General features: G+C 63.4%; 48 protein-coding genes and 1 pseudogene (1 of these 49 running past the window's edge). 28 read left to right on the top strand and 21 right to left on the bottom strand.

Going from position 1 to position 57,446, the window contains the following annotated elements:
• Both B0G62_RS27405 and B0G62_RS27400 read right to left on the bottom strand, forming a co-directional pair.
• Window positions 1-1,332, bottom strand: the 5' portion of a protein-coding gene (locus B0G62_RS27405) for a nicotinate phosphoribosyltransferase (RefSeq protein ID WP_103707314.1). It extends 102 nt beyond the left edge of the window; the window shows 1,332 of its 1,434 coding nt (coding positions 1-1,332); its start codon is at window positions 1,330-1,332; the stop codon falls past the left edge of the window.
• An 85-nt stretch (window positions 1,333-1,417) separates the two neighbouring features.
• Window positions 1,418-2,455, bottom strand: coding sequence for a bifunctional nicotinamide-nucleotide adenylyltransferase/Nudix hydroxylase (locus B0G62_RS27400; RefSeq protein WP_103707313.1), 1,038 nt, complete (start codon window positions 2,453-2,455; stop codon window positions 1,418-1,420).
• Window positions 2,456-2,705: 250 nt separating this feature from the next.
• Between B0G62_RS27400 and B0G62_RS27395 the strand changes: the two genes are divergently transcribed.
• Complete coding sequence (locus tag B0G62_RS27395; RefSeq protein ID WP_103707312.1) at window positions 2,706-3,170, top strand: SET domain-containing protein; 465 nt, start codon at window positions 2,706-2,708, stop codon at window positions 3,168-3,170.
• Window positions 3,171-3,470: 300 nt separating this feature from the next.
• Here B0G62_RS27395 and B0G62_RS27390 read toward each other — a convergent pair whose 3' ends face one another.
• On the bottom strand, window positions 3,471-4,850 hold the full coding sequence (locus B0G62_RS27390; protein WP_103707311.1) for a replication initiation protein: 1,380 nt from the start codon (window positions 4,848-4,850) through the stop codon (window positions 3,471-3,473).
• 553 nt (window positions 4,851-5,403) lie between these two features.
• Here B0G62_RS27390 and B0G62_RS31485 point away from each other — a divergent pair.
• From B0G62_RS31485 to B0G62_RS31480, 4 genes are all read left to right on the top strand, one after another.
• Window positions 5,404-5,733: a hypothetical protein gene (locus B0G62_RS31485; protein ID WP_146055368.1), complete on the top strand. Its 330-nt coding sequence runs from the start codon at window positions 5,404-5,406 to the stop codon at window positions 5,731-5,733.
• A gap of 442 nt (window positions 5,734-6,175) precedes the next feature.
• On the top strand, window positions 6,176-7,384 hold the full coding sequence (locus B0G62_RS27385) for an AAA family ATPase (RefSeq protein WP_027816482.1): 1,209 nt from the start codon (window positions 6,176-6,178) through the stop codon (window positions 7,382-7,384).
• Entirely contained in the window at window positions 7,381-8,373 is a 993-nt protein-coding gene (locus tag B0G62_RS27380; RefSeq protein WP_103707310.1) for a ParB/RepB/Spo0J family partition protein, read from the top strand. Before B0G62_RS27385 ends, B0G62_RS27380 begins: the two co-directional genes overlap by 4 nt.
• Before the next feature lie 23 nt (window positions 8,374-8,396).
• A complete protein-coding gene (locus tag B0G62_RS31480; protein ID WP_146055367.1) occupies window positions 8,397-8,765 on the top strand; it encodes a hypothetical protein in 369 nt (122 codons plus the stop codon).
• 2,182 nt (window positions 8,766-10,947) lie between these two features.
• Here B0G62_RS31480 and B0G62_RS27375 read toward each other — a convergent pair.
• From B0G62_RS27375 to B0G62_RS27365, 3 genes are all read right to left on the bottom strand, one after another.
• Window positions 10,948-11,538, bottom strand: a complete 591-nt coding sequence (locus B0G62_RS27375) for a flavin reductase family protein (RefSeq protein WP_103707309.1) — start codon at window positions 11,536-11,538, stop codon at window positions 10,948-10,950.
• A 106-nt stretch (window positions 11,539-11,644) separates the two neighbouring features.
• Window positions 11,645-12,721 (bottom strand): cell division protein ZapE, encoded by a 1,077-nt coding sequence (gene zapE, locus B0G62_RS27370; RefSeq protein WP_103707308.1) that lies wholly within the window; start codon window positions 12,719-12,721, stop codon window positions 11,645-11,647.
• Between the two features lie 113 nt (window positions 12,722-12,834).
• Entirely contained in the window at window positions 12,835-13,767 is a 933-nt protein-coding gene (locus B0G62_RS27365) for a LysR family transcriptional regulator (protein ID WP_103707307.1), read from the bottom strand.
• A 225-nt stretch (window positions 13,768-13,992) separates the two neighbouring features.
• Here B0G62_RS27365 and B0G62_RS27360 point away from each other — a divergent pair, with 225 nt between their 5' ends.
• From B0G62_RS27360 to B0G62_RS27350, 3 genes are all read left to right on the top strand, one after another.
• Entirely contained in the window at window positions 13,993-14,766 is a 774-nt protein-coding gene (locus B0G62_RS27360) for a putative hydro-lyase (RefSeq protein ID WP_103707306.1), read from the top strand.
• 49 nt (window positions 14,767-14,815) lie between these two features.
• Window positions 14,816-16,114 carry an MFS transporter gene (locus tag B0G62_RS27355; protein ID WP_103707305.1) on the top strand — a complete coding sequence of 433 codons (1,299 nt, stop codon included), beginning with the start codon at window positions 14,816-14,818 and terminating at the stop codon, window positions 16,112-16,114.
• A 101-nt stretch (window positions 16,115-16,215) separates the two neighbouring features.
• Complete coding sequence (locus B0G62_RS27350; protein WP_407671189.1) at window positions 16,216-19,824, top strand: hydantoinase B/oxoprolinase family protein; 3,609 nt, start codon at window positions 16,216-16,218, stop codon at window positions 19,822-19,824.
• A 10-nt stretch (window positions 19,825-19,834) separates the two neighbouring features.
• On the opposite strand, the gene B0G62_RS27345 is transcribed toward B0G62_RS27350, so the two are convergent.
• Window positions 19,835-21,181, bottom strand: coding sequence for a DUF2252 domain-containing protein (locus B0G62_RS27345; RefSeq protein ID WP_279629773.1), 1,347 nt, complete (start codon window positions 21,179-21,181; stop codon window positions 19,835-19,837).
• 275 nt (window positions 21,182-21,456) lie between these two features.
• Here B0G62_RS27345 and B0G62_RS27340 point away from each other — a divergent pair, with 275 nt between their 5' ends.
• From B0G62_RS27340 to B0G62_RS27330, 3 genes are all read left to right on the top strand, one after another.
• Window positions 21,457-21,861 (top strand): hypothetical protein, encoded by a 405-nt coding sequence (locus B0G62_RS27340; protein ID WP_103707303.1) that lies wholly within the window; start codon window positions 21,457-21,459, stop codon window positions 21,859-21,861.
• Between the two features lie 100 nt (window positions 21,862-21,961).
• Complete coding sequence (locus B0G62_RS27335) at window positions 21,962-24,076, top strand: phosphocholine-specific phospholipase C (RefSeq protein WP_103707302.1); 2,115 nt, start codon at window positions 21,962-21,964, stop codon at window positions 24,074-24,076.
• Between the two features lie 223 nt (window positions 24,077-24,299).
• Window positions 24,300-24,725 carry a VOC family protein gene (locus B0G62_RS27330; protein WP_103707301.1) on the top strand — a complete coding sequence of 142 codons (426 nt, stop codon included), beginning with the start codon at window positions 24,300-24,302 and terminating at the stop codon, window positions 24,723-24,725.
• Between the two features lie 67 nt (window positions 24,726-24,792).
• Here B0G62_RS27330 and B0G62_RS27325 read toward each other — a convergent pair whose 3' ends face one another.
• The 3 genes from B0G62_RS27325 to B0G62_RS27315 all read right to left on the bottom strand — a co-directional run bounded on the left by B0G62_RS27325 (window position 24,793) and on the right by B0G62_RS27315 (window position 26,983).
• On the bottom strand, window positions 24,793-25,647 hold the full coding sequence (locus B0G62_RS27325; protein WP_103707300.1) for an alpha/beta fold hydrolase: 855 nt from the start codon (window positions 25,645-25,647) through the stop codon (window positions 24,793-24,795).
• A 150-nt stretch (window positions 25,648-25,797) separates the two neighbouring features.
• Entirely contained in the window at window positions 25,798-26,280 is a 483-nt protein-coding gene (locus B0G62_RS27320; protein WP_167401350.1) for a GNAT family N-acetyltransferase, read from the bottom strand.
• Window positions 26,273-26,983, bottom strand: coding sequence for a GNAT family N-acetyltransferase (locus B0G62_RS27315; RefSeq protein ID WP_103707298.1), 711 nt, complete (start codon window positions 26,981-26,983; stop codon window positions 26,273-26,275). The genes B0G62_RS27320 and B0G62_RS27315 overlap by 8 nt, the downstream gene beginning before the upstream one ends.
• Before the next feature lie 424 nt (window positions 26,984-27,407).
• Here B0G62_RS27315 and B0G62_RS27310 point away from each other — a divergent pair, with 424 nt between their 5' ends.
• The 3 genes from B0G62_RS27310 to B0G62_RS27300 all read left to right on the top strand — a co-directional run bounded on the left by B0G62_RS27310 (window position 27,408) and on the right by B0G62_RS27300 (window position 29,690).
• The gene (locus tag B0G62_RS27310) at window positions 27,408-27,953 is read left to right on the top strand and encodes a sigma-70 family RNA polymerase sigma factor (protein WP_103707332.1); all 546 of its coding nucleotides are present in this window, start codon (window positions 27,408-27,410) and stop codon (window positions 27,951-27,953) included.
• Complete coding sequence (locus tag B0G62_RS27305; RefSeq protein ID WP_103707297.1) at window positions 27,950-28,591, top strand: DUF1109 domain-containing protein; 642 nt, start codon at window positions 27,950-27,952, stop codon at window positions 28,589-28,591. Before B0G62_RS27310 ends, B0G62_RS27305 begins: the two co-directional genes overlap by 4 nt.
• Window positions 28,592-29,003: 412 nt before the next feature.
• Window positions 29,004-29,690, top strand: a complete 687-nt coding sequence (locus tag B0G62_RS27300) for a response regulator transcription factor (protein ID WP_103707296.1) — start codon at window positions 29,004-29,006, stop codon at window positions 29,688-29,690.
• On the opposite strand, the gene B0G62_RS27295 is transcribed toward B0G62_RS27300, so the two are convergent.
• The 5 genes from B0G62_RS27295 to B0G62_RS27275 all read right to left on the bottom strand — a co-directional run bounded on the left by B0G62_RS27295 (window position 29,685) and on the right by B0G62_RS27275 (window position 35,520).
• Window positions 29,685-30,392 carry a response regulator transcription factor gene (locus B0G62_RS27295; protein ID WP_103707295.1) on the bottom strand — a complete coding sequence of 236 codons (708 nt, stop codon included), beginning with the start codon at window positions 30,390-30,392 and terminating at the stop codon, window positions 29,685-29,687. The two genes, B0G62_RS27300 and B0G62_RS27295, sit on opposite strands and share 6 nt — an antisense overlap.
• 282 nt (window positions 30,393-30,674) lie before the next feature.
• Complete coding sequence (locus B0G62_RS27290) at window positions 30,675-32,072, bottom strand: MFS transporter (RefSeq protein ID WP_103707294.1); 1,398 nt, start codon at window positions 32,070-32,072, stop codon at window positions 30,675-30,677.
• Window positions 32,073-32,231: 159 nt separating this feature from the next.
• Entirely contained in the window at window positions 32,232-33,410 is a 1,179-nt protein-coding gene (locus B0G62_RS27285; RefSeq protein WP_103707293.1) for a CaiB/BaiF CoA transferase family protein, read from the bottom strand.
• A gap of 19 nt (window positions 33,411-33,429) precedes the next feature.
• Window positions 33,430-34,590, bottom strand: coding sequence for an acyl-CoA dehydrogenase family protein (locus tag B0G62_RS27280; protein WP_103707292.1), 1,161 nt, complete (start codon window positions 34,588-34,590; stop codon window positions 33,430-33,432).
• Between the two features lie 87 nt (window positions 34,591-34,677).
• Window positions 34,678-35,520 carry an HTD2 family dehydratase gene (locus B0G62_RS27275; protein WP_103707291.1) on the bottom strand — a complete coding sequence of 281 codons (843 nt, stop codon included), beginning with the start codon at window positions 35,518-35,520 and terminating at the stop codon, window positions 34,678-34,680.
• A 160-nt stretch (window positions 35,521-35,680) separates the two neighbouring features.
• On the opposite strand from B0G62_RS27275, the gene B0G62_RS27270 reads away from it, so the two are divergent.
• Window positions 35,681-36,625, top strand: a complete 945-nt coding sequence (locus B0G62_RS27270) for a LysR substrate-binding domain-containing protein (RefSeq protein WP_103707290.1) — start codon at window positions 35,681-35,683, stop codon at window positions 36,623-36,625.
• 56 nt (window positions 36,626-36,681) lie between these two features.
• Here the strand turns inward: B0G62_RS27270 and B0G62_RS27265 are convergent, their stop codons facing one another.
• Window positions 36,682-37,131 (bottom strand): PRC-barrel domain-containing protein, encoded by a 450-nt coding sequence (locus B0G62_RS27265; protein WP_103707289.1) that lies wholly within the window; start codon window positions 37,129-37,131, stop codon window positions 36,682-36,684.
• 167 nt (window positions 37,132-37,298) lie between these two features.
• A complete protein-coding gene (locus B0G62_RS27260; protein ID WP_103707288.1) occupies window positions 37,299-38,321 on the bottom strand; it encodes a glycosyltransferase family 2 protein in 1,023 nt (340 codons plus the stop codon).
• Between the two features lie 318 nt (window positions 38,322-38,639).
• Between B0G62_RS27260 and B0G62_RS27255 the strand changes: the two genes are divergently transcribed.
• The 4 genes and pseudogenes from B0G62_RS27255 (at window position 38,640) to B0G62_RS27240 (ending at window position 42,877) form a co-directional block, all read left to right on the top strand.
• Complete coding sequence (locus tag B0G62_RS27255; protein ID WP_103707287.1) at window positions 38,640-39,746, top strand: aromatic acid exporter family protein; 1,107 nt, start codon at window positions 38,640-38,642, stop codon at window positions 39,744-39,746.
• A gap of 152 nt (window positions 39,747-39,898) precedes the next feature.
• Window positions 39,899-41,047 (top strand): annotated as a pseudogene (locus tag B0G62_RS27250) (cysteine desulfurase family protein); the annotation flags it as partial.
• Between the two features lie 123 nt (window positions 41,048-41,170).
• Window positions 41,171-42,127 (top strand): ROK family protein, encoded by a 957-nt coding sequence (locus B0G62_RS27245; protein WP_103707285.1) that lies wholly within the window; start codon window positions 41,171-41,173, stop codon window positions 42,125-42,127.
• Between the two features lie 24 nt (window positions 42,128-42,151).
• A complete protein-coding gene (locus tag B0G62_RS27240) occupies window positions 42,152-42,877 on the top strand; it encodes a copper homeostasis protein CutC (protein ID WP_103707284.1) in 726 nt (241 codons plus the stop codon).
• Between the two features lie 33 nt (window positions 42,878-42,910).
• On the opposite strand, the gene B0G62_RS27235 is transcribed toward B0G62_RS27240, so the two are convergent.
• On the bottom strand, window positions 42,911-43,576 hold the full coding sequence (locus B0G62_RS27235; RefSeq protein WP_103707283.1) for a DUF2278 family protein: 666 nt from the start codon (window positions 43,574-43,576) through the stop codon (window positions 42,911-42,913).
• A gap of 61 nt (window positions 43,577-43,637) precedes the next feature.
• Window positions 43,638-44,147: a DUF1697 domain-containing protein gene (locus tag B0G62_RS27230; RefSeq protein ID WP_103707282.1), complete on the bottom strand. Its 510-nt coding sequence runs from the start codon at window positions 44,145-44,147 to the stop codon at window positions 43,638-43,640.
• Between the two features lie 142 nt (window positions 44,148-44,289).
• Here B0G62_RS27230 and B0G62_RS27225 point away from each other — a divergent pair, with 142 nt between their 5' ends.
• From B0G62_RS27225 to B0G62_RS27215, 3 genes are all read left to right on the top strand, one after another.
• On the top strand, window positions 44,290-44,790 hold the full coding sequence (locus B0G62_RS27225; protein ID WP_103707281.1) for a flavodoxin family protein: 501 nt from the start codon (window positions 44,290-44,292) through the stop codon (window positions 44,788-44,790).
• A gap of 134 nt (window positions 44,791-44,924) precedes the next feature.
• Entirely contained in the window at window positions 44,925-45,131 is a 207-nt protein-coding gene (locus tag B0G62_RS27220) for a hypothetical protein (RefSeq protein ID WP_103707280.1), read from the top strand.
• A gap of 103 nt (window positions 45,132-45,234) precedes the next feature.
• Window positions 45,235-45,978, top strand: coding sequence for a peptidoglycan DD-metalloendopeptidase family protein (locus B0G62_RS27215; protein ID WP_103707279.1), 744 nt, complete (start codon window positions 45,235-45,237; stop codon window positions 45,976-45,978).
• Window positions 45,979-45,991: 13 nt separating this feature from the next.
• Here B0G62_RS27215 and B0G62_RS27210 read toward each other — a convergent pair whose 3' ends face one another.
• Window positions 45,992-46,438, bottom strand: a complete 447-nt coding sequence (locus B0G62_RS27210; RefSeq protein ID WP_103707278.1) for a diguanylate cyclase domain-containing protein — start codon at window positions 46,436-46,438, stop codon at window positions 45,992-45,994.
• 207 nt (window positions 46,439-46,645) lie between these two features.
• Between B0G62_RS27210 and B0G62_RS27205 the strand changes: the two genes are divergently transcribed.
• From B0G62_RS27205 to B0G62_RS27185, 5 genes are all read left to right on the top strand, one after another.
• On the top strand, window positions 46,646-48,658 hold the full coding sequence (locus B0G62_RS27205) for an SPFH domain-containing protein (protein ID WP_244193394.1): 2,013 nt from the start codon (window positions 46,646-46,648) through the stop codon (window positions 48,656-48,658).
• An 81-nt stretch (window positions 48,659-48,739) separates the two neighbouring features.
• Complete coding sequence (gene hflC / locus B0G62_RS27200; RefSeq protein WP_244193393.1) at window positions 48,740-49,780, top strand: protease modulator HflC; 1,041 nt, start codon at window positions 48,740-48,742, stop codon at window positions 49,778-49,780.
• Window positions 49,777-50,811 carry a protease modulator HflK gene (hflK, locus tag B0G62_RS27195; protein WP_103707276.1) on the top strand — a complete coding sequence of 345 codons (1,035 nt, stop codon included), beginning with the start codon at window positions 49,777-49,779 and terminating at the stop codon, window positions 50,809-50,811. Before hflC ends, hflK begins: the two co-directional genes overlap by 4 nt.
• Window positions 50,808-52,772: a heavy metal translocating P-type ATPase gene (locus B0G62_RS27190; protein WP_244193392.1), complete on the top strand. Its 1,965-nt coding sequence runs from the start codon at window positions 50,808-50,810 to the stop codon at window positions 52,770-52,772. The genes hflK and B0G62_RS27190 overlap by 4 nt, the downstream gene beginning before the upstream one ends.
• 10 nt (window positions 52,773-52,782) lie before the next feature.
• The gene (locus B0G62_RS27185; RefSeq protein WP_103707329.1) at window positions 52,783-53,385 is read left to right on the top strand and encodes a GNAT family N-acetyltransferase; all 603 of its coding nucleotides are present in this window, start codon (window positions 52,783-52,785) and stop codon (window positions 53,383-53,385) included.
• Here B0G62_RS27185 and B0G62_RS27180 read toward each other — a convergent pair.
• Entirely contained in the window at window positions 53,382-55,772 is a 2,391-nt protein-coding gene (locus tag B0G62_RS27180) for a DNA polymerase II (RefSeq protein WP_244193391.1), read from the bottom strand. The genes B0G62_RS27185 and B0G62_RS27180 overlap by 4 nt on opposite strands.
• Window positions 55,773-56,521: 749 nt before the next feature.
• Here B0G62_RS27180 and phaP point away from each other — a divergent pair.
• A complete protein-coding gene (gene phaP / locus B0G62_RS27170; RefSeq protein WP_103707275.1) occupies window positions 56,522-57,097 on the top strand; it encodes a TIGR01841 family phasin in 576 nt (191 codons plus the stop codon).
• Window positions 57,098-57,446 lie beyond the last annotated feature (349 nt).

Here is a 57,446-nt window from a genome sequence, read left to right as displayed (position 1 = left end):
GCGTTCGAGCATGCGGTCTTCCCACGCGAGCGGCAGCGCGGCCGTACGGTACTCGCCCGTGCGACGGTTGCGCAGCAGTGTGAGGCGCCCCATCTTCGAGCGCTTGCCGCTGTCGGTGACGGGGGCCTTGCGCACGCCCGTCCAGGTGTCGCCCAGACGGATAGCCGAGCACTTCATCGCAAAACGCTGCGTATCGCGGTCCACGCGCTGCAACAGCGCACCGCCCATGCCGAAGGTGACGTTGTCGGCGGCATAGCCCGCATCGTCGAGCGTGGCGAGGATCGCTTCGATCGAGGCTTCGTCGACGCCATCGCCCTGGATCACGCGCACGGTCTTCAACACACGGCGGCCACGGCTATTGAGCGTCGAGCCGAACGCCGCATCGAGCGCCCGCACGGTCTTCATCACGATCTCAACAGGCTCGCCGGAGTCGGGCCGGATGACCAGCATCGCGCCGGATTCGAGCACCGCCTGCTTCAACTCGCCGCCCCACATGTCGAGCGCCGCGAACAGATCGTACGAATCGGACACCACCGACACGATCGCCCCAGGCTTGCCGAACTGCGCGAGCATGTTGCGATAGGCATCGGCTTCGCGTTCGCGGCCCCACGACGTAATCGTGCTGTGCTCCGCCGCGGGCACGGAATACGCGGCCATCGACGCGTGGTAGAAGCGGTTCGCGGCCATCACGCCCAGCACGGTATCGGAGCCCATGAAGCTCACCAGATGGGCCGCGCCGCCGATCGCGGCGCTTTCCGCGCTTGAGACGCCGCGCGCGCCGAAGTCGTGCAGCTTGAACGGCAGTTGCGAAAGATCGTCGCTCGTCTTGCGCAGATAGCGGCCGATCGTTTTGCGCAGATGCCAGCTTTGTGTCGCCACGGTGATCGGATACCAGAGACGCAACAACATCGATTCGATATACGAAGCAATCCAGAATACCCGGGGATCGTCACACTCGACCGTCATGAGCACGTTGTGGGTGGGTACGACCGAGCCTTCCGGCACCGCGCGGATGCGCACTGGCAGATAGCCGTCATATTGCTCGACGATGTAGCGCCAGTCCGCTTCGTTGAACGGCTCGCCATGGGCGCTGAAAAAGCACTTTGATTCATCGATCATCTGCGCCGTGACGGGCCTGCAAAGATATTCCTTCGCGAGCATCTGCAGGCCGAAAAACACCGTGCGGTCATAACGTCCGCCGCGCGACTCGACATACGAGAACATGCCCGTCGCTTCGGGCGGATATTGCACGAAGTGAGACGCCTTATAGGAGTCCGTATTAATCACCGGATTGGCGAGAACGGAAGCGAACGTGTCGAAATGGGCTTGCATGGCTAGAGCTCCTCTATGCCGTTGAGAATCCGCCGGGTCTATCCCAGCGGGTAAAACTTCTATTAGTGCGCGGCTCGCCGCGCGCTCAGAGCTTCCCCAGGAAGTGATACGCAATGTCGAAATGATCCTCGAACATCACGTCGCGCATACGCGCGAACGTGTTAAGCGGCACCCAGCGTGCCTTGTCGGCGTCGTCGCCGCCCTTCACGCGCGGCAGTTCGCCCACCGGAAAATGGAACAGGAAGGCATGCGTGATGGTGCGTCCGCGCAGCGAGCGCTGGGGATGGTCGAAGACCTGGCGATCCTTGATCGAGCCGCGCAGGACGGGCTCGGGCAGCTTCAGACCGGTCTCTTCGCGCAGCTCGCGAATGCAGGCCGTCTCAAGCCGCTCGTCCTGATTGACGAAGCCACCCGGCAGCGCCCACAGGCCACGGCCCGGCTCGCTGCGGCGGCGCACGAGCAGGATATGGCCGGAGTGCACCACGAGGGCATCGACGGTCACGAAGGTCACGGGGTACGGCGCTGCCGCCCAGGCCTTTTGATAGCCTGCGATGAATTCCGCTTCCGACTTCAGTTGCGCGAATTCAGGCCGCGTGCGAAAGCGTTCGAGCCAGTCGTGCACGGGCGCCGGCACGGCCCACGAGACGAAGCTGTTGTTGCGCTCCGCAAACAGCTGCTCGCGAATCTCGGTGGCCGAGATGTCCTCGGTGGCGTCCGTTTCAACGAATTCCCACTGCGGAAACATGCGCAGATAGTAGGAACTGCCGTCCTTCTCGTGGCCAATCAGACCGATACGGCGGCCCGATGTGTCGCCCAGTTCGGACGCCACGGCGTCCTGGATCCAGCGCAGCCAGTCGCCGTCGTTGTACATCGAGTCCTGCACCGGCGCGATGACGACCCGCTCGCGCTCGTCTTCATCGAAGAGAGCGAGGATCATCTGGCGGCGTTCGTCGTACGAGAACGGGTCCTTGATGGTGCGCGGCCGGTCGGTCGAGCCGATCAGGATGCACACGCGGGTGGCCTGGCTGAGCGCACGGCGCAGCACATCGAGGTGACCGCGATGCGGAGGCTGGAAACGGCCAATGAAAATCAGTGCGTCGAAACGCTGGGTCAGCTTGCTCATGAGGCTCCCTCAAGAGATTGGCGGTCGTGGGTCTTTCCCTTGACCGAGGCTGCATCGTAACGCTGCTCTGGCGATCGCGTCAAACCGTTTTGCCGCGCAGGGATATCGCGACGCTAGCAACGAAGGTGCATCGACATATTCGAAACGTCATATTCGCGACTATTTTCTCGACTTATACTCGGCGCGGATACTTGGCCAGCATTGCGTCATTTCCCCTTCCCTTGCCGTTTTTGTTCCTGTTATCGCAATCATGAAACGTGTGTCCGTCCGGCAATCTCCAGTGCATGGCAAAGGCGTGTTCGCGCTCCGTCCGTTACGGGCGGGAGAGCGCATCTTCGAATACAAGGGCATGGTGACCACGTGGCGCGAGGCGGCGCGCTGGAACGCACGCCGCGAAGTCTCCGGACACACCTTCCTGTTCGGTCTTTCGGATGGACGTGTGATCGACGGCGGGCGCGGGGGTAATGGCGCACGCTGGCTCAATCACGCGTGTGCGGCGAACTGCGAAGCCGTCGAAGGCGATGGGCGCGTGTATATCGAAGCCATCCGCGATATCGCCGCCGGCGAAGAATTGTTCATCGATTACGCGCTGGAAATCGACGAACAGGTGGATAGCGAAGCGCAGCGCGAATACGCGTGCCGCTGCGGCACGCAATGCTGCCGCGGCACCATGCTGGGCGCTGGAGCGCCCCAAACGGTCGCAATCGTCGCGTGATCTTATAAGGATTCCCAGGTAATTTCCGTGCGTGTTCAAGCGGGGACGCATACGTGGGGAACATCGAAGTCGCCGCTATCGCAGTGCGCGAGTTATCCACAGTTTTTGTTGGCAACCTTGTGGATACTCCCTGGAACGAATCACCCAAGTCATTGATCCAGCGACGATATTCTTCCCGATCCTTCGGCTTCGCACTGCTGCCTGCAGGCTATGCGGCCCCTCGTGCCCGGGCTGCCGCGCGAGCGACGCTTTCGTCGCTCAACGCGTCCGTTTAATCACCCAAAAGATCGAAAACGCCCATCACAGGCCGGTTTGCTTGAGCTTGCCGTACACGAACTGCCCGAAGTACCAGGACAGATCGGAGTGGTTGAGAATGTTTGCGTCGGAGAGCGCGGTCGCCTCCAGCTTCAGGCGGCGCAGCATGAGCTTGCCAGCCTGCGAGGCGGTGTAGAGGCGCACGAGTTCCTTGCGGGTTTTCTCGTCGGCCGATTCGAAGTGCTCGCGGCCACGCTGCACTTCGTCGTTGCGGCGCGCGCGCGCCTCTTCGTCGCGCGCGGCGATGCTCTGCTTCACGGCGGTGGTGACGGCGGCCTTGGCCGTTTCCTCGGCGTCCACGGCAGCGGCACGCTCGCTCTGGATCGCGACCATCTTGCGCTCGGCCTCCGAGACCTGCCAGTTATGGCTCAGCGCCTTCATAAGGTAACCGGCAGGACTCTTGGTGACCTTGCCCTGGTTCAGACGGAAACGCGTGTACTCGATCGCCTGCTGAATGCGCTCGTCGGTCCAGTTCGCACGATGCTCGGCGATCACGTCGAACTGCTTGTTGCTCAGGCCGAACTCCTCCTTGAGCGTGAGCAGCAGATCGTGGGCATCGGGCTGACGGCTCAGCATGGCCGCGACCGTGTCCTTGCGCTTGAGGCGAAAGCGGATCTTGTTGATCTTGCGCGAGGTCCCCGAATCGGCGCGCGTCTCGTAGCTCACGTCGATGTCGGACAGTTCGTTGATCTGCTTGACCGCGGGATCGAGGTACTTCGGCCGGAAGTGCTTGAACTCCGAAGCGCTCGAACCGAGCTTGCCCGGCCAGCGCCGCATGACGTCCAGCTCGATCCAGTCTGTCAGACCAGCGGCTACATAGGGCTGCACGTAGTCGTAGATCGCGCGCGCAAAGGTCTGCGAAAACGCTGCCGTGATGCACAGGTTGAGCCAGTGGTGCTTTTCGGGGCCCGTGATATGACGCAGCATCAGCGGCGGGATACGGAACTGGATGCGCCCCTTGCCGATCTTGACGCTGCCCATCAACTGCTCGGAAATCCACTGGTCGTCCTCGCTGGGCGCGCGCTCGGGCGGCGTGTCGGTCACTTCGATCAGCACACGCTGCGCTTCCTTGATGACGCTCTGGAGATGGCGCACATTGCGGCTCTCATAGCGCATCAGCCACTTGAAGTAGTTGAGGTCGACGTCGTAAGTCTCATGCGGAACCGGCTCCTGAGCCGCGATGAAATACGCAGCGTCAATGAAACGCCGCGACGACAGGCCAAGCCCGTTGATGGCAACGAAAACGTTGTTGCGCTGAAAGCCGATCTCTCTCGTGCTTTCGCTGATTGGCTGTCCGGACATCTCTTCGAACAACCCGAGCGACATCTGCTGGGTGGTCGTCCTGCGTCCGCTGTCCTCCGACATTCGTGTGCTCTCCGTCGATATTGGCGGGGACTCTATCACTCCGTTTACACAAGTCAACACAATAACCGTTACCTCAAACGCTGCCCGCGAGACCGTCGGCACAAAAACCGTGCCGTATTGCACAAAGACCTCTGCATCTGCTGCACAAAAAACGGCACTCGGGTGCACATAAAACGGTGCTTCTTGCACATAGACCGGTGCTTTTCAGGCTTAACTAATTGAAACTAAAGGCTTCGAGTGCCTACGTTAGTGGGTTTGTAGGTTTTTTGTTTTTAAGTAAACAAACCAACCGCGCACAAAAAGAGATGCTTCGCGTGGAATTTTGCGCTTAGCAGCTTTCAAGGTAGGGGGATTTTGATCATCCTGGGATGGAAACCGAGGCTGGAGATGGCAAGTTTGCCTATTTGACGGGCATCCCAGGGTTTACACGATGATAGGGGCGAAAGAACGAGGCGTGAAAGGGTAACGTTTTCTGTGCGGCAGTTCGATTCGAAGGTAACGATTAATGTGCTGCGGCGGGAGACCAGGAAAAATGGAAGGATCCGCCCGGCGAATGCAACGATCAGGTAACGGTTTGTGTGCGAAGTCCCGCGCGGGATCCTTTGGTAGTGGTTTTTGTGCAGCGGCAGCGGATGGCGGCAGAGGTAACGTTTCTTGTGCGCACCTGAATCTGAGCTGGAACACGGTGTTTTTAGCAGAGGGGCCGCGCCGAGGTAACGATTTTTGTGCGGACATGCTGAACTCAGGGGTTATTCTGGCTGAGGGGACGTCTCTGTTGGGGCAGATTTCTGTTGCTTTTGCGGAAGCGGAATTTTGTGGTCACGGTTTTTGTGCATTTCGCTGGAATCGCATTAGTGCGGCAGCCGCGATGGAAGTCTGGTAACGGTTTTTGTGCCGTTTGCACTCTCGGGCTGTGTACACGAAACGCCGGACGACACAAAATCCGTTACCGTGTTTCCCTCACAATAAAGACGCTTTCACTAATTCGCGAAATTGCACAAAAAACGTGACCTCGGCGCTGAACCGGGTCGGGTCATCCCGGTTTTAGATTTGGATGGGAAGAGGAGGAGCGGCGTTGACAGTTTGCTCGCGTGCTGCGGATTGGGTTTTTGCCTAAAAAATAGGCAGACCGTCAGAGAGGCACTTAATCGCCTGCTAGGGGGCTCGGCCGTTCGGGATAGCCCAACGGCTGGACGAACCTTCGGGAGGCCGTCAAAACGCGAATAAAAAGGCCGCTTTTTTCAAAAAGCGGTCTCAATCGGTGTGTTTCGATACGCTTTTCCTGTATTCTACGCTTTATCTAAATTCCGATGAAAAGCGTATTAATGGCAAAGACTATCGAATTTCCATCAATTGACCGGCGCGTCGATCTTTCGGCAGTAACGCAGTTTGCGGAAGAGGCGGGTCTTCTGTCAGAAGAGCTTCGGGAAATGATGCTGGCGCCGAAGCCGCGCAAGATGGCACCTACGTTTACCTCGGCCCAGGTCGCGGAGATGTGCGGCATCGACCGGATCAAGCTCAATAATCTTTTGGCGACGCGCGAGGGCCTGCCCCAGGGTGAAGCGCAAGGTTCAGGACGTAGTCGGGTGTTTACCTTGCCCGAAGCGCGCGTCTGGGTGCAGCAGGTATCGGATATTTATCAGACTCCGCTGCACACTGGCGTGCGCGATGCCGATGGCAAGGTGATTCTGGTCGCGAACTTCAAGGGCGGCTCGACCAAAACCACGACGACGATGTGCCTCGCACAGGGTCTGACGCTGCGTGGCCGCCGTGTGCTGCTCATCGACCTCGACCCGCAGGCGTCACTCACCGAGCTTTGCGGCCTCTATGCGGAAAAGGAAGTGACCGAGGACAGCACGGTCCTGCCGTACATTTATGACCCGCAAATGGAAGGCGGTTTGCTGAATTTTGTTCAACCGACCTATTGGGATGGTCTTGACGTCATTCCGGCGCACCCGACGTTGTTCTCGGCGGAATTCCACATTCCTGGAACCGTCATCAAGAATCCGGGCTTCAAGTTCTGGGATTTGCTGCGCGAAGGCGTGCAGACGCTGCGTCAGCACTACGACTACATCATTCTCGATACCGCGCCGTCACTGTCGTATCTCACCATTAATGCGCTGATGGCGGCCGACGCGATGGTGATGCCGCTCGTGCCGGAAAGCCTCGACTTCATCAGTTCGGTCTCGTTCTGGAGTCTCTTCTCCGACCTCGCGCACACGATCATGGAGCGCGGCGACGAAAAGACTTACGACTTCGTCTCGGTACTCCTGTCGAAGGTGGATTACGGCAAGACATCGTCGGCGCCCGTGGTGCGCTCGTGGGTGCAGCGCACCTATAAGGATTGGGTGAGCTCGGTGGAGGTGCCAGCGAGTTCGGCCATGAGCAATGGCGCGCTGGCGATGGCGACGGTATTCGACATCAGTAAGGGCGATCTCGCCGACAAGACGGTCGCACGTGTGCGACAGCCGCTCACGGACTACGTGCGCTGGATCGACGATCTTTACGTTGAACAATGGAGGGCCGGGAAATGAGTTCGTTCCGCGACAAGATGGCGGCCAAGACCGCCGAACTCGGCTCAGCGTCCGAGCGTCAAGCCACCGAGCGCGCGGCACCGGCGGCACCGGAGCCGCGTCGCAGCAGCGCGTTCAAGACCGGTCCGGGCATGCTGGGCGCGCTGGCCGTGGCCCAACAACGCATCCAGGAACTCGAAACGAATAGCGACAAGCTGCTATTGCCGGTCAGTTCGATCCAGCCGAATCCGTGGCAGCCGCGCAAGATTTTCAGCGACGAGGGACTGGCCTCGCTCGCGGAATCGATCCGCGAAGTGGGCCTCGTCGAGCCGGTCGTTGTGCGTCGGGCGGATCACGGTTATCAGTTGATTGCCGGTGAGCGTCGTCTGCGCGCTCACGTGATTTTGCATGCAGAGGAAATTCGAGCCTCGGTGATCGAATGCTCTGACCAGGATATGGCTGTGCTTGCACTGGTCGAGAATGTCGGGCGCGAAGATCTGACGGACTATGAAATCGGTCAGTCGCTTCGTCGCGCGGAGCAGGAATTCCCGACGCGCACGCGCATGGCCGAGGCACTTGGGATGTCGCGCAAGGGCCTGTATCGCTTTCTCTCGTTCGACAAGTTGCCCGATTTCATTCGACGAGATCTGGATCTGAACCCGCGTTTGCTGGGCGGGTCGGCGGCGGACGAAATCGTATCGGCGATCAAGAAGCACGGCGCGGGTGGACTGCTGGCTGCGCGTGAGCTGTGGCCAGCTGTCGTAGCGGGTACGCTTGATCAGGGGAAACTGGCAGCGGCGATCGGTGCACAGTCGAACCGGGGCGAAAGCGAACAGAGCGTTTCGGAGCGCAGTATCGAGAAGATTTTTTCGGGCAAGAGCCACGCGGGGAGCATCACGAAGGACACGAATAGCTTTACCGTGAAGCTTAAGACCGGGGTGCTTTCGGATGCCCAGGAGACGCAGATTCGCGAACTTATCAGCCAGTTGTTTAATGTGAAACCTGGCTGAAGCGAGTTAGTGAAAGTCTGCAGATGGAAGAAGCCCGCGAAAGCGGGCTTTTTTATGGCTGGCTGCGGGGCGTGTGTCGAGTCGACACAGGGATTGGGACGGGAAGGGAAGGTGCATTGCTAGATATGTCTTGTGTCGACTCGACACAAGCGGGCGGGATTTTGGCCATGCGGGTGACGGGCTTTGATAGCGACGGCGCGGAACGTTGGGATGCTTTTCGGCAAGAAGTTGTTTATGTGTCGAGTCGACACGCGATCAACTCCGGCGGGGCCGTGGACATGAATGAAGAGGCACGGGAAGAATACTTGCCTCGTCTGACTCCACCTGTGTCGAGTCGACACAGGTGCGGAGGGGTACAGCGCTTCATTTTCAATTGCCTGTTCAACGCTTGAATTACCTGACCTGGATGTGCCGACTGAGCGCAAGTCACCAGCCGTGGATCAGTTTCATGATGTTCCGTAGCGTAATCCATTCGAAAACTTGTACCCACGTCGGTGCTGTGAATGAATGGGTTGCACGCCGCGGCGGCGCTCGCTCGGATTGCGGGGGGTGTACAGAATTGCTTGACCAGCTTTGCTACCAATCCTTGAACTATGCTGACGCCATCTCCTTGACCGTTCCCGCAGCGCCGCCAGGCGGTGACGACTCGATCCAATTGGGGAGACTAAAGAGTGGAATCCTCGTCCAGTTGCATACACGAGAGGCCATGGACCGTGCGCAGGTTCACCACCGACAGGTGCTCAAACATGCCCTATCCGGACAATATGGTGTGTCGAGTCGACACGCTTCGGTACTCGCGTCCAGCGTTGCGGTCCCGGCAGTACGGAATGATGGAGCGGTAGCTATCCCACAGAGACAATGCAACTGCGCGTTGAAGCGAGCATGATTCCGGTTTCCCACCGACTATTTGGTATCGATCATAGTCGTACGTTTGCGCCGCGCAGCTGTGTACGAGTACCTGGAATCCGAAGAACTTGCGACTGCGTCAAGGTTTGCGTCGTCCTACCCTCACCTCGTGGAGGACGATAAGCAGCTGAGCGGGGAAAGGATCGGATGTGCCTGATATGACGGTTCTCTTCGCTCTGACTGCAAAGGGCTGAAGTTGTCACAAGGCCTCCACAGCAAATGCAAGCGCGATTGTCGGCGCGACATGTGTCGAACCGACACATGTCGCGCTATATGGCTTAATTATTAAAGCTGCGATCCAGCTAACTGGGGCGAGAGCGTACCGCTGTTGAAGCGTGTTACGAATCCAGCTATCCCTTTGAGGCTCCCGGTGAGCCGAGTGTCGAGGAACTTGTGTCAACTCGACACAGAGGTAGGCAGACGTACCATGCCGAACAAATTTGACTCGCCGGTTCGGCTATGCCTGGCGGAAGACGAAAGAGGGCAACGCTTAGACGTATAGGGAGCGGCGGCCCGTGCATTCCGACGTCCATGACACAGCAAGAACGCGGCAGTGTGTCGCTTCGACACAAGCTGAAAATCGCCATCCGGTAGGACTGCGAAAGCGCCACCGGCGGCTTTGGCGCGTACTCTATCTAACGTGACGACTTGGCAGAGCCACAGCCGAAGGTGGGTCGGCGATCCGGTATCCCCGATGGAGTCTTGCGGATTCGTCGATGTATGAGCAGCGTCGGGTACACCGCGTCCACACGAACGCTACTTGCTAACGTCGGATTTAAAGGGCACTTCGTAAGCGCCTTGCCCCGAATCTTTTTTCGTGCCGTCGAGCACCCGATCACACCGCCGTTAGCAGGGGCTCATCTGCTACTCGCGGGACAACTTATCCCACTTTTCCCGACTCGATGCCATCAACAGGGCTGATCGTCGGTCGAACTCCTTCATCCTGCGATGAGCGCGTTAAGAGGCAAACGTTGTCCTCAGTTCCTGGCGAGCGCCCTTGGGTTAGAGGACGCAGAGACCTAGCTATGAATATCCATAGGAGTGGCGCAAGCCGCGGAGCAGTATGCATCCGGTGGATTCCACGGGATCTCACGCAAACGTTCGGGTACAAATGTCCGTTGAGGAAAGAAGAACCCACAGATCCAATAAATGCAACTAACTGAAAAATTCAGTGACAAATCAAGTGCCCACAATACTGGTCGCTTGAAGGGCAAGATAGTCGAGGGCCGGCAGTTACTCAGGTATCGCTCAACTGCTAGCGACGTCGCTCGAAGCCTCCATTTTTCGGGCTGGTGTTGCAGAAGCAATTCTTCGGCAATCATGAAGCAAAATCGCGGACTTTTCCTCGCAGACTCTAGCTTCTACGCATTAAATTCACCCATTTACCCCAGTGCGTGAAACATTCGCGCCAATTCGAATAAACCGGTAAAATCCTTATGCGACAAGACTTTGCGCCCGAAAAACTCATCACCGTGAGGAATGTTTCACGCAAAGATCCGTTTTCGGACCCCAAAGATGAAGTATCGGAGAAGCACATCTTCCGATCGACGCCAAAATAATCCGATTCGTATCTTTCACTACGTATTCTGTAGTTAATTTGGTGCGCAATCAAAAAAGCTGCGGCGCTATACACAACGCTGCGGATTTCATCAAATCCCCGCTAAACCCTTACCCAGCAAGCATCCGAGCCTTTACCGCATCACTTGCGAGCGCAAAATTCCCGGCGCCCAAATGGTGAATGGTATGCAGGTCGCGATTGCTGTCGTCAAACACCCAATGGCCGCCGGAAAAAATGCGCGGATCCGCTGCTGCCGACACTACCTCGCAAAAGCACGTGTCATACGCATCCTCGGTGTGTTTCTCAGGAATCAGCTTGCATTCCATCCAGGCTGCGATCCCTGTCTCAAGCACGGGCACACCCAGTACTGGACCTTTCACCGAGTCGATACCAAATTGCGTAAATTTGTCGGCGTCTCGTCCACTGACACTGCCGACAGCAAAAGCGAGATCCATCGCCGCTGCCCCCGGCACGCTGATGCCAAAAGTGCCGCTCGCGTGAATCAACTCTCGCGTGAAGGTTTTCTTGTCGATCACCACAGCAATGCGCGGCGGCGTGAATTCAACCGGCATCGACCAGGCGGCGGCCATCACGTTGTGACGCGTGCCGTCTGAACTCGTGACCAGGATGGTCGGGCCGTGATTGATGAGGCGGCTCGCATGTTCGAGCGCAACGGGTTTGAAGCGGGAGAGGGTGTCCATTGTGTTGTTTGTCCTTCGTGTCAGGGTGCGAGGGACTGTACAACAGTTGGAAAAACGGTGTGGAGCTGCCCGCGCGCGGCACGCTCGTGGATGGGCGCTACGTGAATTACCCGGCGGCGACCGGCGAGGCCGACGCCCGATGCGCCCGTTCGAGTTCAATCACATAAGCACTCGATTGCATTTCGGCGAGCCTGCTCGTGGTGCGCGACACATCATGCGCGCCATCGAGTCCTTCGAGCGCCGCGCGCACCGGCCGGTCCGAGGCGATGAACAGCGCGTGCTTGCGGTCATAAAGAATATCGATCAGCCAGACGAAGCGCTGCAGCACATCATTGCGCTGGAGCATCGCGGTCTCCAGCCGGTCGAGAATCACGCCGCGCCAACGCTCGGCGAGCGCGAGATAGTCCAGATGCGAGCGAGGCGTGCCGTACAGCGCGTCGAAATCGACCCACACCAGTTGCTTGCCCGCAGCCGTGACCGGAAGCAATCGCCCGGCCACTTCGACATCGGCGGGATGAATGGCCGCCTGCGCTTCGTAGTCGGCGAAGATCGTCCACAACGCTTCGCGCGTGTCGTCGAGCGGCGAGAAGTAGCGAAGTTGTGTCGACTCGACACGGTTTTCGCGGTAGTCGCGCGGACCGTCGAACGTGACGACATCGAAATGGTGCTCGATGCGGGCGATGGTCGGCTCGAAGCGCTCGTGAAACTCGGGATCGGGCAGCAGGTTGCGCGGCGCGTAGTTCGAGGTGAGCACGATGCGCGTGCCGCACGCTAGCGCCGCTTCCAGAAAACGGCCGATCAGAAACGCATCGGCGATGTCGTGCACATGAAATTCGTCGAAGTAGAGCAGATCGACACCATCAAGCCATGCGCGCGACACATCGCCGAGCCGGTCGTCGCTGCGCGGCGCCTGCACGACCAGCCGATTGATGTCGCGAATGAACTGATGGAAATGGATGCGCCTTTTCGCGCAGGTCGCGAGCGCGTAGATCGTGTCGACGATCAGGCTCTTGCCGCGTCCCGGCAGGCCATGACAATACACGCCGCGATGTTCGCGACCCGCCGCGTCCGCGCGCTCACCGTGGAGCAGGGCGCAGAGCGCGTCGATCGCCCGTTGCTGGCTTTCGTCCGCGACGATCTCCTTTTCGGCGAGTGCGTGGGCGATTGCGGACGGCTCGATCATGTGCAGGCTTTGAAAACAGCGGTGTGGAGGCAATGCGCGTGCTCCACGCGCGGAGGCGCCAGTTTACCAGCGCGATTGCGCAATCTGTCGCCAGGCTCGCCGCCGCGCGCGCCTTACAGGCGCTCGATCAGTCGCCGGTCGCCGTGCTCGCAGTAGTCATGGCATGCAGTGCGCGCGGCGTTGGCGGCGCCGTGCACGAAGAGCGGCGCGTCCGCGCGCCGCGACATCGACACCACGATTGACGGGGGCGAGGGTTGCAAGGGCAGTTCGACTACTTCGCCGCGCGCAATGAGATCGTCGACGAAGAGGCGCGGAATCGCGGCTACGCCAAATCCGTCGCGCACAAGTTGCACGATCACCGAAATCGATGGCGAGCCGGTAATACGTGTCTCGGAGAGCGGCACGCCGTTCGCGAGTGCGAGCTTGCCGACGATGTCTTCCAGTGCCCGATGCGGCGCGGTTCCGCGCCCGAAGGTGAGAATCGGCTGGCGCAGCACGCGCTTTGCAAGCCCGCTGCGCGATAGCGGCAGCAGCCCCGCGCGCGCGATCCAGTGCACAGGGTAATTCGCCAGTGCGTCACATACTACGGATTCCTCATCACTTCCTTCTACGCGCACGATCAGATCGAGTTCGCCGGCCATCAGGCGTCGTTGCAGTACGACGCTCACGTCCACCGCAAGCTCGACTTCGAGTTGCGGATAGTCGTTTGCGAGACGGCGCATATAGTCTGCCAGCCAGCTATGCACGACGGTTTCGATCACGCCGAGCCGCAGTTTGCCGCGCATCGTGCCTTCATTGGACGCGGCGGCCTGCAACTGGCGGGTCGCCTCGACGACGGCTTTCGCGTAACCGAGCAGGTATTCACCATTCGGCGTGAGCCGGAATTCGCGGCTCTCGCGATCGACCAGCACGGTCTGCAGTTCTTCTTCGAGCGTTTTCAGGCGCTGCGAGATGGCAGCGGGCGTGGCGTGCAACGCGCTCGCGGTCGTGCGAAAACTGCGCAGCTTGGCGAGCGTGACGAAGGTCTCCAGAAAGCGGGTGTTCATGGCGTGAGGCGCGCGACAAGAGGAAGAAAGCGCTTCAAAAAAAGGCAACGTGACCCGGGAAAACCCGTGGTTTCGTTAAGAAATTCTATCCGCCGATGGCTAGAAAAACTAGTTGGCGTCAAATTTTCTTCTTTTTTAAGCTATGTCTCAGGGCAAACGATCCGTTGTGCATCACTTGCGGCGATCACGCCAACCCTTCCGTCATCGATAAAAAGCAGGCTCAACATGACCCCGTATGAATTCCGCCAGGCCGTGCGTCACGGCGATTTCCGTGGATCGACAGCCGGCCACTGCGGCGACTACGCGCAGGCCAATCTGGCGATCCTGCCCGCCGCGTTCGCGCACGATTTTCTGCGCTTCTGTCATGCGAATCCCAAGGCGTGTCCGCTGCTGGGCGTGGGCGAACCGGGCGATTTCCGCCTACCCGTGCTCGGCCGTGACATCGACATTCGCACCGACGTGCCCGCCTATAACATCTATCGTGACGGTGTCCTAAGCGAATGCGTCGAATCGATCGAAGCCTTGTGGCAAGACGATTTCGTGGTGTTCGCGATCGGTTGCTCGTTTTCGTTCGAACAGATGCTTGCGAAGGAAGGCATCGGGCTGCGCCACGTGGAAGAGGGCCGTAACGTGCCGATGTATCGCACCCGGATCGCGAACCGCCGCGCCGGAGTGTTCGGTGGCGAACTGGTCGTATCGATGCGCCCGCTGTGCGGCGCCGATGCGATTCGCGCCGTGCAGATCACGAGCCGCTTTCCTGGCGTACACGGGGCGCCCGTGCATATCGGCGCCGCGGCGGAGTTGGGCATCGCCGATCTTGCGCGGCCCGAGTTCGGCGACGCGGTGACCATCCATCCAGGTGAGTTGCCCGTCTACTGGGCGTGCGGCGTGACGCCCCAGACGGCGCTGATGGCCGCGAAGTTGCCGCTTGCGATTGCCCACGCGCCCGGCCACATGCTGATGACCGACATCACCAATGCGTCGCTAGCCGTGTTCTAGGCCAGCCGGCGCCGGAATTTCCCCACGCGTCTATCAACAGGAGCGACAGATGGACAGCAAGACATTCGCAGCGAGCGCGGGCGAGACCGCCGAGACCGACAGCGGTACGCAGCTTTCCTGGTATGCCGAAGCAGGTCCACGCGCGCGCCGCGCGTTCTGGAGCTGCAAGGTCGGCTACATGCTCGACGGCATGGACACACAGATGCTGTCTTTCGTGATTCCCACGCTGGTCGCGACCTGGGGCATTTCGCTTGGCGACGCAGGCTTTATTGGCACCTTGACGCTGTTATCGTCGGCGCTCGGCGGCTGGATAGCGGGCATTCTTTCGGATCGCATTGGCCGCGTGCGCACGCTGCAACTCACTGTGCTCTGGTTCGCGCTTTTCACCGGCCTGTGCGGTCTCGTGCAGAACTACCACCAGTTGCTCGCTGCACGCGCGCTGATGGGCTTCGGCTTTGGCGGCGAATGGACGGCGGGCGCCGTGCTGATTGGCGAAGTGATCCGCGCGCGCGACCGCGGCAAGGCGGTAGGCCTCGTGCAGTCGGGCTGGGCGATAGGCTGGGGCATCGCCGCGCTGCTGTACGCCGTACTGTTTTCGGTGATGGCGCCGGAAATTGCGTGGCGCGTGTTGTTTCTGATCGGCCTCGTGCCCGCGCTACTGGTTCTGGCGATTCGCCGATATGTAAAGGAACCCGAAGTATTTGAGCAATCGAAGGCTGCGCAGCAAGAGTCGAACGACGTGCCGCGCTTCACCGAAATCTTCGCGCCGAAGCTGCTTTCGACGACCCTGCGCGCGGCGTTGCTGACGACGGGCGCGCAGGGCGGCTACTACGCGATCACGACCTGGCTGCCGACTTTTCTCAAAACCGAGCGTCATCTCACGGTAATGGGCACCGGCGGTTATCTGGCGATGATCATTGTGGGCTCCTACATCGGCTATCTGTCGAGCGCGTGGCTGACCGACCGCCTTGGCCGCAAGCCCAATTTCATTCTGTTCGCGGTCGGATCGATGGCGATTGCCTTTGCCTATACGTCGCTGCCGCTCACGAATGCTTCGATGCTGTGGCTTGGTTTTCCGCTCGGCTTCTTTGCGTCCGGCATCTTTTCGGGCATGGGCGCGTTTCTCACCGAGCTCTTTCCGACCCGCGTACGCGGATCGGGACAGGGATTCTGCTACAACGTGGGCCGCGCGATCGGGGCGCTGTTTCCCGTGTTGATCGGTGCGTTGTCAAAACAGTTTGGTCTTGGCACGAGCATCGGCATGTTCGCCGTCGCCGCCTACGGCGTGCTGATCATCGCGGCGCTCACGCTGCCCGAAACGCGCGGCCGCGAACTCGAGTCAGCCTGATTTTCAAGGCTCGTTTCGCACGAGCCCTATATCGGTCAATATTATTTCGTCATCCTTATAGAAAGTGAGTCATGAATCGCGATCAAACCCCTGACACATGCATGCCTTCCCGCTGGCAATTCTGGATCGACCGCGGAGGCACCTTCACCGATATTGTCGCGCGCCGCCCGGATGGTTCGCTCACCACGCACAAACTGCTCTCCGAAAACCCCGAGCAGTATCGCGACGCCGCCGTGGCCGGCATCCGTCATCTGCTGGGACTGGCCGCCGATGAGCCGATCACGCCGCGTGACGTCGAGATGGTCAAGATGGGTACGACCGTCGCTACGAATGCACTGCTGGAGCGTAAGGGCGAAGCCGTGGCGCTCGTGACGACGCGAGGTTTCCGTGACGTCCTGCGCATCGCCTATCAGAACAGGCCGCGCCTGTTCGATCTCGACATCGCGATGCCGGAAGCGCTTTACGAACGCGTCGTCGAGATCGACGAACGGGTGAGTGCGCAGGGTGACATTGTCGAAACGCTCGACCTGGATCGCGCCGGGAAGTCGCTGCGCGAGGTCTACGAAGCGGGTATCCGTGCGCTCGCGATCGTGTTGATTCACGGTTATCGTCATACCGCGCACGAAAGCGCACTCGCGACGCTGGCACGGGGCATTGGCTTCACGCAAGTGTCGGTGTCGCACGAAGTTTCACCGCTCATGAAAATGGTCTCGCGCGGCGACACGACGGTGGTTGACGCCTACCTTTCGCCGATTCTGCGCCGCTATGTCGATCAGGTCGCGAGCGAAATGCCGGGCGTCAATCTGCAATTCATGCAGAGCAGCGGCGGACTCACGCGCGCCGACCGTTTCCAGGGCAAGGATGCGATTCTCTCCGGGCCGGCCGGCGGCATCGTCGGCATGGTGCGTGCCGCACAGGCGGCGGGCTTCGAGCGGGTAATCGGCTTCGACATGGGCGGCACTTCGACCGACGTATCGCATTTCAATGGCGAATTCGAGCGCGTGTTCGAAACCCAGGTGGCAGGCGTGCGTATGCGCGCGCCGATGATGAGCATTCACACCGTCGCGGCGGGCGGCGGTTCGGTGTTGGGCTTCGACGGCGCACGTCTGCGCGTCGGTCCCGATTCGGCGGGTGCGAATCCGGGCCCGTGCGCGTATCGCAGAGGCGGCCCGCTGACCGTGACCGACTGCAACGTCATGCTCGGCAAGATTCAGTCCGACTGGTTCCCGCGCGTGTTCGGACCGCATGCGAACGAAGCGCTCGACCGCGCGGCGGTGGTCGAGCGCTTCAATGCGCTGGCCGATACGATTTTCGCGGCGACCGGCCGGCGCCGCTCGCCGGAAGACATCGCCGAAGGCTATCTGGAGATCGCCATCGGCAGCATGGCGAATGCCATCAAGAAAATTTCGGTGCAGCGAGGCCACGATGTTTCGCAGTACGTACTCACGACCTTCGGCGGCGCGGGCGGTCAGCATGCGTGTGGCGTGGCGGACGCCCTGGGCATGAGCCGTGTGTTCGCGCATCCGTTCGCGGGCGTGCTCTCGGCCTTCGGCATGGGACTCGCCGATCAGACCGCGATGCGCGAGCGCGCGCTCGAAGTCGTGCTGGAAGACGCGTCGCTCGCCGGCGTCGAAGCCGCGCTCGATGCTCTCGCGCAGGAAGCCGTCGGCGCGCTGCGTGAACAGGGCGTTGACGCCGCGCGCATCACCGCTGTGCGACGCGTGCATCTGCGTTATCAGGGCACGGATTCGGCGCTTGCGGTGAACGCAGGTAGCGTGGCCGCGATGCGTGCGGCGTTCGACGCCGCCTACCGTCAACGCTACGCGTTCCTGATGCCCGATACGCCGCTCGTCGTCGAGCTGGCGTCGGTCGAGGCGATCGGCGTGGCCGATGCGCAGGCCGTGACGGCCACGCTTGCATCGCGCGAAGCCCACGCGGTACCGATCGCGCAAGCCAGCGTGCGTTTCTATTCGGGCGGCTGCTGGCACGACGCCGCGCTTTATCAGCGCGACACACTCATGGCCGGCGATGTGCTCGACGGCCCCGCGATCATCGCGGAAAAGAATGGCACCACCGTGGTCGAACCCGGCTGGCAGGCCACGCTAACTGAACAGGGCAACGTGGTCATGACGCGCGTGGCGCCGCTGCCCACGCGTCGCTCGATCGGCACCGAGGCCGATCCGGTGCGCCTCGAAATCTTCAATAACCTCTTCATGTCGATCGCCGAGCAGATGGGTTTGCGCCTGCAAAACACGGCCTGTTCGGTGAACATCAAGGAGCGTCTCGACTTTTCGTGCGCGATTTTCGACGCGCTCGGCAACCTCATCGCGAACGCCCCGCACATGCCCGTGCATCTGGGATCGATGGGCGAGAGCATCAAGACCGTGATCGAACGCAATCGCGGCACGATGCGCGACGGCGACGTGTTCATGCTCAACGATCCGTATCACGGCGGCACGCACTTGCCGGACGTGACGGTCATCACGCCTGTCTTCGCGGAAGGCCGCGAAGAGCCCTTGTTTTATGTGGGTTCGCGCGGCCATCACGCGGATATCGGCGGGATCACGCCAGGTTCGATGCCCGCGGCTTCGACGCATATCGAAGAAGAAGGTGTACTCATCGACAACTGGCAATTGCTGTCGTCGGGCGTGCTTCGCGAACGCGAAACGCGCGCGCTGCTGGCATCGGGCCGCTATCCCGCGCGCAACATCGATCAGAACATGGCCGATCTGCGCGCCCAGGTCGCCGCGAACCAGAAGGGCGTGGACGAGTTGCGCCGCATGGTTGCGCTATTCGGCCGCGACGTGGTGCTTGCGTTCATGCAGCACGTGCAGGACAACGCGGAAGAAGCGGTGCGCCGCGTGATCGACGCGCTCAAGGACGGCGCGTATCGCTACGAACTGGACAACGGCGCGGTGATCGAAGTGGCGATTCGCGTCGATGCCGGGACGCGCAGCGCGGCAATCGATTTCAGCGGCACGTCGGCGCAGTTGCCGAACAATTTCAACGCGCCGAAGGCCGTGTGTATGGCTGCGGTGCTCTATGTATTCCGCACGCTGGTGGGCGACGATATTCCGCTTAACGCAGGCTGTCTGAAGCCGCTGAGCGTGACGGTGCCCGAGCGATCGATGCTCAATCCCGTGTATCCGGCGGCGGTGGTGTCGGGCAATGTGGAGACGTCGTCGGCGATCACGAACGCACTGTATGGCGCACTCGGCATCGTGGCGTCGAGCCAGGGAACGATGAACAATTTCACTTTCGGCGATGCACGATATCAGTACTACGAAACGATTGCGGGAGGCAGCGGGGCGGGCGAGGGATTCAGCGGCGTGGACGCAGTGCAGACGCATATGACGAACTCGCGCCTGACCGATCCCGAAGTGCTCGAATGGCGCTATCCCGTGCGGCTGGAATCGCATCTGATCCGCGCGGAATCCGGCGGTGCTGGACGCTGGCGCGGCGGTAACGGCGCGGTTAGGCGCATCCGTTTCCTGGCGCCGATGACGGCATCGATTCTCTCGAACAACCGCATTCACGCGCCGTTTGGCGCGGCGGGCGGCAAGGCGGGGAGCGCGGGCAGCAACCGTGTCGAACGCGCGTGCGGCGAGGTCGTCGCGCTCGGTCATATCGCGAGCGTGGAGATGGCCGAAGGCGACGTGTTCGTGGTCGAAACGCCTGGCGGCGGCGGTTACGGGCGCATCGATGCCTGAGGCCAGGCGGCTAGTTCACGCCGGTGGCATAACGCCGGCAGTGTTCCAGATAACCGGCCTCGTGACTGCTGGCTAGCTGCACCACGCTACTCCAGAGCCAAAGCGGCGCATCGATCGTTTTGGAGCGATTGCGCCGCAATTCCGCAAGCCAGCCGCGCTGCGTCGGCAGATCCATCTGTCGCGCGTGCGCCTTGCCCACCACGGCGGCGAGATAGAAAGCGACCTTGCGCGCGTCGTCCTTGTCGAGTTCGTCGATTTCCAGCTTGAGATCCTGCGGCAGCAACTCGCGTATCACGACCGCGCGATCGAGCAGGCGCGCCGCACGCATGCGCTCGCCCAGAAACGGCGAAAGATGGCGGGCGCCTTCCACGACGCGTTCGGCGTTGTCGCGCGGCATCGATGCGTCTTCGTAACGCGGCGCGGCGGCCTTCACGCCTTCCTTGATGTCCATGAGGCAGAGGTCGTCGCCTTCGACCACGCCGCCGTCCACGTCGAGCAGCACCGCATAACGCAAACGCCCGAGCGAACTGCAGCCCTTCACCCAATACGCGGCGTCGAGCACTTCCACTTCGCCTGCGTCGTTGCGCCCGCGCAGACCCGTGGGCAGGCTCGCGATCGCCTCGTCGGCGAAGAGCGACGTGATGGCCTTGCTCTCCGCGCGCGTGAGTGGCCAGAAGCGCTTGCCAAGCGGAATCGTCGGCTTGAGATCTTCGATACGCTCTTCGGCGAGATGCCGCCACGATCGGCGCACCGCGAGCTTCATCGCCAGATGAACCGGTTCGGGGCGCTCGGGCAATGCGGGCTTCTTGCGCTTCGTCTCGAATGCCGATTCATAACCCGCCGCAAGCGCCTCGATCATGTGCACGATGGTCAGCCCCGAGAGCGACGAGCCACGCGCGGCAGTCGCGAGCGAAAGCCCGAGCCGGATGAGGTCGTGTGCGGGATTGCCGATCACGGTCTGATCGAGATCGCGGATATGGACTTCGACCTTGCCGTCCTGATTCGCGATCGGGCCGAGATTGCCCGTATGGCAGTCGCCGCAAATCCAGACGGCGGGGCCGCGCGGCAGCGAGCCGCCATTCGCCTCGACGATCCATTCGTAGAACCGCTCGGTATTGCCGCGCACATAGGCGTGCGGCGAGCGCGCCATTTTCAGGCGGCGCTGCTCGGTGAGGATTGCCTGGCGTTCCGCGGGCCTGGGCAGCTTTTTCGCGCGCTTTGAATCAAGCTTCTTGTCCAGCTTTGCATCCTTGTTCGCATCCCTGGGATCGAGGATAAGCTCGGACTCTTTCTTGCCTCGCTTGCCGCTTTTTGCCGCCTCGTTACTTTTCGCTTTGCTGACTGACTGGCTCATCATCGGCGCCCCTTTCGCATTTGCGCACGGATATTTGTGGAGTGCGATTCCATTGTGCGCGTTTGCGTGTGCAAGCGGCGTGCCTCGGCTTTTATTACGCTTTGAAAGTATTGAGGCCATCAAGCAGGGCATAAAAACGCTCTCGGCCACGCGTCATAAAACTTAAAAGCGTTTTCGCTATGCTCCATCGCTGCCTTACCGTAGCTTTACGTGCGGTAAGGCGACGCTCGGGCCGCCTCCTCGAGCCGTTGTTGGCCTCTATCTGGATGGAGACTTCGATGACGGTCGATTTCGTGCCGGCGCGCCTGCGTATCCGCAGCGCGCCGCGCAAACGTTTGAGCTTGCCCGGCGTATTGCTCGTCGGCGTGATGGTCGCAGTGGTTGCGTGTGCGAACAGCGCATGCGGCGATCGCGCCGACGATGCACGCGCGGCGCTCACCACGAGCGCCGCGCGCGAGCTTGCGCAAGCGCAGCCCATGCCTGAACCCGCCTTCCAGGCTCCATCGAATTCTCCAGACAGCGCGAATAGCGCGAACGGGAGCGACGCGATCACCGCGCTCGCGATTCGCTCGCCTGCTCATGCGAGCGCCGCCCCCGGCGGCGCAAGCGACGCGGACACAGCAGCAAATAACGCAACACGCGACGCGCCGCTTGCCCCGCCCGAGATTCACACCGCCGATTGACAACGACTGCACCCGGCCGCGCGACCTCGCGCCGCCTGCCGTCGTTCGTGACGGCGCGGCGTCGCGCGTGCTTTCTCAACCTGAAGATGGAAACCACAACATGACTTCGAGAAGCCGCCGTGACTTTCTCCGCACCGCCGCGATGAGCGCCGGTTCGGCCACCGCCCTGACGATGCTGCCGCAAGGCATCCGCAACGCGCTCGCGATTCCTGCGAACAACCGCACGGGCAGCATCCGCGACGTCGAGCACATCGTCATCCTGATGCAGGAGAACCGCTCGTTCGACCATTACTTCGGCACGCTGCGCGGCGTGCGGGGTTTTGGCGACACGCGCGCAATCGCGCTGCCCAACGGCAAACCGGTGTGGAACCAGCCGCTCGCGGCGGGTATCGGTGAAGTGTTGCCGTTTCACCCGACGGCCGCCAACCTGGGCCTGCAATTCATCCAGGATCTGCCGCACGACTGGCCGACCACGCACGCCGCCTGGAACGGCGGCCGCTACGACCAGTGGGTGCCCGCCAAGGGCACGACGACGATGGCGTATCTCACGCGCGACGACATCCCGTTCCACTATCAGCTCGCCGACGCCTTCACGATCTGCGACGCCTATCATTGCTCGACGCTGACCTCCACGGACCCGAACCGCTATTACATGTGGACGGGCTGGGTCGGCAACGACGGCAGCGGTGGCGGCCCGGTGGTCGATAACGCGGAAGCCGGCTACGGTTGGTCCACCTATCCCGAAGTGCTGCAGAACGCGGGCATCTCGTGGAAGATCTACCAGGACATCGGCGAAGGGCTGACCGCGAAGGGCTCGTGGGGCTGGACGGGCGACAACCCGTACATCGGCAATTACGGCGACAACTCGCTGCTCTACTTCACGCAGTATCAGAACGCGCAGCCGGGCAACCCGCTCTACGACCGCGCACGCACGGGCACCCATGTGCTCGCGGGCGGCGGCTATTTCGACGTGCTCAAGCAGGATGTGGCGAACAACTCGCTGCCGCAGGTCTCGTGGATCGTCGCGCCGGAGGCCTACTCGGAGCATCCGAACTGGCCCGCGAACTACGGCGCGTGGTACGTCGATCAGGTATTGCAGATCCTCACGTCGAACCCGGATCTGTGGAGCAAGACCGTGCTGCTCGTGAACTACGACGAGAACGATGGCTTCTTCGATCACCTCGCGCCGCCGTTCCCGCCCGCATCGAGCGCGAACGGCCTGTCGACGGTCGATATTGCCAACGAAATCTTTCCCGGCAGCAGCAAGTACGCATCGGGCCCGTATGGTCTCGGGCCGCGCGTGCCGATGCTGGTGGTCTCGCCGTGGTCGCGTGGCGGCTGGGTGTGTTCGGAGACCTTCGATCACACGTCGGTGATCCGCTTCATCGAGAAGCGCTTCGGCTCGCATCACGATCTCGCCGAACCCAATATCACGCCGTGGCGTCGCGCGGTGTGCGGCGACCTGACCTCGGCGTTCAACTTCACCACGCCCAACGCCGCGCTGCCGACGCTGCCATCGACGACCGGCTACGCGCCACCGGACAATAATCGACATCCCGACTACGTGCCGGTGCCGCCGCTGGTCGGCAGCGTGCCGAAGCAGGAGAGCGGCGTGCGTCTTGCGCGTGCCCTGCCTTATGAGCTATTCGTGCGTTTCAACGCGAACGCATCGACGGGCAAGGCTCGCGCGCATTTCATCAATACGGGCCGCGCGGGCGCGGTGTTCCTCGTCTACGCGGCGCTCAGCGCCGATGCGCCGCTCACTTACACGGTCGAAGCGGGCAAGCGTCTCGAAGATCAACTGCCGATCGGCGCGACGGGCGCCTACGACTTCACCGTGCATGGGCCGAACGGTTTCCTGCGCCGCTTTGCAGGCAAGCAGACGCAGACGGGTTGGTTCGGCAACGGCAATACGGCGCGCCCCGAAGTGACCGAAGGCTACGACGTGGCAAACGGCAATCTGCAACTGCGTCTGGAGAACACGGGCGCCGCGCGGTGCCAGTTCACCATCGTCAACGCCTACGATCCGGGCACGAAGATCCAGCGCACCGCGCGCGGCGGCGACACCGAACAGCTCTATCTCGACCTGCGCAACGCCTACGGCTGGTACGACCTGACGATTACGGTCGATAGCGATTCGAGCTTCGTGCGCCGCATTGCGGGTCACGTCGAAACGGGGCATCCGAGCTATAGCGATCCGGCGCTGGGCGGCTGATCGGCTGATGCGCTTGACTGGATAGACCACGGCTGCGCCGCGAGGCGCACCGCGGTTTTTTTGCGGGCGCCACGTCACTCATCGGCGCCGCGTGGCGATGCACGATGCCGATGTTGCGATGAAGCGGGTTATATAGATTTTATTTCTCGCCCATGCGGCCTACCATGACGCGATCCGTTTCCCCGCATGATCGCGCCATAGAGAAGATAAAAAGGAGCAAGCCATGAGTCTTTCGCCGTTTCACCTGGCGATTCCCGTCTACGATCTGCCCGCCGCGCGCGACTTCTATGGCCGCGTGTTCGGTCTGGAGGAAGGCCGTTCGAGCACGCATTGGGTCGATTTCGACTTTTTCGGCCATCAGCTAGTGATCCACGAGCATCCGAAAACCGCCTCGCAGGAAGCGGCGCACACCAACGCGGTGGACGGTCATGACGTGCCGGTACCGCACTTCGGCGTGGTGCTCGAATGGGATCGTTGGGAGGCGCTGGCGCAGCGGCTGCGCGAGTTCGGCACGCAGTTCGTGATCGAACCGTATATCCGCTTTCAGGGGCAGGTGGGCGAGCAGGCCACGATGTTCCTGTTCGATCCGTGCGGTAATGCGCTGGAATTCAAGGCGTTCAAGGATATCGGGCAATTGTTTGCCAAATGAACGCCTGAAGCGAGGAACGGCGCGCGCCGGAAGATCGCGCGCGCCAGGCCGGTGCAATCAGCCCGCGTCAGCCTTCGTAGATGAAGTTGCGCACGTGCGTGTTGAAAAGATCGGCATGTGTGGCGTTCATGCCATGCGTCGCGCCCTTCATCGTCACGCGCTGCGCAAAGTCGATCCACTCTTCGAGCGCCTCGACATTGTTGCGGAACATCAGCGGGCTGCGCTGGCCGTCGATCAGCAGCGTGCGGCACTTGATGTCGGCAGCCGGGCGGCGCGTGTAGGCGGGCAGCGGGTCGTCGAGTTGCTTGGGCAGCGTCGTCGCGTTGGCGATCGCCATTGCGCGGAACGCGTGCGTGCTCTTGCGCCATGCGCCGGGTATGCTCACCGAATCCACAAACAGTTCCAGACCATCTTCGAGCCGACCATTGCCGATCAGATCGGCCGCGCGCGTGCGCAGTGCGTTGGTGGCCGGCGGCAGGACGTCGTCGTCGTCTTCGAGGCGGCGCAGCGGACCGCCCGGATCGGCGAGCACGAGCGTGCGCACGAGACGCGGATAGCGGCGCGCAAGGTGGTAGGCGATGCTGCCGCCGCGCGAGTGACCCACGACATGCACGGATTCCAGACCCAGCGCGCCGATGAAATCGGCCAGCTCGTGCAGATGGCTTTCCCAGCCGAACTCGCCCTGGATGCAGGCGTCGGCGGCCGGCCAGTAATGGCTCAGACTCGGCGCGATGCAGCGGAAATCGTCCTCAAGGCCGTCGAGCTGCGGCACCCAGTAGCGGTAATCGCACAGCGAGCCGTGGACGAAGAGCAGCGGCTCGCCGGTCCCCCGTTCGAGGTACGGCAGAACGACGCCTGAATCGAGCGTCGCGAACGACAGGTCGGGCGGGGCAAGCAGGGACGGATCGATGCGTTGGTTCACTTGGAGATCACTCCATTCGCGGAGATGACACTTTGCCGCATCGGAACGCTTATGGGAAACGCATTAAATTGAAGCTGGCTATCAGTTTTTCTGATTGGCAAATGGGTGAAACCCTAGGTTTCATGGGTGAAACACGGGGCGGAACCTGGGTCACAGCGTCAGCCGATAGCGAACGAAGCCGTCGGCGGCGGTGAATTCGTCGTAGAGCTTGCGCGCCGGGTTGTCGTCGCGCGTGTGCCAGTAGAGCCGCGACCAGCCGCGCTGACGCCCGAGTGCGACCAGATCCGCGATCAGCGCGCGGCCGACGCCCTGGCCGCGCGCGCCGGGATCGACGAACAGATCTTCCAGATAGCAGATGGGCGCATCGACCCACGTGCCCTCATGCAGAACGCTCAGGCTGAAGCCCAGCACGCGGCCTTCGATCTCGGCGATGCGGCCGAACAGGTTTGAGCCGGGATCGAGCAGGCGCTGCCATGTGCGTTCGCTGATCGGCGGTGCGACTTCGGCTTCATAGAACGCGTTGTAGCCCGCCCAGAGCCGGAACCAGTCGGCGCGGTCAGCCGGGGCGATGTCGCGGATGATGACCTGCTCGGGCACCCTTCCAGGCAACTTCTTGGGCAACGTCTCAGGCATCGCGCAGGCTTGCGAGCGAGGCGCGCCGGTTGCCTTGTGCATCGAAGTTGGCGGGCGCGAGCCAGCTTTCGAACGCGCGCTTCACCTGCGGCCAGTCCTGGTCGATGATCGCGTACCAGGCGGTGTCGCGGCTGCGCCCCTTGTAGACGACGGCCTGGCGGAAGATGCCCTCGAACTGGAAGCCCAGGCGCTGCGCGGTCTTGCGCGACGGCGCGTTGAGGCTGTCGCACTTCCACTCGTAGCGGCGATAGCCGAGTTCGTCGAAGGCGTAGCGCATCAGCAGGTATTGAGCCTCGGTGGAGAGGGCCGTGCGCTTGAGCCGTGGCGAGAACGTCACGCTGCCGACTTCGATCGCGCCATGCGCCGGGTCGATGCGCATCAGCGCGAAGGTGCCCACGGCCTTGCCGCTCGCGCGGTCGATGATGGCGTAGTGCAGCGGATCTTCCGAGGCCGCGGCTTTCTCCAGGTAAGCGTGGAAGGATTCGAAATCCGTGAACGGACCGGTGAAGAGATAGGTCCAGTCACTGCCGTCGGGCGCGGCGCTATAGGCTTCGAAGAGATCGGCGGCATGCCGCTCGACATCGACGGGCTCGATGCGGCAACGCTCGCCTTCGAGCGTCACGCGCGCGGGGCGCTCGCGCGGCGTCCAACCTTCCAGTGCCGCGCCGATAGGTTGCTGATACTCGTTCGTTCTCGCTGCCATGCTTCACAAGCTCCGGTCGTGCAATAGAGGATAGGGATGTCGCGCTGCACTAAGATAACCCGCTTCGTGGCTCCCCGAAAGATCCATGAAGTGCGAGGGCGATGGGGCCACGCGCGGCCTTGCCGGGAAAAATTTCGCGCGATCTGTAACCCGGCGGCGGCCGCAAACGAACTGGCTCGACAGGACACATCGGGAAGGTGTGCCAGTGACACGACTGGAGAACGCGATTGTGAGCTGGACGAACCGGGCAGCGCAATGGCAGCGGGCGGACGAACCCGGCCCGCAGGGCGGCGCCGTGAGCGCTATTGCGGCGCAGGACGGCTTCGGCTACGCTCATCCGGGCGCACCCGGATTCGACGACGACGCTGGCAGGAGCGCCGTTTCCGGCGCGTCATCCCATCGTCGCGATAACTCAGGACGCCCTTTGTATCCAGCGGAAATCCGTCTCAAAGCGCTGTTCATGAGCGGCCTCGAAGGCGACGCCGATGCGTACCGCACTTTTCTGCAGGAGCTCACGCGCCATTTGCGCGCGTATTTGCGGCGGCGCATCCCGCAGTTGCACGACGATGTGGAAGACCTCGTGCAGGAAATCCTGCTCGCGGTGCACAACGCCCGCCACACATGGCGCCCCGATGAACCGCTGACCGCCTGGGTGCACGCGATCGCCCGCTACAAGCTGATGGACTTCTTTCGCTCGCGCTCCCGCCGCGAATCGCTCAACGATCCGCTCGATGATCACACCGACCTGTTCGCGCAAGCCGACGATGAACCGGCACAGGCGCGGCGCGACATCGGCAAGCTGCTCGACCAGTTGCCAGACAAGCAGCGCCTGCCCATCGTGCACGTGAAGCTGGAAGGGCGCTCGGTGGTCGAAGCCGCGAAGCTCACGGGGCTGTCCGAATCGGCCGTGAAAGTGGGCATCCACCGTGGCCTGAAGGCGCTCGCCGCGCGTATCCGGGGGGCGCAATGAAAACCGACGATCTCATCACGCTGCTGTCCACCGGCGTCACGCGTGTGGACCACAAGGCGGTCGTACGCCGCTTCGCGCGCGCGCTGCCGCTCGGGCTCGCGGGTTCGCTCCTGCTGGTCGCCATCGTGTTCGGCGTACGCCATGACCTGATGGACGTCGCGCAGACGCCCATCTTCTGGGCCAAGATTGCCTTCCCGCTGGCCGTGGCGATTGCGGCTGCGCTCACTGTCAGCCGCCTCGGGCGGCCGGGCGTGCGCGGCGGCTATGCATGGGCGCTGGTGGCCGCGCCCTTCGTCGCCGTGTGGCTGGCGGGCTGGGCGACGCTGGGCACCGCTTTGCCGGCCGAGCGGCTGCCGCTCATGCTCGGGCTGTCGTGGCGCACCTGCCCGTTCAATATTCTGCTGCTGTCGGTGCCAACCTTCGTCGCGGTGTTCTGGGCCGCGAAGGGGCTGGCGCCCACACGCCCGCGTCTTGCGGGCGCGGCAGCGGGCCTGTTCGCGAGCGCGCTCGCCACCGTCGCCTACTGCGTCCATTGCCCGGAGATGAGTCCGGCATTCTGGAGCATCTGGTACGCCATTGGCATGCTGATACCCGCGATGATCGGCGCGTGGCTCGGCCCGCGTCTGCTGCGCTGGTAAGGCAGGGCGCTTCGTCTTGCGAGAAGAAGAAATGATGCCGCTAATTAATTAGCTATCCTATTGTGTAGATGGGATGCGATGCCCGTCACGGACAGCGTTTTCCGCTACAAGGCGTTCTGACATATCCGCGTGACATGATTTAACAACCCCTTCGGCCGCTTTGCATAATAATAAGATCATCCCAGTCGAGATAATCCGCAGTCCGAATCAAACTGTAATGCTGATGAACAACATGTCTCTGCATTTGTTCGGGAACAGATGCGCGGACTCGAAAAGCCCGAGGTTGGTCGCGAACTCTGGTGCCCCCCTCACCTATGACTAACCTCATTTGCCAGTCTGGGCGTTTTGTTCGACTGGCTTTTTCTCTGTGGGGCCGCAGGTCACGCCAAAAGATAAAAGAACGGGTCGAACAATGAGACTTGCCCTGCTTTCCGACGATGCCGAATTCGTGGAACTCGCCTCCCGCACGCTGCCTGACGCAGGCTGCGTGTGCCATCGCTTTGCGCTGGGCGGTGAATTGCTGCGCGCGCTGCGCCGCGAAACCTTCGATCTGCTTGTGCTCGATCACGCATTGCCCGACATGACGGGCATCTGCGTGCTCAGTACGGTCCGGGCAATTGTTTCCACGCAGATTCCGGTCCTCTACGTGACGTCGCTGCATGCGGAGCGCGACGAAATTGGCGCGCTGAATGCCGGCGCGGACGCCTGCCTGAACCGTCCGGTGAACGCCGTTGTCCTGCGCGCGCGCGTGGCTTCGGTGCTGCGCCGTGCGTGTGCGGCGCGGCTCGAATACGGCGAAGAAGCCGCTGGCGCGTTCGAGTTCGATCCCGTTGCCTGCAGCGTCTCGCGCAACGGCACCGCGATTCACCTCACCGAGCGGCAATTCAGGCTCGCGCTGCTGTTCTATCAGCACATGGGCACGACGCTTTCGCGCGAGCACATTCTGGATCTGATCTGGCAGGGCGAGACCGACGTTAATATGCGCAGCGTCGACACCCAGATCAGCCGCCTGCGCTCGAAATTGCATCTCGCGCCCGAGAACGGATACCGGCTGACTTCGGTACACGGGCGCGGGTATCGACTCGACCGTACCTTATAGCGTGCTCTGCACGCTTTCGAGCCGATAGCCGTAACCATGCACGGACGTGACCACATAACCATTGCCGGGGTTCAGTTTCAGCTTCGAACGCAGCCAGCAGATATGCGTGTCGACCGTGCGCGACGACACGCCGAAGGACTGATGCCAGACCGATTCGAAGATCTGCGCACGCGATAGCGGCGCATCGAGATGGCGAAACAGAAACCAGGCGAGATCGAATTCGCGCTGGGTCAGTGTGACCGCACTGCCGCGCAGCGTGACGATGCCACGGCTCGTATCGAATTCATAAACGCCGTAGCATTCGGCCCTGACAGGCTGCGGACGGCGCGTGCGGCGCAGCAGCGAGGCGACGCGTGCAATCAGCGCCTCGGGCGAACGCGAGCGGACGATGTAATCGTCGGCGCCCGCGTTGAGCGCCATCGATTCGGAATCCGCGCCGTTAGGCTCACCTACGATCAGCATCGGCACTTCCGCCGCGATGAGCCTGCGCGCTCCGTTCAGCGCCTCGAAGGTCTGACCGTCGCGCTCGGAGCCGCTCACGATGAGCAGATCAAGCGCGCCACGCTGAAGCCGGATGGCGAGTTCCTCGAACGTCTCGATCTCGACGCACACATAGGCGGCACGCGTGAGCACACCGCGCAGGAATTCGCCATGCGGCCCGGTGCACTCATAGAGACCGATGCAATTTTGATAGTTGGCCATAGCGCGAGAGTGAATGGCAAATGACGGAATCAGCGCGTATTGCCTGCAAGGACAATGCTGACTACCTTTAAAAAGGGTGATTGAAAGAATGTCTTTTTATAGTCTTTGAACCACTTCCTTGATCAAATCATCGTGTCGACACATTAACTAGTCGAAATCCGACAAACAATCGGCGAAGTGTTAATAAGCGATAGTCGGCGTCAGGGGAGCCGCAAATGAAAAATGCCGCTTCGTCGAAACGAAGCGGCATTCAGCCACGCGAATCCGGTGATGCGCAGACGCTCAAGGCACCCTGGTCGTTCCGGTAACCGTTGCGCCGGCGGCGAAGCTTTCGGCATCGGGTTCCGGTTGAATGTCTTCGAGTGCCGCGCGGCTCGTTTCCACCCGCAGCGCGAGAATGGCCACGCACAACACGGCGAGCACCACGCTGACCATCGCGATCACGCCCGACACGCCAAAGCGCTCGTACAGCAGCAGCGCGAACCAGGGCGTGACGATGGACGAGGCCCGCCCGCAGGTGCCGGCCACGCCCGTGCCGCGCAGGCGCACTTCGGTCGGGAACAGTTCGGGGATATAGCCGAACAGGCCGAGCGTGCAGATCGTGTAGAGCGCGCTCACGAGGCAGAAGCCCACCAGCATGACGGCGGCGGGCTCGCGCAGTGTCACGTAGATCCAGCCGAGCACGACGCTCACCACCGACGCAATCAGGATGCCGCGCGCGCGCCCGACGCGATCCGCGATGGCATAGCCGATCAGACCGCCCACGGGCGAACCCACCGACATCACGAACACGAAGCCGAGCGACTTCACGACCGACAGCCCCTGTGCGACGAAGAAAGTCGGCAGCCAGGCGATGAAACCATAGAGGCCCACGTTCACGCCGATGGCCGTGATCGCGGCCACGAAGGTGCGGCTGCGCATTCCGCGCGCGAACAGCGCGCTAATCGGCACCTTGCCTTTGCGCAGATCGACCGCACGCTGAACGGGCGGCAATTCGCCGACCTGTGCGCTCACTTCGCGCTCGATGGCGGCGAGCGTCGCTTCGGCTTCGTCCAGACGTCCGACGGATTCGAGCCAGCGCGGCGACTCGGGCATGCGATGGCGCAGGAACCACACCACCAGCGCGCCCACGCCCGCCACGGCGAACATATAGCGCCAGCCCAGATTCGGGATGATCCAGTAGCCCGCCGCGAGCGCCGCGAACAGGCCGCTATTGGTGATGATTGCGAGCAGCGATACCCATTTGCCGCGCGTGGCCGGCGGCACGAATTCCGCGAGCGTGCCTGCCGCGACCACGAGTTCCGCGCCAAGCCCGAGACCCATGATGAAACGCAGTGCGATGAGCCATTCGATAGTCGGCGCAAAGCACGCGGCGATCGACGCGAGGCCAAACACCGCCAGATTGAGCTGATACGAATAACGGCGTCCCAGCCGGTCGCCGAGCCAGCCCGCGATAAACGCGCCCAGCATCATGCCGACGAAGGTGGACGACACGAACATCGCTCCGTGGTGCATGTCGGTGAAGCCTTCCTTGATCATCGAGGCGACCGAGCCGTTGGCGAGATAGATATCGAAGGCGTCGAGAAAGGCGCCGCCCGCGATGAGGCCGAGAATTTTCCAGTGAAAGCGTGAAATGGGTAGCCGGTCGAGGCGACCGGCGGCATTGACCGAGTGCTGCATGACTGTGTCTCCTTTGCGATGCCGCCCGCGCCCGGAAAGGGGGCGCAGGCGCCTTCAACGTTGCGGCCGCGAGATTGTTTTGCTTCTATGCGCGGCTCGGGTACGGCTTTCTTTAACGCTTGATTTACGGCTTGATTTGCAGCACGTCCTGTTTCCTGTTCACACTGCGCCCGCTTCGCGCAACGCGTGAATACGCGCGTCGTCGTAACCGAGTTCCTTGAGGATCGCATCGGTGTGTTGGCCGAGCGCGGGCACCGGGTCCATGCGCGGATCATCGGCTTGCGTCATGCCAGGCGGCAGCAGCGCGGGAATCCCGCCCGCGGGCGTGTCCACTTGCGTCCAGCGCCTGCGTGCGGCGAGTTGTTCGTGCGCCCACACGGCCTGCATGTCGTTGATGTGAGCGTTGGCGATCTTCGCCGTTTCGAGCCGCTCGATCACATCCCGCGCGGTGAGGCTTGCGAACACGTCCTCGATCAGCCTGGCCAGTTCCGTGCGATGCGCCACGCGGCGGCTGTTGGCGCTGAAACGCTCGTCGGCGGCGAGATCGGGCTGGCGCAGCACCGTGTCGCAGAACTGCTTCCATTCGCGCTCGTTCTGCAGGCCGAGCATGACGGATTTGCCGTCGCCGGCCTTGAACGGACCGTAGGGATAGATCGTCGCGTGTGCCGCGCCGTTGCGTTGCGGCGGCGTCTGGCCGTCGAACGCGTAGTAGAGCGGAAAGCTCATCCACTCGACCATGCTTTCGAGCATGGACACGTCGATGCGGCGACCGCGCCCGGTTTTGCCGCGCTCGATCAGCGCCGCCAGGATGCTCGAATAGGCGTACATGCCAGCGGAGATGTCGGCGATCGAGCAGCCGGCCTTGGCCGCTTCGTCGGGTGTGCCCGTGACGCTCAGAAAGCCCGATTCGCTCTGGATCAGCAGGTCGTAGGCTTTCTTGTCGCGATACGGGCCGTCGCTGCCATAGCCCGAAATATCGCAGACGATCAGGCGCGGATAGCGCTCGTGCAATGCCTCGTAATCCAGCCCGAGGCGCTGCGTCGCGCCGGGCGCAAGATTCTGCACGAACACGTCGGCGTCGGCGAGCAGGCTGTGCACGATCTCCCGCGCTTCGGCGCGCTTCACGTCGAGCGTGAGACTTTCCTTCGAGCGGTTGGTCCAGACGAAATGCGAGGCCAGTCCATGCACGCGCTCGTCATAGCCGCGCGCGAAATCGCCCACGCCGGGGCGCTCGATCTTGATGACGCGTGCGCCAAGGTCGGCAAGCTGGCGCGTGCAGAATGGCGCCGCGACGGCATGCTCGAACGTGACGACCTTGATGCCTTCGAGAGGGCGCATGAGTGTCTCCTCGAATCGATCAGAACGAACGCGGCAGGCCGAGCATGTGTTCGGCGACGTACGAGAGAATCAGATTGGTCGAGATCGGCGCGACCTGATAGAGACGTGTCTCGCGGAACTTGCGCTCGACGTCGTATTCGCACGCGAAGCCGAAGCCGCCGTGAAATTGCAGGCAGGCATTCGCGGCTTCCCACGAGGCGTCGGCGGCGAGCAGCTTCGCCATGTTGGCTTGAGCACCGCATGTTTCGTGAGCATCGAAGCGGCGCGCGGCTTCGAAGCGCATCAGATTGGCGGCTTCGACATTGACGAACGCGCGCGCGATCGGAAACTGCACGCCCTGATTCTGGCCGATCGGGCGGCCAAATACCTGGCGGTCCTTGACATATTTCGTGACCCGGTCGATGAACCAGTAGCCGTCGCCGATACATTCGGCGGCGATCAGCGTGCGCTCGGCGTTCAGACCGTCGAGAATGTATTTGAAGCCTTTGCCTTCCTCGCCGATCAGGTTTTCCGCGGGGATTTCGAGGTTGTCGAAGAACAGCTCGTTGGTCTCGTGATTGACCATGTTGAGAATCGGCTGGACGGTGAGACCTTTGCCAATCGCTTCGCGCAGATCGACGAGGAAAATCGACATGCCTTCGCTTTTCTTCGTCACATCCGAAAGCGGCGTGGTGCGCGCAAGCAGGATCATCAGGTCCGAGTGCTGCACGCGCGAAATCCACACCTTCTGGCCGTTGATCACATAGCGGTCGCCTCGGCGCACGGCCGTGGTCTTGATCTTCGTGGTGTCGGTGCCGGTGGTCGGCTCGGTCACGCCCATCGACTGCAAACGCAGCTCGCCACTGGCGATCTTCGGCAGATATTGGCGCTTCTGTTCTTCCGATCCATGGCGCAGCAACGTGCCCATGTTGTACATCTGGCCATGGCAGGCGCCCGAATTGCCGCCGCTGCGGTTGATCTCTTCCATGATCACCGATGCTTCCGTGAGGCCCAGGCCCGAGCCGCCGTATTGCTGCGGAATCAGCGCGGCGAGCCAGCCCGCCTGGGTGAGCGCATCGACGAACGCTTCGGGGTAGCCGCGCGCTTCGTCGATCTTGCGGAAATACTCGTCCGGAAACTGGCTGCACAGATCGCGCACGGCGTCGCGAATGTCCTGGTATTGATGGGTTGTTTCGGTCATTGCTGGTTATCCGTCCAGAGGCTTTAAAGATTCGGTGAATGCGTTCGGGCTGCTTTAAGTGCAGCTTGATGTGCCGCTTGAGTGGCCTCAGGCCAGCACGGCATGCGCCGACATCGTCAGCCAGCCTTCGTGGTCCTGCGCCCAGAGTTCGATTTGCTTGCCGTCGGCGGCGCGGCGCCCGCATATCGCGAAGCTATGGCCGAGGAAGGTCGGCCGCACGGCCTTGAAGCGGTATTCGCGCACCACGGCGTCGGGCGCGACGCGCGCAAGTGAGTCGAGCAGCAACGTGGCGATCAGCGGGCCGTGCACGACGAGGTCGGGATAACCTTCCGCGTTGCGGGCATAGTCGCGGTCGTAGTGAATGCGATGGCCGTTGAAGGTGAGCGCCGAATAGCGGAACAGCAGGACTTCGCTAGGCGTGATTTCGCGGCGCCAGTCGGCGTCGGTGGGGGCTGCCGTGGGCTTGGCCGGTGCCTGGCCAGCCGCGCCGGGGTTCGCTGCCTCGCGATAGACGATGTCCTGTTCCTCGCGGATCGCCGTGACGCCATTGGCCTTGAACTCGTGCTCGACGGTGACGAATGCGAGGCGGCCGCTGCGGCCCTCCTTGTGCTCGATCGAGAGCACGCGCGAGACACGCTCGGCCCGCGCGCCGATCGTCAGCGGTGCGTCGAAGGTGAGGCGCCCGCCTGCAGCCATGCGGCGCGGCAGGCCCAGATCGGGCAAAAAGCCGCCCTTTTGCGGATGCCCGTCGGCGCCAAGATCGGCTTGCTGTGCGGCGCTCCAGAAATAGAGCCAGTGCCAGAGCGGCGGCAGGGCGTCGCCGCTGCGCGGCACGCTGCTGCAATCGAGCGTCGCGGCCAGGGCCGCGGCGGGAGTGGGGGAAATCGTGTCGCTGACCGACTGGACCGGCTCGGTAGAAGATGTTTGCATAGCCGTCTCCTGCGCCTTTTTCAGGCTGGCGCATCGAATAGTTCGAATAGTTCGAATACGAATGAGCCGACTGTATGCGAATGCTCCGGCACGCGGAAATATGGATTGAATGTGCCGGTCATAAGGGTATCCTATGACCCTCGTATCGAGGGCCGCGCCCATGGACGTTCGTCAGCTTCGTTATTTCGTCAACATCGTCGACTACGGCAGCCTCGGCAAGGCCGCCGAAAAACTCTATGTGGCGCAGCCGTCGCTCAGCCAGCAGATCGCGAAGCTGGAGGGCGACCTGGGCGTGCCGCTGCTCGTGCGCAGCCCGCAGGGTGTCAAGCCGACCGCCGCCGGCCAGGCGCTCTATCGCCATGCGCGGCTCGTGCTGCATCAGATGGAGCAACTGCGCCAGGAAGTACGCGAAGGTGTGGGCGCGGAGTCGGGCACGGTGGCTATCGGCCTGCCGACCACGATGGCTTCGGTACTCGCCATGCCAGTGTTCGAGCGCGTGCGTGAGCGCTTTCCCGGCATCCGCCTGCAATTCTTCGAGAGCATGAGCGGCTATCTGAACGAGCTGCTCGCAAACGGCCGCCTCGACCTCGCGATTCTGTTTCGCGATACGGCGACGCCCGGCATCTCGGCGTTGCCGGTGCTCGACGAGGAACTCTATCTAATGGGCGAACCGGGTGTGTCCTCGCGTGCGCGCACCTGCGTGCTCGCGGCGCTGGCCGATGTGCCGATGGTGGCGCCCGGTGTGTCGAATGGCTTGCGCCTGCTGCTTGAGCGGACCTTCGCGCGCGAGCAGGTGCCGTTGAACATCATCGCCGATATCGACTCCTTGCCGATGCTGCTGTCCGCGGCGCAATCGGGCGCGGCTTGCACGATTTTGCCGGCGTCGGCGCTGGCTTTGCGCGCGAGCGCGGAGCGCCCGAAGACGCGGCGTATCGTCGATCCGCTGATCCGGCGCCCCGCGAGCATCTGCTGGCCGAATGCATTGCCGGTGAGTTCGGCGTCGCTGGCGGTGCGGCGCACGATCTGCGACCTGATCGAGGAGTTGTCTGCGACGGGTGTGTGGACGGGAATCGAACTGCGCGCGGAGGGGATTGCGGCAGGCTGATGCGCAGCGTCCGTTCGGGCGCTGCGCATCATTGAAGCAGGCTTATGGCGAGGCTTTTACTGCGCAGCCTTGGTGTTGCTGTCGACGCGCTTGGGCTTGGGCGGCGATTCGATCTTCGCGTACTGGAACGCCGGCGTGGCCTTGAGCGCTTCCTTGGTCGCGCCCGGCAGATAGAGATTGCCGTTGCGCACGTCGAGCGCGGCGATCGGTACCGCCACATCATGTACGCCGACGCCGAGGAAACCGCCCGCCGAGACAATGGCCGCCGACACCGAGCCGTCCGGTGCCACGATCAGATCACGCACCGTACCGATCTTTGCGTTGTCGTCGTTATAGACGGCCTTGCCGAGCACGCTTTTCTTCACGCTCCAGCCTTCGAGCAGCGCCTGCGATTGCTCGACCGTCACGCTCAGGGGCTGCGCGCCCGCGACCTGGGCTTGTGCGCTGGCGCTGGCTACACCTGCGGCAATCACGGCAGCCGCCAACATCGTCATGCGAAAAGACATTTATCGTGCTCCTGGTTTGAGTCTTGATCTAGAGTTGGGTTGCGGCGTGGCCGCACACAAGACATCGGATTGACATACTAGCGGGAATGGCCGATAGCTGCGTTCAAGCTGAGTGTCGCACCGCATCTCGATCAAACGCCGCATGAAAACCGCAGCACGCTCGAACATCAAGGAACACGCGTGCGCGTCACGTTCACGCCTTGTTCGTCGTTCTCGAATCGCTGCGCAGGCGCGGATTGCCGCGCGAGCCACGCGCTTTTCCAGATCATGAGCAGGTGATAGTAAAGCCGCACGCTCAAACCGAAGCGGTACGCATACAAATGCGTCAGCGCGAGATTCAGCCCCGCGCGCGCCTGCCGGTTGCGCGCCAGCAGCGAGACCACGATCGGCACGAGCCGGTGCAAGGCCAGGCGGCGCGCCGGTTCGAGTTCGGGTGGCAGCGTGAGGGCTTCGAGAAAACGCCATGCGGCCAGCGACGACGCGCCAGGCGTGAGGCGCGTGGCCTGCGAGACCGATTGCGCGGTCTTGCGATAGCACGAGACATATTCGTCGACATAACAGACGTCTCGTGCCGCCAGACATAAACGCACGCCGAACACGAAATCGCAGCACACCGCGAACTGCTCATTGTCGCCAGCGCCATAGCCGATGCGCTTTACGAGCGCGGCGTTGGCCAGCCAGCCGTTGTTCGGAAACATCTGCACGATGCCGGTGCGCCCCGCGAGACGCTGCAAACCGGCTGCAGCCGCCGTACGGTGATACGCCCGGTTCATGCGCCCGCTTGCGGCCTGATCGATCCGGCCGGACGCGTCGGCCTCATATTGTTTGCCGAATGCGGCTTCGATGCCGGGATGAAGTGCCCATTGCGCGAGCAGCCGCTCGATGGCCGTATCGAGCAGAAAATCGTCGTCGTGAATTAACAGGATCTTGTCGCCGCTCGCGCGTTCAAAAAGGCTCGCGACGTTGCGCGCCTGACCGAGCGCGGGCACATTGCGCCGATAAACAATGCGCGCGTCGTGCGCAAAGCGCCGGGCGATCAAATGTCCGGTGTGCGTATCCGGCGAATCGTCGCCGATCACGATTTCAATGTTCGAGTGCGTCTGCGCAAGACACGATTCAATGCAGCGGATCAGCAGATCCGGGCGATTGTAGGTGGGCAGACAGATAGAGACTCTCGTTGTTATGGTCATGGGTCTCCCCCAACTGAAAAGCCTGATAAAGGTTCGCATGGCGAACGCCAAACAGCTGGCATGACGGTAAGGGATAAAAACCCGAAAGAAATAGAAAATAAATCGAAAGGTGATTGAATGCGGGAAAACGCTGATTTAAAAGGAATTAAAGCCGTATCATCAGATGATTTGAAGAGTAAGTGAGCGTTTCATTGCTGAAGTCAGCTTTGCCGTTGTCAGTGACGGACGGCGTGCAAGACGGCGCGAACATGCAAGGGATTTCGCAGGAATGCGGGCGGGTCGATTAGCATCTTGGCTTTAAAGCGCTGCCTCGCCGCCATGACGCCCAACACCTACTTCCACAAGCCGCTCACGCCATTTCGCCGCGCGCTCGCGCGTTTCTCCCTTTCCGAAATGGCGAAATACACGAAGCTCACGCTCGGCATGTGGATCGGCTTCGCGATTCCCTATCACTACGGCTATCCGGACGCCGCCGTCGCGCTGGCCGGATCGACGATGCTCACGCTTGCGCTCGGCAGTTCGATTTCCGCCGCGCGTGGCTATTTCTACAAGCGCGTCACGTCGAACCTGGTGGCGATGCCGATCGGCACGCTCTTGATCTGGCTAACCGCGCCGCATCTCTGGCTCGGCGTGTTGCTGCTGCCGATCGTGATCTTCGCGATCGTGCGCGTGAAGCCCTCGGTGTTCCAGATGACCAGCATCACCGTGCCGATGACGCTCGTGCTCTACACCGGCGAGCATATTGCGCTGCTGGAGCAACGCCTGATCGGCGTGGTGCTAGGGATGCTGCTTGGCTTCATCATCCAGCAGATCGTGTTTCCGCCCGATCACGGCTTTTGGGCCAATACGCTCGTCAACGAGGGCAATGAACGCGCGCTCAAACTGCTCGACGAGATTGCCTGCGGCACGCTGGATCGCTCGCAGTTGCGCACGGCGACGGCTGCGCTGCGTACATCGAGCAGTAATCTGAAAGAAGCGCACGACCTGCTCAAGGCCGATCTCGCGCAATCGTGGGTGTCGGCGCATCTGGAGCGCAATCGCGTGCGCGTGCCGCTTTTCTGGTGCTATCACGAACTGTTCGATTCAGTCGTCAATTTTCTGGAGACATTCGACACCTTCAACACGCAATTCGAAACCTTGAATGCGCAATGGAAAGAGGATTTCCGGCAAGGGCTCGCGCGCCTTGTCGAAGCGCATCACCAACTCGCGCAAGTCGCCGATCTGCGTGTCGAAAGGCCGAGTCTGACGATGCGGCCTCTGCCCACGTCGGCGCTGCACGCGCTGGTCGAAGCGTTGCCCGCCGCGGGCGTGTACACGAGCGTCTATCTCGGCCATCTGACCGGCTACGGCATCCTGCTGTCGCGCCTGAACGCCATGCATACGGAGCATCTGGGCGACGCTGCACAGCAGGTGGCGACGTCATAACAGAGTCGTTGCAGCAGCCATTTTTTCGCTCCGTCGCGATAAAGAGAAAATAATTCTTCATCAACGCGCAGGCGGCGCTTAATTTGGAACCACTTTCTACAAGGTGCCGCGTAGCATAAGTCCCCATTCAAGACGCAATCGAGCAAAACAGCATGGGCGACACACTGCATTATTTCGACTACGCGGCCACGACGCCGGCCGACCCGCGCGTGATCGCGGCCATGTGCGAATGCCTCGGCATGGACGGCGCATTCGGCAATCCGGCCTCAAGCTCCCATGCGGCGGGCGTGAAGGCGCGCGGTCTCGTCGAGCAGGCGCGTACGCAGGTGGCTGCGCTGATCGGCGCGGCGGCCGACGAAATCGTCTGGACCTCGGGCGCGACCGAGTCGAATAATCTCGCCCTCAAAGGTTTCGCCGAAACGGCCACGCGCCGCCATCTCGTCACGAGCTGCCTCGAACACAAGGCGATTCTCGACACCATGGCGAGCCTCGAAAAGCGCGGTATGCCGGTGAGCTACGTGCTTCCGGACGCAGACGGCAATATCGGCGTCAACGCGGTGAAAGCGGCTCTGCGGGAGGACACCGGCCTCGTGTCGCTGATGCTGGTGAACAACGAGATCGGCACGCTCACCGACATCGCGGCCATCGCGCCGCTCGTGCACGAGGCGGGCGCGCTGCTGCACGTGGATGCGGCACAGGCGCTCGGCAAGACGCCGATCGACGTGAAGGCGATGGGCATCGATCTGCTGTCGATGTCGGCGCACAAGGTATATGGGCCCAAGGGCATCGGCGCGCTCTATGTGAGCCGCGAGGCGGCTGCGCGCATCGCGCCGCAGATGCACGGCGGCGGTCACGAGCGCGGCCTGCGCTCGGGGACGCTGGCGACGCACCAGATCGTCGGCATGGGCACGGCCTGCGCGCTGGCGGCGCAGCAGATGGGCGCGGACACGCAGCGTATCGCGCAACTCGCGCAGCAGTTGCTCGACGGCGTGCGCGATCTGGAGATCGTCACGCAGAACGCGCGCAACGCGCGCCGCATTCCGCACACGCTGAGCCTCACGATCGATTCGAACGGCTTCTTCCCGTTCATGCTGGCGACCGATCTGGCCGTGTCGTCCACATCGGCGTGCAATTCCGCTTCGGGCGCGCCCTCGCATGTGCTGAGCGCGATCGGCCTGAACGCCGAAGCGGCCAGCCGCACGCTGCGCTTTAGCCTCGGTCGCTACACGAGCGCGCAAGACGTCGATCACGCGATTGCCTGCATCCGCGCAGTGGTCGCGCAATGCACGCCTCGCGTGAGCGCATAGCGACGCGAGGCATAAGCCCATAAACTAGCGGGCGAGACAGCGCCCCTCCCGCGCCGCCTGGAGGCTTCCCGGCGGCGCGCGCATTTTGCGCGGGCGCATTGGCGATATGAGCATTGGATGTCCGATCCCGTCACTTCCACTCACGAAACCACGATCTACGCCGCGGATATCGGCGGCTCGTTCATGCGCCTCGCGGCCTGCGCGCCGGATGGCTCGCTCACGCTGCTCGCGAAGCAGCCGACTCCCGCGCACGACTGGACGCAGTTCGCCGATGCGCTTGGCGCGCTGCTAAACGCGCACGCGCATCTCGACACTTCGCACCCTCGCGCGCCGCTCGCGCTGTCCATCGCCGGGCTGATCGATCCGCTCGACGGCGTGGCGTTTTCCGCGAATCTCCCCTGCATCACGGGCCGCCGGCTCGCCAGCGAACTCTCGGCGCACCTGAACCGCGCCGTGTGCGCCGCCAATGACGCCGATTGCCTCGCGCTTGCCGAGGCGGTGTCGGGCGCGGGCGCGGGGCATCGCGTGGTGTTCGCCGCCGTGCTGGGAACGGGTGTGGGCGGCGGTCTCGTCGCCGATGGCAGGCTGATACGCGGTGCGGACGGCGTGGCGGGCGAGTGGGGGCATGGGCCGATCGTCAATTCGCATTGCGTGATCGATGGCGCAACGCTCGACGTGCCGCGCTTCGCGTGCGGCTGCGGGCAGACGGGCTGTGTCGATACGATCGGCGGCGCGCGGGGCATCGAGCGCCTGCACGCGCACCTGCATGGCAAGCGCGAGAACAGCCACGCGATACTCGCCGCGTGGCAGCAAGGCGACGCCGCCGCGACGCGCACGCTTCACGTCTGGCGCGAACTGGTCGCCGACCCGCTTGCCGCCGTCGTCAACGTGACGGGCGCCTCGGTGGTGACCGTGGGCGGCGGCCTCGCGTCGGCGGCTGCTCTGATCGAACAGCTCGATCAAGCCGTGCGTGCGCGTGTGCTGCATCGGCGTGCGCAGCCGCTCGTCGTGCCGGGCCGTTATCGCGACGAGGGCGGCCTGATTGGCGCGGCGTGGCTCGCGCGGCAAATATAAATGCGCTTGAAATCGAGGTTCAATATGCCCGTCCTGCTCGAAGTCTGCGTCGATAGCGCCGATGGCCTCGAAGCCGCCATCGCGGGCGGCGCGGATCGCATCGAATTGTGTTCCGCGCTCGATCTTGGCGGACTCACGCCCACGCCGGGGCTGATCGCGGCGGCATCGCGCGCGCCCATCCCGGTCTACGCGATGATCCGCCCACATGCGCGCTCGTTCGTCTGGACGCCCGCCGATGCGGCCGCGATGCTGGCGGAAATCGACGCCGTGCGCGCGGCGGGTCTTGCGGGCGTGGTGCTGGGTGCGGCGTTGTCCGATAGCGCGCTCGACGTGGCGTTGCTGGAGACACTGCAGTCGCGTTCGAGAGGACTCGGCGCCACGTTGCATCGCGTGTTCGATCTCGTTCCCGATTCGGCGCGCGCGCTCGAAGCGGCCATCGCGCTGGGCTTCGAGCGCATCCTTACGTCGGGCGGCGCGGCGCGCGCGCAAGATGGGCTGGCCATGCTCGGCGCGCTTGTGCAGCAGGCGGCGGGCCGCATCGGCATCATGCCGGGCAGCGGGGTATCGGCGGCCAATGTCGCGCGCATTGTCCAAAGCGTGGGCGCGCAGGAAGTGCATGCGTCGTGCCGCGAGACGCTCGCGTACGACGACAGCAAAGGCGTCGAACTGGGATTTTTTCCCGCGCGTCAGGGCATCACGTCCGTGGGCGCGGTGCAGGCGCTCAGGCGCGCGCTTGGCGCTATCGGCTGAAAGGGCTGAGCGCGCGCGGCAATGCGGGGGCCGTCACGAAATCGGCTTCGAATCCGCCGTGGGATTGCCCAGATCGTCGGTCGGCAGATACTGCTGGTCGAACGCGGCCACGTAGAGCGCCCATTGCGGTTCGCCCAGATCGACGAGTAGCGCGCCGTCCTGCCAGATGTCGTTGTGATCGTTGCTGTCGTCGCCGGGACGATGGATGAACGCGCCCTTCGACCCCTGATTCATGTGGATGTCGTGCACGCCATCGCCTTCGCTGTAGAAGCGGCCGAACACATAGACGTCGTTGCCCGCCTGCTGGGCGCGCAGCAACAGACGCTGGAGCGTGGCGACGGGCTCGACGGCGTCGGTGCCGTCCATCACGTCGCTGTCGCGCCACTTGCCGGTGTCGTCGAGAAAATCGCTGCGCTGGAAGTCGATGGCGGGCAGCGCGGCCTGGCCGGTCAGGTTCTGCGAGCCGGACGCAGCTTCCTTGAGCGTAGCGAGCACCGCATGGCGAAAATCGAATAGCAGTTTGTACTTGAGCAGGTCGTCCGCGTCGGTGGTGCCGACGTTGACCGCGACATCCCATTGCGCGCCCGCGACCGAGAGGCCGAAGTGCAGGTGGTACTGCACTTCATGGGGCTGCCGCGTGGGCTTGAGTTGCGGCGCCGTCACGATCTTGCCCTTCGCAAAGCCGTAAGGAAGCGACATCTTTCACCTCTCCTCAAGAGAAACACACCATCGTAGGCGCGTTGCGTGACAGTTGTGCTGCTTACTGCGCCGCCCATTGCGCGAGCGTGGCCACGGTATTCATGTTGCGCGTCGTGCCGTCCTTCGCGGCGGCAATCTTGAGCTTCGAGCGACCGATGCCATCCGGATAAAAGACGTAGATCTCGCGCTTGCCGAGCGCAAGTTGCTCGGTGCCCTGGCCGCTGAGCGTGTCGAGCGCGTTCGCGGGCGGCGCAGCGTCCAGGAAGAGGGCGACGGTGCGTTCCGCTGGTGCATCGGCGAACGGGTTGCCGGCGAGTATGGCGGCCATTTCGTGGGCATTGCGCAGCAGCACGCCCACGGGCTTGCCGGCGTACTCTTCGAGCCTGTGTTCGAGCCGCTTCTTGACGCTTGCCGCCGCGAGCCGGCTTTCGAACACGACATTGCCGCTCGCGATATAGGTGCGGACGTTGGCGAAACCGAGCGCCTCGCACATCGCGCGCAGTTCGGGCATGGGCAGTTTGCCGGTGCCGCCGACGTTCACGGCACGCAGCAGAGCGATATAGGCAGGCATTGGTCCATGATACGCGCAACGCCCAGGGTGACTGCCGCGAACGGCACGCACGGTATCATCGCTTTCGCGCGGCGTGCCCTTCCGGCGGCTGGCGGATGATGAACCCCAACGCAACCCCAACGCAACCTCACGCAACCCAGGCATGAAGACGCTGCTGATCGTTTATCACACGATGACTGGAGGCACGCAGCAGATGGCCGAGGCGGCCGAGGCCGCCGCGCGCGAACAGGCGGATGCGCGCAGCCTCACGGTCAAACTGCAACGCGCCCACGAGACGCAGCCCGCCGACGTGCTCGACGCCGACGGCTACCTGTTCGCGACGCCCGAAAATCTCGCGGCCATTGCCGGACTCATGAAGGACTTCTTCGACCGCTGCTATTACGCGGCGCTCGATCGCGTGAATGGCCGCCCCTATGCGGCCATGATCTGTGCGGGCAGCGACGGCCAGAACGCCCTGCGCCAGATCGAGCGGATCGCCACGGGCTGGCGACTGAAGCCTGTCGCAGATGGCCTCATCGTCTGCACGCATGCGCAGACGCCCGCGCGCATTCTTGCGCCCAAAACCATCGGCGCCGACGATCTCACGCGTTGCGCGGAACTGGGCGCGGGCCTCGCGGCGGGGCTGGTGCTCGGCGTGTTCTGATTAACTTTGCAGCAGTATCGTAAAGAATTGTCAGGGCTGACGCGACACCGTCAACTCCGATGCAGGGCTGGCGTTTATGCGGGAGACGACCCGCCTGCGGGTCGATTCTCAACCCGTTACCAGCAGGGGTCGCCATGAAACGTATTCTTTTCGCCAGCTTTGCATTGCTTGCCTGCGCCACAGCGTTTGCTCAAGCGCCATCGGCTTCGGAACACCCTCACCACCACCACGGCAAGCATCGCAAGACCCACCACGCGCAAGCGAAGCATCACGAAAACCACAAGAGCGATTCCGTGGCCGACCGCGCCGAGCCGCTCGAATCCGCCGATTTCACGCGTTGAGCCGCGCGATCGCGCGTGATGGGCGCGCCCCAAAACTGAGATGGGATCCGACGCGCGTCTTCCATAATGCTTCGCGCAATCAAACAGGCAGGATAACGAATTAATGAGATCGAGCATCAGTACGCGGTGGGGCCGGGCAGCATACGGTGGCCTGCTCGCCGCGAGCGTCGCCCTGTCGGGGTGCGCGGCATTCCAGGGCGCCGCCGACACAACCGTCTTCACGGCCAGTTGCAGGAACGTGATCGCGGGCTATTACTGCGTGCAGCCCGGTGACACGCTCGACAGCATCGCCTATGGCTTCGGGCGCAAGCCGGACGACATCGCGCACTGGAACGGCCTCGCGCCCGGTGCGACCTTGCAGGTGGCGAAGTTGCTGCGCGTGGCGCCGCCGGACTGGACCGCATTGCAACGCCCGACGTCGGGCACGGCTTCGGCGCCCGCATCACCGGCGCAGCAGGCCCACGCTGGCCAGTTCATCTGGCCTGTCAGCGGGGTGGTGGTGCATGAATTCGGCGTGGACGGCTCGCGCGGCATCGAAATCGCCGGGCGCGCGGGCACGCCGGTCAGGGCGGCGGCGGCGGGGCGGGTCGTCTATGCGGGCAGCGGCATCAAGTCTTATGGCCTGATGGTCATCGTCAAGCACGACGACGGCTACGTCACCGCCTACGGCAACAATCGCAAGATCCTCGTTCACGAAGGCGATAAGGTGACGCAGGGCATGACCATTGCCGAAATGGGCACGCGCGGCGGCGGCCAGGCGCTGCTACAGTTCGAGATGCGCGAAGGCAGTCATGCGGTCGATCCGCTTGCGCATCTGCCGGCGGGGTCGGGGCCGGTGGCGGAATGAGGGGGCGGCCCTGTCAGGGCGACAGCGGCGACGCCATTGACGACGCGTCGCGCGCTCCGTTCATATCCGCGGGCGCAACCCGATTGCGGCCCGCCCGCCTGGCCGCATAGAGCGCGGCGTCGGCGGCTTCTATCGGCGCGTGCGGCGTGACGGCAACATCGGCCAGGCCGCTCGTGGCGCAGCCCGCGCTCACGGTGATCTGTCCGACTGAGGCTGGCGTGGGAGTCATCAGTTCCACGACCGCCGCGCGAACATGCTCCGCGATCGCCCCCACTTCCTGCGCGTCCGTATCGGGCAGCACCAGCGCGAATCCCTCGCCGCCATAGCGTGCGACGAAGTCACCGGGACGCAGCGCGCCGCAAGCGCGAGTGCGTCGGCGATGAGCGCCTGTTTGCGTGTCGCCGGTGCTATGAGCAAGCCCTCCATGAGTCGCGTGTGGCGTCCTGTCGTGCGTTGTTATCGCTGCGAGGCAATGTCACAACCGCCACAACCTACACGCCTGGTCAGCGTATTGTGCTCCGATTCCCTGCGCGTCGGTGCGGGTGCGGACCCGCGCCAAGGTTGAGTTTCCGAATCGAGCGCGCTACATTGGGGCGCGCCTGGGGCCACGCAGCACCTGGCGCATCATGCCAATGCAATCCTCGTAAATTCCCTGTAAGGAGCCCGGATGGTGCAGCGCGCAGTGCGCGAGAGTCGCGAAGCTCGCGGGTGGTTCGCCGGCCGCGACGGCGAAACCCGGCTGGGTGCCTGCGCGTTGGGCCTGGCCGTCGTGTGCGGCGTGCTCGCGCTGGTGCCGCGTTTGCCCTTCGACGCGCGCTGGTGCGCGGTGCTGGCGAGCGCAAGCCTCGACATTCTGATTGCCGTGCTCGGTACGCGGCTCTATGCCGGGCGCATTACGACGACGCCCGCCGATCGCGTCCCGCTCTGGAAGACGCTGCTCGGACTTGCACAGCTGGCTTTTCGGCAAAAGGCGGGCAAAGGCAAACGAAACAATACAAGCGATGACAGCGGCGAGGGCGCCCAGCCGCAAGCCGAAGCCATCCACGCCGATGTCCGTGCGCTCTTGCGAGCCTTGCCCTGGCGGCCTTGCGCCGTGCCGCTGCTGGCGCTCGTTTCGCTCGCTTACGCGGCGCTCGCGTGGCAGCGTCCCGCCTTCGAGGCCAATGCGGGCAATGCCGTCAACGCGCAGGCTCCGCTATTCGTGGCGGGCGCCTGTGCGCTGGCGCTGGCCTTCGGCGTACTGCTCGCCGAGCGCATGTATGCCCACCATGGCGAGCGCTCGACGTCCGCCCATTCCCTGGCGGCCCTGCTGCGCGTGTTGCTCGTCGCGGCGCTGGGCGCGGCGGCCTCGGTGGCGCTGACTGCCTACGCCGGCGCATCCCCTACGTGGCTCGTGCGACTCGTCGCCGTATTGAGCGGCGCGGTGGCGATCGAACTGGCGGCGCGCGCCGCATGGGCGTGGTTTTCCGCGCCCGCGCCGCAGGCCGGCGAAGTATGGACGCTCTCCAGCACGATCGCGCAAGCCATGCGTGCGCACGCGCGCCCGTTCGCGGCGCTCGACGAGCAACTGCGTGCGCGTTATGGCATCGATCTGCGCCAGAACTGGGCGCTGCAAAGCTTCGCGCGCCTCTTGCCCGCCACGCTCGCCGTCATGCTGCTGGCGGGCTGGCTGCTGGGCGGCGTGACGATCCTCGGGCCCGACCAGCGGGCGGTGTACGAGCGTTTCGGCGCACCGGCGGCCGTGTGGCAACCGGGCCTGCACGTCGGCTTGCCCTGGCCGTTTGGCCGTGCGCGCGTGATCGACAACGGCGCGATCCATCAACTGATCGTCTCGGGCAGCGCGGGCGACGATATCAACGATCCCAACGCCGGTCAGCGCGCCGCGCCGACCGTAGCCCAGGTCCCCGCCGACGGCCGCACGCCCGCGCAACTCGATCGCCTCTGGGACGTCGCGCACCCGTGGGAAACCACTCAGGTGATTGCGGGCACGAGCGGCGACCAGCAGGCTTTCCAGATCGTCAGCGCCGATGTGCGGCTCGATTACCGCATCGGCCTGTCCGACGCGGCGGCGCGCGCCGCCCTTTATCGCGCCGTCGATCTCGACCAGACCGTCCGCTCGATTGCGAATCGTGAGGTCGTGCGCTATCTCGCCTCGCGCACGCTGCCGGCGCTGCTCGACACGCCGCAGACCGCGATGGCCGCGACACTGCGCGGCGTCGTGCAACATGAGCTTGACCGGGCGATTGGCGGTATCGAAGTCGTGGCGGTGGTGATCGAGAGCGTGCATCCGCCGGCGGGCGCGGCGGCGGCCTATCACGGCGTGCAGGCCGCGCAGATCCGCGCCGAGGCGAGCGTGGTCGAAGCGCGCGGCTTCGCGGCGGCGACCGTGGGCGGCGCGCAGCGGCAGGCGATCGAGGCCGTCGCGCAAGGCAGCGCGAACGGCGCGGACGCGCTTGCGGTCGCGCGCGTGCAACAGGCGGGCTTCGACGCCGATGTGATCGCGCAGGGCCTGGGCGGCCCCGCGTTCGCCTTCGAGTACTACCTGCATGCGCTGCAAAAAGGCCTGCAAAACGCGAATCTGACCATTATCGACGATCGCCTCGCAAGCGGCGGGCGCGCGACCTTCGACCTGCGCTCGCTCACGCCCGCGGCGGCGCAGGGCGTGCGGCCCGCCTGGTAAGCGATGACGCTGCCGCGCCGCTTCGGAAACGCATTTGCACACGCATCGAACGCAATCATTCTTTAGCAAGGTGACTTGAACGTGGGTTTCATACACACACCCGATGGGCATCACCATCATCATGGTCACTCGCACGGCCAGCCCGGCGCGCCCGTGAACCGTCCGCGCTTCGCATTGCGCGTGGCGCTGGCGGCGCTGTGCGTGATCGTCGCGCTCGTGGTCGCCAGCTTCGTGCAGGTGCGAGAGGGTGAAGCCGCTGTCGTCACGCGCTTCGGCGACCCGGTGCGCGTGCTGCTGCAGCCGGGGCTGGCCTGGCGTCTGCCCGCGCCGATCGAGGCGGTGGTCCCCGTCGATCTGCGCCTGCATACGACGTCGAGCGGCCTGCAGGACGTGGGCACGCGCGACGGGCTGCGCATCATCGTGCAGGCCTACGTGGCGTGGCGCGTGCCCGCCAACGCGAACGACATCGGCCGCTTCGTGCGCGCGGTGCGCAACGAGCCCGACGAAGCCGCGCGGCAGATCCGCTCGCTGGTCGGCTCGGCGTTGCAGACCACTTCGGCGGGCTTCGATCTCGCCTCGCTCGTCAATACGGACCCCGGCCAGGTGCGTATCGGCGCGTTCGAGGAGGCGCTGCGCCGCCAGGTCGACGCGCAGGTCTATGCCGCTTACGGCGTGCATGTGGTGCAGGTGGGGCTGGAACGCCTGACGCTGCCCGCCGTGACGCTCGCGGCGACGGTCGAGCGCATGCGCGCCGAACGCGAGACCGTGGCCGCGCAGCGCACCGCCGAAGGCAATCGCGAAGCCGCGCAGATCCGCTCGGATGCCGACCGCGACGCGCGCGTGCTGATCGCCGACGCCAACGTCAAAGCCGCCGATATCGAGGCGCAATCGCGCAAGGACGCGGCGGCGATCTACGGCAAGAGCTACGCGGCCGATCCGCAGCTCTACACGATGCTGCGTTCCCTCGACACGCTCGGCACGGTGGTCAACACGAACACCAACCTGATCCTGCGCACCGATGCCGCGCCGTTTCGCGCGCTCGTGCAGGGGCCGCCGGGCATCGGCGCGCCCGCCAACGCGGCCGCCGCGCCGCCCGCGCGCAGCCACGGACCGTCCCGATGAGCGCGCCCGGTTTTCAGCCCACGCTCGGGCCGGGCGCCCAGACGGTGCGCCTGTCGTTCTGGTTCGTCGCCGCGCTGGCAGTGGTGGCGGCGCTCGCCTGGGCTAGCTCGAACGTGCGCCGCATTCCCGCCGATAGCAGCGCCGTCGTGACGCGCTTCGGCGCCTATGTGCGTGCGCAGGGCGCGGGGCTGCTGGTGGCCTGGCCGCGCCCCTTCGAAGAGGTTCAACTCGTGCCGGGCAGCCAGCGCGTGCTCGAACATCGTGTGAGCGCGCTTGAACGTGACCCCGGCGCACCGGCCACGCTCGGCCTCGACAGCGACGCCGAGGCCGGTTCCGGCTACGTGCTGACGGGCGACAACGGCGTGGTGCAACTGAGCGCGACGCTGTTCTATCGCGTGAGCGACCCCTACGCCTACGCGTTGCAGCTCGCGCATCTCGACGCGGCGATCGAGCGCGTGGTGTCCGCCGCCGTGGTGGAGACGGCGGCGCAGCGCGACCTCGACGCGATCCTGGTTGCGCGCCCCGAAATGGTGTCCGCCGACCAGCAGATGGCCGTGCGCCGCGAGCAGTTGCGCGGCGACCTCGCGCGCGCGATCCAGCGTCAACTGGACGCGCTCGCCGCCGTGCACGCGGGACTCGGCATCGAAGTCGCGCGCGTCGATGTGCAGACCGTTTTTCCGGCTTCGGCCATCGATGCATTCAATGCCGTCCTGAACTCGATGCAGAACGCCGAGCGCGATGTCGCACAGGCCCGCACCGTCGCCGAAAAGACGCGCCAGGGCGCGCAGCAGAACGCCGACCGCATCGTCCAGGACGCCCAGGCCAACGCCGCCGAGCGCGTGGCGAAAGCGCAAGCGGAGACCGCGACGATCGCGCAGCTCGAAGCGGCGCTGGCCGAAAACCATGATCCGGGGCTGGTTGCGCGGGCTTACCGCGATCGCGTGCAGGCCGTGCTGGCAAAGGCGGCGCGCGTTACGACGCTCGACCCGAACGACGCATCGAGTCTCGTTCTGCCGGGGCGCGCGCCATGACGACACCGTACGAATCCGCCATGCACGACGGCAGCGCCGCGCACGACAGCCACGACGCACACGAAGTCTCCGCGCTCGCGCTATCCGCCGCCGAGCGCCGTGCGATCACGCGCCACACGCTGCTGGCGCTGCTCGCGGGCGGTTTGCTGCTGCTCTCGCTCGCGTGGCCGTGGCTCTCGCCTGCCGGCGCGCGCGGCGATGCGACGGTTGCGCAACTGCTCGCGGCGGCGGCTTCGCTGATCGTCGCGCCGCCCGTATTCGCGGGCGCGTGGCATAGCCTCAAATCGCCGAGCCTGCATGGCGTGACCGACCGCCTGATCGCGCTCGCGATGCTCGGCGCCTGGGCCGTGGGCGACATGACGACCGCTGCGCTGCTGCCCATCGTCATGACCTTCGGTCATGCGCTCGAAGAACGCAGCGTGCTGGGCTCGCAGGAAGCGATTCGCGCGCTAGGCCGCCTGACCTCGGGCAAGGTGCGGCGCGTGAGCGTGACGGGGGCGATCGAGGAAGTGGCTTACGAGGCGATTCGCGAGGGCGATCTCGTCGATGTGCTGCCGGGCGCGCGCATTCCCGCCGACGGCGTCGTGCGCGAGGGACGTTCGAGCATCGACAACGGCCCGATCACGGGCGAATCGCTGCCGCAGGACGCGGCCCAGGGCGCGAGCGTCTACGGCGGCGCGATCAACCTGGACGGGCCGCTGCGTGTCGAGATCACGCATGTCGGTCAGGCGTCGACGCTCGGCAAGGTCATCGAGCTGATGCAGCGCGCCGAAGCGGCCAAGCCGCCCATCACGCAGGCGCTCGAACGCTATATGGACGTCTACCTCGCGCTCGTGCTGCTGATCGCGGCGATCGTCTGGTTCGCGAGCGCCAACGCGCAGGCGATGCTCGCGGTCATCGTCGCGGCCTGCCCGTGCGCGCTCGTGCTGGCGGCGCCTTCGACCGCCATCGCGGGCATCGCGGCGGGGGCGCGGCGCGGCATCCTGTTTCGCAACACCGCGTTTCTCGACAAGATCGCCGAAATCGACTCGCTCGTGATCGACAAGACCGGCACCCTCACGCATGGCGAGCTGCGTCTCACGCGCACGGCATGGCAACCCGGCGTCGATGAAGCGCAGGCGCGCGAGCTGGCGGCGCGGCTCGCGGTGAGCAGCGCGCATCCGGTCTGCCGCGCGCTCGTGCGCGAAAGCGCGGTGGACGGCGGCGCGCCGCTGGCCGAAGCGCGCGAATCGCACGAATTGCGCGGCCTGGGCGTGATTGCTCAAACGTCCGAAGGTGTCGCCGTGCTGGGGCGCGCGGAGCTGCTCGCGCAGCACGTGCGGGCGCTGCCCGCCGCGCCCGCTGAAATCGACGGTCCGTGTGCGGGGCTGGCGCTCGACGGCCGTTTGCTCGCGTGGTTCGGTTTCGCCGATACGCTGCGCCCCGAAGCGCGCGCGGCGCTCGACGATCTGCGCGCGCTCGGCATCGGGCGCGAGGCGTTGGTGACGGGCGACCGCGAAAGCGTCGCGCGGCGGCTCGCGGGCGAAGTCGGCATCGCTACGGTGGTGGCGCAGGCGCTGCCGCACGACAAGCTCGATTACGTGCTCGCCGAGATCGACGCGGGACATCATCCGCTCGTGGTCGGCGACGGCCTGAACGACGTGCTGGCGATCAAGGCCGGCTCGACCAGCGTGGCGATGGGTGAGCGCGGCGTGGACATCGCGGTGGCTTCCGCCGATGTCGTGCTGCTCGCCGACGATCTGCGCCGCCTGCCCGACTGTATTCGCCTTGGCCGCGCGTGCCGCCGCATCGCGACGACCAATGCCGCGATCGGTCTTGGCTGGACCGTGGCCGTGATCGCGCTCGCGGCGCTCGGTGTGCTGAGCGCCGTGGCCAGCGCGATTCTTCATAACGTGGGCACGCTCGTCGTGATCGCCAATGCAGGGCGCCTGCTGCGCCGCGACGACGGCCCCTCGGCATGACTTCTATTCGATGAATTCGACGAGTAACACCCCCACCTTGACCGGCGAAACGGTCGAACTGCGCCCGCTGCGCGAATCCGATGCGCCCGCACTGATCGAAGCCGCCACCGATGGCGAACTCTGGAACCTCAAGGTCACCGTCGTGCCGGGGCCCGCGACCGTGGACGCCTATATCGCCCGCGCGCTCGAAGGCGAGCGCGCGGGCACGGTCATGCCGTTCGCGATCGTGCGGCGCGATGGCCGCGTGGTGGGCAGCACGCGCTTCTGGAAGATCGACCGTGCCAATCGCAAGCTGGAAATCGGCCATACGTGGCTGGCGGCATCCGCGCAGCGCTCGTCGATCAATACCGAGGCGAAGTGGCTGCTGCTGGCCTATGCCTTTGAAACGCTCGGGTGCGTGCGCGTGCAATTCACCACCGACGAACTGAACGAGAAGTCCCGCGCGGCGATTCTGCGGCTCGGTGCGCAGCAGGAAGGTATCGTGCGGCACGAACGCATCATGCCCGATGGGCGCAAACGCAATTCGGTGCGCTTTAGTATTATCGACGACGAGTGGCCGCAGGTGCGCGAAGGCCTGCGAGCGCGGCTTGGCGCGCGCGGGGAAACGCGCTAGAAGAGGCTCGCCTGCCCGGAGATCAGCGTCTCGAATGCTTCGCGCAGGAACGGCAGGATCGCATCGGCGACAGGCTGTAGCTGACGCGTGAGATAGAACGTGTAATCGGGCGGCGCGCTGAGCGTCTCCAGCGGCTCCGGTCCTACGGTCGTCATCACGTAGCTGATCCAGCCGCCGTTCTGATACTGCAGGGGGCGGCCCTTTTCAAGGTTGAATTCGTCGGCCACGCGCGCCGCGCGCACATGCGGCGGCACGTTGCGCTGGTAGTCGCTCAAGGGCCGCCGCAGACGCTTGCGAAATACGAGTTGATCGTCGAACTCTCCGGCGAGCGTGCGCCGTACGTAATCGCGCACATAGTCCGCATGCGGCTCGCGCATGAAGACGCGCCGGTAGAGTTCGCGCTGGAACTGCTGCGCAAGCGGCGTCCAGTCGGTGCGCACGGTTTCCAGGCCTTTGAACACGACTTCTTCGCCACCTTCGGCATTGCCGTCCTTCGCCAGCGACAGGCCCGCATAGCGCTTCTTGCTGCCTTCCTCGGCGCCGCGCACGGTGGGCATGAGAAAGCGCGAGTAATGACGCTCGAATTGCAGTTCGAGAGCGCTCTGGAGTCCGAATCGATTCTCCAGTTCCGCCTTCCACCACGCATTGACATGCGCGACCAGTTCGCGGCCCGTGCGTGTGGCGTCCTCTTCCGAATGCGCGCGCTTGAGCCAGACGAAGGTCGAATCGGTATCGCCGTAGATGACGTCGTAGCCTTGCGCCTCGATCAGTGCGCGCGTCTGGCGCATGATCTCGTGACCGCGCATCGTGATCGACGAGGCCAGGCGCGGATCGAAAAAGCGGCAACCCGTCGAGCCGAGTACGCCATAAAACGCGTTCATGATGATCTTCAGGGCCTGCGAAAGCGGCGCATTCTTTTGCCGCTTCGCAGCCTCGCGGCCTTCCCACACCTGGCGCACGATCTCGGGCAGACAGTGCGTCGTGCGCGAGAATCGCGCACCCAGAAAACCGGGCACGGAATGCAAGTCGTCGGGCGCGCGCAAGCCCTCGATCAGCCCGACCGGGTCGATCAGAAACGTGCGGATGATCGACGGATACAGGCTCTTGTAGTCGAGCACGAGCACCGAATCGTAGAGGCCGGGCCGCGAGTCCATCACGAAGCCGCCGGGGCTGTTCTCGCCCACCACATCGCCGAGATTGGGCGCCACGTAGCCTAGCCGATGCATACGCGGCAGATAGAGATGCGTGAACGCCGCGACCGAGCCGCCGCTGCGATCGACGGGCAGGCCCGTGACCGAGGCGCGCTCCAGCAGGAACGCCATCAGTTCGGTCTTCGCGAAGATCCGCGTGACCAGCTCGCAATCCTTGAGGTTGTAGCGCGCGAGCGCGGGCTTGTCTTCGTCGAAGCGGCGCTGGATCTCGTCCATGCGCTGATACGGATTGTCGAGCGCCTTGCCCTCGCCGAGCAGCGTTCGCGACACGTATTCGAGGCTGAACGACGGGAAGCTCCATGTCGCCGAGCGCAGCGCCTCGATCCCGTCGATGATGAGCCGGCCCGCCGCCGCCGCGAAATAGTGGTTCTGGTTGATGCTGTGCTCGCGCCACTCCATGACCGCGCCGCCGCGCCCGAGCCGCAGCGGCACGCCGTATTGCTGCGAGTGCGCATGCAGCACGCGCAGATCGAACTGTACGAGATTCCAGCCGATGATCGCGTCGGGGTCGTGCCGCGCCATCCAGGCGTTAAGGCATTCGAGCATCTGCGCGCGGTTTTCGCAGTACGCCAGATCGAAGTCGATCGCGCCGGCGTCGCCATTTTGCGGCGCGAGCATATACACCTGGCGCTGGCCGCAGCCTTCGAGCGCGATTGAATACAGTTCGCCCTGCGCGCTTGTTTCGATGTCGAGCGAGACCAGCCGCAGCGCTGGCCGGTAATCGACGGTGGGTTTCATCTCGCCGTCGATCAGCACGCCGGCATCGTCGGGCGTGCCGCGAAACAGCACGGGTGCGGTGATGAAGCGCTCCATCATGTAACGGTCGGGCGGCTGGATATCGGCTTCAAAGACGTCGATGCCCGCTTTCGCGAGGCGCTTTGCCGCGCCGGTGAGCTGACGGTATTGCGGCGCATAGAGCCCGACGACGGGGCGCTGGCGGAAGTCCTTGAGATCGAGCGGGCGCAGTTCGACGCCCCTGTCGCGTTCGAGCGCGCGCCGGGTGGCTTCGCGTTGCGCGGCCGGCACGAAGGCCACCGACGTTTGCGCACGCAGGCGCAACTGCCGCGGGCCGTCAGGCGTCGCGAGCCAGAAATCGACTTCGGTATGCGTGGGCGTGTCGCGCCAGTGGCGGGTCAGAATGAAGCCCGGCGTCAGGCCGGGTTGATGCTCGGTCACGATAGAGTTAAGCGCTGGCCTGTCTGGACTTCCGCGATTGTAACGCCGCGCGGCGAGCGTTTATGGATAGCCACGAGCGCCCGCAAGATCCGCGCTGCACCGGATCGGCCGCGCAGACGCGCGCCAGGTATCACGGCACGCCGTATTCGATGTACGGCATGACCGTGAACGGACACGTGTTGGGCAGCCCTTGGGGGCACTACGAAATTCCGCAAAGTAATTCGGAATCCTTGGTGTTGTCGCCGATTAACGCAGATTCCAGAACATTCCCTTACGCTGACAGCACTTAGTCTGTCATTGACGCTGACCGAAACTCGTTTCCCCGACGTGAAAATAGCTATCAAAGATAGGGGAGCCGGAATGGAAATTCGGCCGGACAAAATCAGTTGCTATATCGCGTCGCTCTAATTCACCGCTTTTGACTTCGGCGAATTGGGCGTATGCGGGCAGCGTATCCGACCCCGCACTCGATCCCGCATCCGGCCCTCGACGCGTCAGCGCGTGTCGATTTGCCTGACAACTGCAAGAAATAAACCCGATTCGAATCGAATTGTGCTGACTCAGGGTTTTCACCTAATTGTGTGTTGCACAAAATTGTTAAATTGATGGCTTAGAATGAAGTCTCTAATTGCGTTGTCACGAGAGCGTGCGTGTCGCGGACGTTGTCGGTCTGAGTGGTTGTGAGTCGCTTCGGATGGCGGCTCAATTTCGTCAGTCTATTTAGCATTTCTAACCATGAGGCATAGTCGATGAGCGAGTCTCCCAACGAATTTGCATCCGATCGTCTCCGGGCCCAATACCAGTCCGGCATTGCGGCATTTTTTGCATTGACGCAGCCAGCGCTTAAAAGCGTCGAAGCTGTCGTCGCGTTGAACCTTCAGGCCACGCGCGCACTACTGGCCGAAAACGAAGCGACGCTCAAGAGCGCGTTGCAGACCGCAAGTCCCGTCGAACTGTTCACGCAGCATGTGAGCGCTTCACAGCAGGCCGCCGCAAAGGCCCTATCGTACGGACGTCAGCTTTTCGATATCGCCACGCATGCGCAGGCGGAATTGACTCAGGCGGCCCAGGCGCAGGCCGAAGCGCAGCAGGAGCGCGCGAAAGCCTTTGCAGAAAGCTTTCCGCAGAATGGCCCCGCAGGATTCGCCCCGTATTTCACGACATTCAATTCCACCTTTGCGGCGTTCAATAATGCGGCAGAAACATTCCGTACCTTGACGCAGCAAACTATCGAATCGGCACGCAATCATGTGGATTCGGTAACGGCTAAAGCGATTCAGCAGCCTGCCACGCAGGAGGCTGCGGTTATTCAAGCCGCCAAATAATAGTTATTGCGTTGCCATTCAAGGCGTTCTGGAAGCAAGCGCGGCCGCAACGCTCAGGCGTTGCGCTGCGCCAGCGTCAATTTCGATTTAAAAGCCCGTGTTGAGTCAACACGCATCGTCATTGCGTATGTTCCCCGTTTTGTCATCTTTGTGTAACGGTATGCAGACACGCTCATTCGGATGTCGAGAGCGTGTCGCTGATGCGCCGTGTGGTCCGTTTTTTATGCAGCTACCCCAATAAGACTTTTTAATGCAGGAATGGAAAATGACTGACATTGTGATCGTTTCGGCCGCACGCACGGCGGTGGGTAAATTCGGTGGCTCGCTGGCGAAGGTGGCCGCGCCCGAT

Source organism: Paraburkholderia eburnea (assembly GCF_002917095.1).
Taxonomy (GTDB): domain Bacteria; phylum Pseudomonadota; class Gammaproteobacteria; order Burkholderiales; family Burkholderiaceae; genus Paraburkholderia; species Paraburkholderia eburnea.
This window is presented reverse-complemented; position numbering and strand designations above follow the sequence as displayed.

Excerpts from the sequence above, each read along its gene's own strand:
- B0G62_RS27400 (WP_103707313.1), bottom strand. The coding sequence starts at position 2,455 with ATGAGCAAGCTGACCCAGCGTTTCGACGCACTGATTTTCATTGGCCGT.
- B0G62_RS27395 (WP_103707312.1), top strand. The coding sequence starts at position 2,706 with ATGAAACGTGTGTCCGTCCGGCAATCTCCAGTGCATGGCAAAGGCGTG.
- B0G62_RS27390 (WP_103707311.1), bottom strand. The coding sequence starts at position 4,850 with ATGTCGGAGGACAGCGGACGCAGGACGACCACCCAGCAGATGTCGCTC.
- B0G62_RS31485 (WP_146055368.1), top strand. The coding sequence starts at position 5,404 with ATGCAACGATCAGGTAACGGTTTGTGTGCGAAGTCCCGCGCGGGATCC.
- B0G62_RS27385 (WP_027816482.1), top strand. The coding sequence starts at position 6,176 with ATGGCAAAGACTATCGAATTTCCATCAATTGACCGGCGCGTCGATCTT.
- B0G62_RS27380 (WP_103707310.1), top strand. The coding sequence starts at position 7,381 with ATGAGTTCGTTCCGCGACAAGATGGCGGCCAAGACCGCCGAACTCGGC.
- B0G62_RS31480 (WP_146055367.1), top strand. The coding sequence starts at position 8,397 with ATGGAAGAAGCCCGCGAAAGCGGGCTTTTTTATGGCTGGCTGCGGGGC.
- B0G62_RS27375 (WP_103707309.1), bottom strand. The coding sequence starts at position 11,538 with ATGGACACCCTCTCCCGCTTCAAACCCGTTGCGCTCGAACATGCGAGC.
- zapE (WP_103707308.1), bottom strand. The coding sequence starts at position 12,721 with ATGATCGAGCCGTCCGCAATCGCCCACGCACTCGCCGAAAAGGAGATC.
- B0G62_RS27365 (WP_103707307.1), bottom strand. The coding sequence starts at position 13,767 with ATGAACACCCGCTTTCTGGAGACCTTCGTCACGCTCGCCAAGCTGCGC.
- B0G62_RS27360 (WP_103707306.1), top strand. The coding sequence starts at position 13,993 with ATGACCCCGTATGAATTCCGCCAGGCCGTGCGTCACGGCGATTTCCGT.
- B0G62_RS27355 (WP_103707305.1), top strand. The coding sequence starts at position 14,816 with ATGGACAGCAAGACATTCGCAGCGAGCGCGGGCGAGACCGCCGAGACC.
- B0G62_RS27350 (WP_407671189.1), top strand. The coding sequence starts at position 16,216 with ATGCCTTCCCGCTGGCAATTCTGGATCGACCGCGGAGGCACCTTCACC.
- B0G62_RS27345 (WP_279629773.1), bottom strand. The coding sequence starts at position 21,181 with ATGATGAGCCAGTCAGTCAGCAAAGCGAAAAGTAACGAGGCGGCAAAA.
- B0G62_RS27340 (WP_103707303.1), top strand. The coding sequence starts at position 21,457 with ATGACGGTCGATTTCGTGCCGGCGCGCCTGCGTATCCGCAGCGCGCCG.
- B0G62_RS27335 (WP_103707302.1), top strand. The coding sequence starts at position 21,962 with ATGACTTCGAGAAGCCGCCGTGACTTTCTCCGCACCGCCGCGATGAGC.
- B0G62_RS27330 (WP_103707301.1), top strand. The coding sequence starts at position 24,300 with ATGAGTCTTTCGCCGTTTCACCTGGCGATTCCCGTCTACGATCTGCCC.
- B0G62_RS27320 (WP_167401350.1), bottom strand. The coding sequence starts at position 26,280 with ATGCCTGAGACGTTGCCCAAGAAGTTGCCTGGAAGGGTGCCCGAGCAG.
- B0G62_RS27315 (WP_103707298.1), bottom strand. The coding sequence starts at position 26,983 with ATGGCAGCGAGAACGAACGAGTATCAGCAACCTATCGGCGCGGCACTG.
- B0G62_RS27305 (WP_103707297.1), top strand. The coding sequence starts at position 27,950 with ATGAAAACCGACGATCTCATCACGCTGCTGTCCACCGGCGTCACGCGT.
- B0G62_RS27300 (WP_103707296.1), top strand. The coding sequence starts at position 29,004 with ATGAGACTTGCCCTGCTTTCCGACGATGCCGAATTCGTGGAACTCGCC.
- B0G62_RS27295 (WP_103707295.1), bottom strand. The coding sequence starts at position 30,392 with ATGGCCAACTATCAAAATTGCATCGGTCTCTATGAGTGCACCGGGCCG.
- B0G62_RS27290 (WP_103707294.1), bottom strand. The coding sequence starts at position 32,072 with ATGCAGCACTCGGTCAATGCCGCCGGTCGCCTCGACCGGCTACCCATT.
- B0G62_RS27285 (WP_103707293.1), bottom strand. The coding sequence starts at position 33,410 with ATGCGCCCTCTCGAAGGCATCAAGGTCGTCACGTTCGAGCATGCCGTC.
- B0G62_RS27280 (WP_103707292.1), bottom strand. The coding sequence starts at position 34,590 with ATGACCGAAACAACCCATCAATACCAGGACATTCGCGACGCCGTGCGC.
- B0G62_RS27275 (WP_103707291.1), bottom strand. The coding sequence starts at position 35,520 with ATGCAAACATCTTCTACCGAGCCGGTCCAGTCGGTCAGCGACACGATT.
- B0G62_RS27270 (WP_103707290.1), top strand. The coding sequence starts at position 35,681 with ATGGACGTTCGTCAGCTTCGTTATTTCGTCAACATCGTCGACTACGGC.
- B0G62_RS27265 (WP_103707289.1), bottom strand. The coding sequence starts at position 37,131 with ATGTCTTTTCGCATGACGATGTTGGCGGCTGCCGTGATTGCCGCAGGT.
- B0G62_RS27260 (WP_103707288.1), bottom strand. The coding sequence starts at position 38,321 with ATGACCATAACAACGAGAGTCTCTATCTGTCTGCCCACCTACAATCGC.
- B0G62_RS27255 (WP_103707287.1), top strand. The coding sequence starts at position 38,640 with ATGACGCCCAACACCTACTTCCACAAGCCGCTCACGCCATTTCGCCGC.
- B0G62_RS27245 (WP_103707285.1), top strand. The coding sequence starts at position 41,171 with ATGTCCGATCCCGTCACTTCCACTCACGAAACCACGATCTACGCCGCG.
- B0G62_RS27240 (WP_103707284.1), top strand. The coding sequence starts at position 42,152 with ATGCCCGTCCTGCTCGAAGTCTGCGTCGATAGCGCCGATGGCCTCGAA.
- B0G62_RS27235 (WP_103707283.1), bottom strand. The coding sequence starts at position 43,576 with ATGTCGCTTCCTTACGGCTTTGCGAAGGGCAAGATCGTGACGGCGCCG.
- B0G62_RS27230 (WP_103707282.1), bottom strand. The coding sequence starts at position 44,147 with ATGCCTGCCTATATCGCTCTGCTGCGTGCCGTGAACGTCGGCGGCACC.
- B0G62_RS27225 (WP_103707281.1), top strand. The coding sequence starts at position 44,290 with ATGAAGACGCTGCTGATCGTTTATCACACGATGACTGGAGGCACGCAG.
- B0G62_RS27220 (WP_103707280.1), top strand. The coding sequence starts at position 44,925 with ATGAAACGTATTCTTTTCGCCAGCTTTGCATTGCTTGCCTGCGCCACA.
- B0G62_RS27215 (WP_103707279.1), top strand. The coding sequence starts at position 45,235 with ATGAGATCGAGCATCAGTACGCGGTGGGGCCGGGCAGCATACGGTGGC.
- B0G62_RS27205 (WP_244193394.1), top strand. The coding sequence starts at position 46,646 with ATGGTGCAGCGCGCAGTGCGCGAGAGTCGCGAAGCTCGCGGGTGGTTC.
- hflK (WP_103707276.1), top strand. The coding sequence starts at position 49,777 with ATGAGCGCGCCCGGTTTTCAGCCCACGCTCGGGCCGGGCGCCCAGACG.
- B0G62_RS27190 (WP_244193392.1), top strand. The coding sequence starts at position 50,808 with ATGACGACACCGTACGAATCCGCCATGCACGACGGCAGCGCCGCGCAC.
- B0G62_RS27185 (WP_103707329.1), top strand. The coding sequence starts at position 52,783 with ATGAATTCGACGAGTAACACCCCCACCTTGACCGGCGAAACGGTCGAA.
- phaP (WP_103707275.1), top strand. The coding sequence starts at position 56,522 with ATGAGCGAGTCTCCCAACGAATTTGCATCCGATCGTCTCCGGGCCCAA.